Consider the following 42977-nt stretch of genomic DNA (forward strand, 5'->3'; position numbering starts at 1 on the left):
AGGGTCTTCGGTATAAGGGTACAGTATACCACGCCGGCAAGGTTGGGACGGGGTACCGAGGCCGTGCAACACCTGGATCAGAACACAGAGACCCGGCTCCTGCGCACACTGAGCGACGGGCGCTTCGCCTCCGGGACAGCGCTCGGCGAGGCGCTCGGTATCGGACGGGCCGGCGTGGCCCGGGCCGTGGCGCGCCTGCGTCAGGCTGGACTGCGCATCGACGCCGTACGTGGCCGCGGCTACCGCATCCCCGGCGGTTATGACCCGCTCGACGCGGTACGGGCGCGACAGGCCTGGGTGGCCGCCGGCGGCCCCGACCCGTCGCGTTTCGAGTGCCTCTACCGCCCCGCATCCACCAACGAGCACGCCTTGCAGACCGCTGAGCGGGGCACCGGGGTCGTCTTCGCTGAGGGGCAGTGTGCCGGGCGCGGGCGGCTGGGGCGGGCCTGGGTGTCTCCGCTCGGCAACATCTATCTCTCAGTGGTCCACGACTTTGCGACGGTCCCCGAGCCGCCGGCCCCCCTGGCCTTGGGCGTGGCGGTGTCGCTTGCTGAGAGGCTCCGCCCCCTGGGGGTGCCGGTTCAGGTGAAGTGGCCCAACGACCTGCTCGTCGCCGGCCGCAAGATCGGCGGCATTCTCACCGAACTGCGTGGTGACCCTCTGGGCCCCTGTCGGGTGGTGATCGGGGTCGGGCTCAACCGCTATGTGCCGGCGGCCACCGATCACCGGGGGCTGTCGCCCGGCGCAATCACCGACGCGCAGGTGCCGGGCACCGAACGCTCGACACTGGCCGGCTCGGTGGCGGCGTGGGTGGCCGTTGGCGCGCGGCGCTTCGAGCGCGACGGCCTGGCCCCGCTGCTCGTCGGATGGGAGGCAGTGGATGCCCTTGCCGGCCGGACCGTGCACCTAGAGGGCAGCGGACGCACGACCAGCGGCGTGGCCCGGGGGATTGATGAGCACGGTCGGTTGCGTGTGGAGACCGAGCGCGGCCTGGCCTGTTTCGCCAGCGGCGAGGCGCACCTGCACCGGAGCGCATCATGAAGCTGCTCCTCGATCTCGGCAACAGTGCGGTCAAGTGGGCCGCGGTTCCGCCCGCTCCCGCCCCGTGGCGGACCGGACGGCTGGCCTATGCCGAAGCCTCCGGGCCCGAAGGCGTCGTCTCGGCGTTGCGGGATGGCCTTGGCGACGCCGCGGCGCCCGCACGCATTTGTGTCGCCAGCGTGCTCTCCCGCGCCTGGCAGCGTGAGCTCGACGCTGCGCTCCAGCGCGCTTGGCCCGTACCGGTCCACCACCTGGCCAGCACCGCGAGTGCGGCCGGCGTCATCAACGCCTACCACCGACCGGAGCAGCTCGGTGTCGACCGCTGGGCCGCGCTCATCGGCGCGCGGGCCAGAAGCCCCGGCGGGGCCTGCATCGTCGATATCGGCACCGCCATCACCGTCGATGGCCTCGACGCCGACGGGCGACACGTCGGCGGCGCCATCTACCCGGGTCTGCGCCTGCTCCACGAAGCGTTGGCCCGGGGCACTGCCCGATTGCCCGATCCCGGCCCGGCGGCCAGCCCGGAGCTGCCAGCGTGCTCCACCGCCGACGGGATCCGCGCCGGTATCGGTGTTGGCACCCCGGCCGCCGTCGCCGCTCTGGCCGAGGCGATTCTGGCCGCCTGCCCGGACGGCTCGCAACGGCTGCTCACCGGCGGCGGCGCCGACGAACTCGCTCCGGCGCTCGGGCCGGGCTGGTGTCACCGGCCCCACTTGGTGCTGGAGGGTCTGCTGCACTGGAGTACCCACGAGGCCCCGCGTTGATGTTCGCTCGCCGCTGGCTGCTGCCGGTTGCGCTGCTGCTGACGCTGCCTGGGCCGGCCCCGGCCTTGGAGCTTGTCCCGCGCGGAGAGAGCGAGGCGGGCTGCTACGCCACGCCGTGGACAGCGGACCGGCAGCGGGCCGTGCAGCTGGTGGCCAGCCTGCGCCAGCGCGGCTACATCGCCGGCAGCGAGGAGGGGGTCCACGAGAAGCAGGTCGGCTACCGGGTGGCCGCACCGCAGCGTTTGCGCCTGGATCGCGCCCGTGAGCGGATCCGGACCGCGGAGGGGGCGGGCTTCAGCGCCGCCCTGGCCCGTGGCGCCGACGGCCGGCCCACCGTCTCCTACGGCACCCACCGGAAGCGCGTCGAGGCCGATCGCCGTGCCGCGAATCTCGCCCGGGTCGGGATCGAGACCACCGTCGAGCCCGTCTACCGCACCCGTACCACGGCCCGCGTGGTCGTGCGCGCCCCCGCATCGCGCCTGTCGGTGGTCCGTTTCGGGACCTTGTGGCGCCCGGTGCATTGCGATGCGCTCCAATGGTGATTACGATGCTCCGGTGATTGGGCTGGCGTAGCTCAGTTGGTAGAGCGGCTGCCTTGTAAGCAGCGGGTCGCAGGTTCGAATCCTGTCGCCAGCTCCAGCGTTGACAGAATCCGGACGGATCTGCATAATTTCGCATCCTGTATCCGGAGGGGTACCCAAGCGGCCAACGGGGGCAGACTGTAAATCTGCTGGCTTAGCCTTCGGAGGTTCGAATCCTCCCCCCTCCACCAGACAGAAAAGCGGCGCCACGCCGGCGGGCGGGCAGCGGGTACGAACGACGGCGTTTGGGTTCTGCGGGTGTAGTTCAGTGGTAGAACCTCAGCCTTCCAAGCTGATGACGTGGGTTCGATTCCCATCACCCGCTCCAGGCAGTTGGCCGCCGCAGGCGGCATAGCCAGTTCAGCGGGCCCATATAGCTCAGCAGGTAGAGCACTTCCTTGGTAAGGAAGAGGTCACCGGTTCGAGTCCGGTTATGGGCTCCATTTTTCACGGCGCAACACGCAGACGCCCTGTCAAAACATCAGCGAACACGGGGAGAAGCCGTCCATGTCCAAGGAAAAGTTCGAGCGCAAGAAGCCGCACATCAACGTCGGCACCATCGGTCACGTGGACCATGGCAAGACGACGCTGACTGCGGCCCTGACCAAGGTGCTCGCCGAGGCTCACGGCGGTGACGCCCGTGCGTTCGATCAGATCGACAACGCGCCGGAGGAGCGTGCCCGCGGCATCACGATCGCCACCGCGCACGTGGAGTACGAGTCGGAGAGCCGCCACTACGCCCACGTCGACTGCCCGGGTCACGCCGACTACGTGAAGAACATGATCACCGGCGCGGCGCAGATGGACGGCTCGATCCTGGTGGTCTCCGCCGCCGACGGCCCGATGCCGCAGACGCGTGAGCACATCCTGCTCGCCCGTCAGGTCGGTGTCCCGGCGATCGTGGTCTTCCTGAACAAGGCCGACATGGTCGACGACGCCGAGCTGCTCGAGCTCGTCGAGATGGAGGTCCGCGAGCTGCTGAGCGACTACGACTTCGACGGTGACAACATCCCGGTGGTCACCGGCTCGGCGCTGAAGGCGCTCGAGGGCGACGACTCGGAGATGGGGCGTCCGGCGATCATCAAGCTCGTCGAGGCCATGGACGAGCACATCCCGCAGCCGGAGCGTCCGGTTGACGGCGACTTCCTGATGCCGATCGAGGACGTCTTCTCCATCTCGGGTCGCGGCACGGTGGTCACCGGCCGGGTCGAGCGCGGTGTGATCAAGGTCGGTGAAGAGGTCGAGATCGTCGGCATCACCGAGACGCGCAAGACGACCTGCACCGGCGTCGAGATGTTCCGCAAGTTGCTCGACCAGGGCGAGGCGGGTGACAACATCGGTGCGCTGCTGCGCGGGATCAAGCGCGACGACGTCGAGCGTGGCCAGGTGCTGTGCAAGCCGAAGTCGATCACGCCGCACACGCACTTCGAGGCCGAGGTGTACGTCCTGAGCAAGGACGAGGGTGGCCGGCACACGCCGTTTTTCAACGGCTACCGTCCGCAGTTCTACTTCCGGACGACGGACGTCACGGGTACGGTGACGCTGCCGGAGGGCACCGAGATGGTGATGCCGGGCGATAACGTCAAGATGACGGTTCAGCTGATCGCCCCGATCGCCATGGAGGACGGCCTGCGCTTCGCGATCCGCGAGGGCGGCCGCACCGTCGGCGCCGGCGTCGTCTCCAAGATCATCGACTGATCTTGCCAGACCGGGGGTGTGGGTGGTATAACTCCGCACCCTCAGGTCATCAAACACCAGGCCAGTAGCTCAATTGGCAGAGCAGCGGTCTCCAAAACCGCAGGTTGGGGGTTCGAGTCCCTCCTGGCCTGCCAACTTCACGACGCGGTCCGGCGGGCATGGCTCGCCGGACCGCTTCGGTAGCAGGGTCCATGAAGTCAAAGGCAGAGACTGCGAAATCCCCGCTTGACGTCGTTAAGTGGGTCGTAGCCATCGCTCTCGCGCTCGGGGCCGTGGCCGGGTTCTACGTCTTCGGTGACGAGCCGCTCCTCTATCGGGTCGCCGGCCTGCTGGCCGTTGTCGGCGTATCCGTCGCCATCCTTGCCACCACCGCGCAGGGGCGGAATGTCTGGTCGTTCGCCCAGGGGGCCAAGCAGGAGGTGCGCAAGGTCGTCTGGCCTACCCGGCAGGAGACCCTGCAGACCACGCTGATTGTCGCCGCGGTGGTGATCATCGTGGCGATCTTCCTCTGGCTGATGGACCTGCTCCTGCTTTGGCTGGTCGGCATGATCACCGGCCACGGAGGCTGATCCATGGCACTGCGCTGGTATGTAATCCACGCCTACTCGGGCTTTGAAAAGCAGGTCCAGCGTTCCCTCCAGGAGCGCATACGGCGCGCGGGCATGGAGGACAAGTTCGGTGAGATCCTCGTGCCCACCGAGGAAGTCGTCGAGATGCGCGAGGGGCAGAAGCGCAAGAGTGAGCGCAAGTTCTTCCCGGGCTACGTCCTCGTGCAAATGGAGCTCGACGACGACACCTGGCACCTGGTTAAAGAGGTGCCTCGGGTCATGGGCTTTATTGGCGGGCGGCCCGATCGCCCCGCGCCCATCTCCGATCGCGAGGCCGAGCAGATCCTTAGCCGGGTCCGGGAGGGCGCGGAGAAGCCTCGCCCCAAGGTTCTTTTCGAGGTCGGCGAGATCGTGCGGGTCACCGACGGTCCCTTCACCGACTTCAACGGCGCCGTGGAAGAGGTCAACTACGAGAAGAGCCGCCTGCGTGTTGCGGTGCTGATCTTCGGCCGCTCCACGCCCGTCGAGCTCGAGTTTAGCCAAGTCGAGAAAACGTAACCGCGACGCGCCGACCGGCGCGTCTCACCCCACGGGGAGCCCTCACCCGGCGTTCGCACCCGTGACAGGAGCACGCAAGCATGGCGAAGAAGATCGAAGCTTATATCAAGCTGCAGGTCCCTGCCGGGCAGGCCAACCCGAGCCCGCCGGTGGGTCCCGCTCTCGGTCAGCACGGCCTGAACATCATGGAGTTCTGCAAGGCGTTCAACGCCCAGACCCAGGAGATGGAGGCCGGCCTGCCGATCCCGGTGGTGATCACGGTCCACTCCGATCGCAGCTTTACCTTTGTTACCAAGACCCCGCCGGCCGCGATCCTGCTGCTCAAGGCCATTGGCGCCAAGGGCGGCTCGGGCACGCCGAACACCAAGAAGGTCGGCACCGTCCAGCGCGATCAGCTCGAGGAGATCGCCCGGACCAAGTGGCCGGACCTGAACGCCTCCGACATGGACGCGGCGGTGCGCTCCATCGCCGGTACCGCGCGGAGCATGGGCATCGACGTGGAGGGGGTCTAAGCCATGGCCAAGCTGACCAAGCGGCAGAAGCAGATTCGCGAGCGCGTGGACCGCAACCAAGCCTATCCGGTGGACGAGGCGCTGGCTCTGGTGAAGGAGCTGGCCACGGCGCGCTTCCCCGAGAGCATCGACGTTGCGGTTAACCTCGGCGTCGATCCCCGCAAGTCGGATCAGATCGTCCGCGGCTCCACGGTGCTGCCCAACGGTACCGGTAAGTCGATGCGCGTGGCCGTCTTCGCCCAGGGCGAGAACGCCGACGCCGCGCAGGCCGAGGGTGCCGACGCCGTCGGCATGGACGACTTGGCCGAGCGCATGCAGGGCGGCGAGCTCGACTACGACGTGGTGATCGCCTCGCCGGACGCCATGGGGGTGGTCGGCAAGCTCGGTCCGGTCCTCGGCCCGCGCGGGCTGATGCCCAACCCGAAGACCGGCACCGTCTCCGCCGACGTCGCAGGCGCCGTGCGCAACGCCAAGGCCGGGCAGGTGCGGTACCGCACCGATCGGGGGGGCGTGATCCACTCCGCGATCGGGCGCGCCAACTTCGACGACCAGGCCCTGCGCGAGAACCTGGACGCGCTGCTGGCCGACCTGAACAAGCTCAAGCCGAGCACCTCCAAGGGTGTCTACATCAAGCAGGTCACCGTGTCCTCGACCATGGGCGCCGGTGTCCGCGTCGATAAGGGCACCCTCGGAGTGTGATCCGGAACCTTGGCGGGCCGTGCTGCGGCCCGCCGGACCTGGCCGGCACGGAGGCCGGCCCGGCTGTCTGACAGCGACAGCCGTCCGAGACCGCCGGTGCCCTGCGGGGCTTAAAGGGGAGACCCGCCTGCGTAGACGGTGGCGCAAGCGAGGAGCCTGCACTTCGCCACCGTGAAGCCGACTCGAGAGAGTCGATTCGCGTATCCCAACCACGGGGTGCGCACCATCGGCTCCCGGGAGGCGACTTCCGAGGAGATCAACCTTCCCAGGAGACAGACGATGGGACTGAGTCTGGAGCAGAAAAAGGCGATGGTGCAGGAGGTGGCTGCGGTGGCCCAAGAGGCCCTGACCGCGGTCTCCGCCGAGTACCGGGGCCTGACTGCCGGGGAGATGGACGAGCTGCGCGCCCAGGCGCGTGAGCAGGGCGTCTACCTCCGCGTGGTCAAGAACACCCTGGCCCGGCGGGCAGTGGCCGGCACCGACTTTGAATGCATGACCGAGGGCTTCTACGGGCCGCTCCTGCTGGCGTTCTCGCAGGACGACCCGGGTGCGGCGGCGCGTCTGGTGCGCGACTACCGCAAGAAGAACGAGGCGCTGGTCGTGCGCAACGTGGCGTTCGGCGGCACGCTGTACGGTGCCGAGCACCTCGAGCGGCTGGCCAGCCTGCCGACCCGCGATGAGGCCCTGTCGAAGCTCATGGCGACCATGCGTGCCCCGGTCCAGAAGCTCGCCACCACCACCAACGAGGTGCCGGGCAAGCTGGTGCGGACCCTGGCCGCCGTGCGCGACGCCAAGCAGGCTGCCTGACCTGGCCATACGCCACCGGACCCGCAGGGGTCCACTCGCTGATTACTGAATAGGAGAGACACAGATGGCCGCTTCGAAAGACGAGATCCTTGAGTCCATTGCCAACATGAGCGTCATGGAGGTCGTGGAGCTCATCGAGGCGATGGAAGAGAAGTTCGGCGTCACCGCGGCCGCGGCCGTGGCCGCTGCGCCCGCTGCCGGCGGTGGTGGCGGCGACGAGGGCGCCGCCGCCGAGGAGCAGACCGAGTTCGACGTGATCCTCAGCTCCCACGGCGACAACAAGGTCGGCGTCATCAAGGCCGTGCGCGGCGTGACCGGCCTGGGCCTGAAGGAGGCGAAGGAGGTCGTCGAGGGCTGCCCCGCGCCGATCAAGGAAGGCGCCTCCAAGGAAGAGGCCGACGACATCAAGGCCAAGCTGGAAGAGGCGGGGGCGAGCGTCGAGCTCAAGTGAGCTGGACCGAGCAACCGTCCAAGCGGATGTAAGCGCGGGCTGGCGGCCGGGAGGCCGCCGGCCTTCGCCTGTTGATACTGCATCACCGAATAACGCAGAGACCCTTCGGGGCGCCTGACAAGGCAACGTTACGCCCGGAGCGGTCCCTTTGGCAACGCTGTCCGCGGGAATCCGCGGTCTGGTTCGAGAAGCTGCTCAAGCGCTGAGGAAGCCCGATGGCCTATTCGTTCACCGAGAAGAAGCGCATCCGCAAGGACTTCGGGAAGCTCCCGAATATCCTCGATGTCCCCTACCTGCTGGCGACCCAGGTCGACTCGTACCGGCAGTTCCTGCAGGACGAGGTCAGCGAAGACGAGCGCGACACCGAGGTAGGCCTCGAGGGCGCGTTCCGGTCGGTCTTCCCGATCCAGAGCCACTCCGGGAACGCCGAACTGCAGTACGTCTCGTACCGCATCGGCGACCCGCCGTTCGACGTCAAGGAGTGCCAGAGCCGTGGGCTGACCTACGCCGCGCCGCTGCGCATGCTGGTGCGTCTGGCGCTCTATGACAAGGAGGGCGGCGGCGTCAAGGACATCAAGGAGCAGGAGGTCTACATGGGCGAGATGCCCCTGATGACCTCCACCGGCACCTTCGTGGTCAACGGCACCGAGCGCGTGATCGTCAACCAGCTCCACCGCTCGCCGGGTGTCTTCTTCGACCACGACAAGGGCAAGAGCCACTCCTCCGGCAAGCTGCTCTTCTCGGCGCGCGTCATCCCGTACCGCGGCTCTTGGCTCGACTTCGAGTTCGACCCCAAGGACACGATCTACGTGCGCATCGACCGCCGGCGAAAGCTGCCGGCGACGATCCTGCTGCGTGCCCTCGGCTACACGCCCGAGGAGATGCTCTACGCCTTCTTCGATACCGACCGCTTCCACCTGGGCAGCGGCAACAAGGTCGTGCTCGATCTGGTGCCTGAGCGCCTGCGCGGCGAGACCGCCAGCTTCGATATCGTCGCCGGCGGCGAGACCATCGTCGAGTCGGGCCGGCGGGTCACTGCGCGGCACGTCAAGCAGCTGCAGAAGTCCGGCGTCGAGCAGCTCGAGGTGCCCGAGGACTACCTCACCGGCAAGATCCTCGCCCACGACGTCGTCGACCCGGCCACCGGCGAGCTCCTCGCCGAGGCCAACGCTACGCTGACGCCGGAGATCACCCAGTCGTTCTTCGACGCCGGCATCCGCGAGATCGAGACGCTGTTCGTCAACGACCTCGACCGCGGCCCGTACATGTCCACCACCCTGGCTGCCGACGCCACCCGCAGCCAGATGGAGGCGCTGGTCGAGATCTACCGCATGATGCGTCCCGGCGAGCCGCCGACCAAGGACGCCGCGGAGAACCTCTTCCACACCCTGTTCTTCACCAGCGACCGCTACGATCTGTCGCCGGTGGGGCGGATGAAGTTCAACCTGCGCGTCGGCCGCGACGAGGTCCGTGGCCCGGGCATCCTCTTCGACGGCAAGTACTTCGCGGGCCTCGGCAACGAGGACAGGGACGCCGCTGACCTGCTCGAGCGTTACGGCGAGAGCTCCGATATCCTCGACGTGCTCCGCGAGCTGATCGACATCCGCAACGGCAACGGCCAGGTCGACGACATCGACCACCTGGGCAACCGCCGCGTGCGCTCCGTCGGTGAGATGGCCGAGAATGTCTTCCGAGTCGGCTTGGTGCGCGTCGAGCGTGCCGTCAAGGAGCGCCTCTCCCTGGCTGAGAGCGAGGGGCTGATGCCCCAGGAGCTGATCAACGCGAAGCCGGTGGCCGCGGCCATCAAGGAGTTCTTCGGCTCCTCGCAGCTGTCGCAGTTCATGGACCAGAACAACCCGCTCTCCGAGGTGACCCACAAACGGCGCATCTCGGCACTGGGCCCCGGCGGCCTGACCCGCGAGCGGGCGGGCTTCGAGGTCCGTGACGTGCACCCGACCCACTACGGTCGCGTCTGCCCGATCGAGACGCCGGAGGGGCCGAACATCGGCCTGATCAACTCGCTGGCCGTCTACGCCCAGGCCAACCGCTACGGCTTTCTCGAGACCGCCTACCGCAAGGTCGTCGACGGTCAGGTCACCGATCAGGTGGAGTACCTCTCGGCGATCGAGGAGTCGCGCTACGTCATCGCGCAGGCCAACGCCCGCGTGGACGAGAACGGCCACCTTGCCGACGACCTGATCTCGTGCCGTCACCAGAACGAGTTCACCATGGCCACGGCGGACCGCGTCCAGTACATGGACGTCTCGCCGCGCCAGATCGTGTCGGTGGCCGCCTCGCTGGTGCCGTTCCTCGAGCACGACGACGCCAACCGCGCGCTGATGGGTGCGAACATGCAGCGCCAGGCCGTGCCGACGCTGCGTGCCGACAAGCCGCTGGTGGGCACCGGCATGGAGCGCACCGTCGCCCGTGACTCCGGCGTCATCGTCACCGCCGAGCGCGGCGGCGTCGTCGAGCAGGTCGACTCGAGCCGGATCGTCGTGCGCGTCGACGACGACGAGACCACCCCGGGCGAGCCGGGCGTCGACATCTACAGCCTGACCAAGTACACCCGTTCCAACCAGAACACCTGCTTCAGCCAGAAGCCGCTGGTACACGTCGGCGATCACGTCGCCCGGGGCGACGCCCTGGCGGACGGGCCGTCCACGGACATGGGCGAGCTGGCCCTGGGCCAGAACATGCTCGTCGCCTTCATGCCTTGGAATGGCTACAACTTCGAGGACTCGATCCTCATCTCCGAGAAGCTGGTCAAGGAGGATCGCTACACCTCCGTCCACATCGAGGAGCTGACCTGCGTCGCCCGGGACACCAAGCTCGGCAGTGAGGAGATCACCGCCGACATCCCCAACGTCTCCGAGTCGGCCCTTTCCCGCCTCGATGAGTCGGGCATCGTCTACATCGGTGCGGAGGTCAAGGCCGGTGACATCCTCGTCGGCAAGGTCACGCCCAAGGGCGAGACCCAGCTGACGCCGGAGGAGAAGCTGCTGCGGGCGATCTTCGGTGAGAAGGCCTCCGACGTGAAGGACACCTCGCTGCGTGTGCCCACCGGCATGGACGGCACCGTCATCGACGTCCAGGTCTTCACCCGCGACGGCGTCGAGAAGGACGAGCGCGCCCGCGCCATCGAGCGCGAGGAGATTGCCCGGGTGCGCAAGGACCTCGACGACGAGAAGCGCATCTTCGAGGACGACGCCTACGCTCGGCTCGAGAAGCTGCTCGTCGGCAAGGTTGCCGAGGGCGGTCCCAAGGGGCTGGGCAGCGGCGCCGAGGTCACCGAGGCGTATCTGCAGGACCTGCCGCGTGAGCGCTGGTTCGAGATCCGCATGCGCGACGAGGAGGTCAACCAGCAGCTCGAGGCCGTGCGCCACCAGCTGGAGACCCAGAACGACCGCTTCGAGCGTCGCTTCCAGGAGAAGAAGGAGAAGATCACGGCCGGTGACGACCTCTCTCCGGGCGTGCTCAAGACCGTCAAGGTCCATCTGGCCGTCAAGCGCCGCCTGCAGCCCGGCGACAAGTTCGCCGGCCGCCACGGCAACAAGGGCGTGATCTCCATGATCGTCCCCGAAGAGGACATGCCCTTCATGGACGACGGCACGCCGGTGGAGGTCGTCCTGTCGCCGCTCGGTGTCCCGTCGCGGATGAACGTCGGGCAGGTGCTCGAGACCCACCTCGGTTGGGCGGCACGTGGGCTCGGCCACCAGATCGGGCAGATGCTCGAGCAGCAGGCCCAGGCCGAGGAGCTGCGCGGCTACCTCTCCGAGATCTACAACGCCTCCGGGCGCAAGGAGGAACTCGAGACGCTCACCGAGGCCGAACTCCATGAGCTCTGCCGCAACCTGAGCGGCGGCGTGCCCGTGGCCTCGCCGGTGTTCGACGGCGCCAACGAGGCGGAGATCAAGCGCTGGCTGAAGCTCGCCGGCCTGCCCGAGTCGGGTCAGACCACGCTCTACGACGGGCGCACCGGCGATGCCTTCGACCGGCCGGTGACGGTGGGCTACATGTACATGCTCAAGCTCAACCACCTGGTCGACGACAAGGTTCACGCCCGCGCCACCGGGCCGTACTCGCTGGTCACCCAGCAGCCGCTGGGCGGCAAGGCGCAGTTCGGTGGTCAGCGCTTCGGCGAGATGGAGGTCTGGGCCCTGGAGGCTTACGGTGCGGCGTACACCCTGCAGGAGATGCTCACCGTCAAGTCCGACGACGTCAGTGGCCGGACCAAGATGTACAAGAACATCGTCGACGGGGATCACCGCATGGAGGCCGGTATGCCGGAGTCGTTTAACGTCCTGGTCAAGGAGATCCGTTCCCTGGGCATCAACATCGAACTGGAGAGGGACGACTGACAGCGGCGCTCAGCGCCGGGCGTGCGGCGGCCGCGGTGACCTTCGGGGGCCGTGGCCGGACGTCGCTTGAGCGCTGGCGTACCGATTCAGATGCCCGGGGCCGATGCCCCGGGGTCCGAGCCGCCGGGCTAGCGGCGGCGACCTGAGATCAACGCGCGAGCGGGCAGCAGACATGAGAGATCTTCTCAACCTTTTCAAGCAGCCGGGTGCTCAGCTGGAGGACTTCGACGCGATCCGTATCGGGCTGGCATCGCCCGAGATGATCCGTTCCTGGTCCTACGGCGAGGTCAAGAAGCCGGAGACCATCAACTACCGCACCTTCAAGCCGGAGCGCGACGGGCTCTTCTGCGCCAAGATCTTCGGCCCGGTGAAGGACTACGAGTGCCTGTGCGGCAAGTACAAGCGGCTCAAGCACCGGGGCGTGGTCTGCGAGAAGTGCGGTGTCGAGGTGACCGTCGCCAAGGTGCGCCGCGAGCGCATGGGCCATATCGACCTGGCCAGTCCGGTGGCCCACATCTGGTTCCTCAAGAGCCTGCCGTCGCGCATCGGCCTGCTGCTGGACATGACCCTGCGCGACGTCGAGCGGGTGCTCTACTTCGAGGCGTACATCGTCATTGAGCCCGGCATGACCCCGCTCGAGCAGGGGCAGTTGCTGACCGACGAGCAGTACCTCGAGGCCGTCGAGGAGCACGGCGACGAGTTCGACGCCCGCATGGGTGCCGAGGCGGTGCTCGAGATCCTCAAGGGCATGGACCTGGAGGCCGAGGCGCGCCGGCTGCGTGACGACATCGAGGCCACCGGTTCCGAGTCCAAGATCAAGCGCCTGTCCAAGCGGCTCAAGCTGCTCGAGGCGTTCCTCGAGTCCGGCAACAAGCCCGAGTGGCTGATCATGACCGTCCTGCCGGTCCTGCCGCCGGACCTGCGCCCGCTGGTGCCGCTCGACGGCGGTCGCTTCGCCACCTCGGATCTCAACGATCTGTACCGGCGGGTGATCAACCGCAACAACCGCCTCAAGCGGCTGTTGGAGCTGGCCGCACCGGACATCATCGTGCGCAACGAGAAGCGCATGCTCCAGGAGTCCGTCGACGCCCTGCTCGACAACGGCCGCCGCGGCCGGGCGATCACCGGCACCAACAAGCGCCCGCTCAAGTCCCTGGCCGACATGATCAAGGGCAAGCAGGGGCGCTTCCGGCAGAACCTGCTGGGCAAGCGCGTCGACTACTCCGGCCGTTCCGTGATCGTGGTCGGCCCGACGCTGCGCCTGCACCAGTGTGGCCTGCCCAAGCGCATGGCGCTGGAGCTGTTCAAGCCGTTCATCTTCTCCAAGCTGCAGCGCCGCGGCCTGGCCACCACCATCAAGGCGGCCAAGAAGATGGTCGAGCGTGAGACCGGCGAGGTCTGGGACATCCTCGACGAGGTCATCCGCGAGCATCCGGTGCTGCTCAACCGCGCACCGACGCTCCACCGCCTCGGCATCCAGGCCTTCGAGCCGGTGCTCATCGAGGGCAAGGCCATCCAGCTCCACCCGCTGGTGTGCACCGCCTACAACGCCGACTTCGACGGCGACCAGATGGCGGTGCACGTGCCGCTGTCGCTCGAGGCGCAGCTCGAGTCGCGGGCGATGATGATGTCCACCAACAACATCCTCTCGCCGGCCTCGGGGGAGCCGATCATCGTCCCCTCCCAGGACGTGGTGCTGGGCATCTACTACATGACCCGCGAGCGCGTGAACGCCCGCGGTGAGGGGATGCGGCTGTCCGGTGTCGAAGAGGTCCACCGCGCCTACCAGACCGGCGCCGCCGAACTCGGTGCGCGGATCGAGGTGCGTGTCCGCGAGCGCGTCTTCGACGACACCGGTGAGCTGGTCGAGCGCGTTCAACGCCGGCAGACCACCATCGGGCGTGCCCTGCTGTTCGACATCGTCCCTGACGGCCTGCCCTTCGAGGCCGTCGACCGCGAGCTCGACAAGAAGGGCATCTCCGGGCTGGTTAACGCTTGCTACCGCCGCGTCGGCCTCAAGGGCACTGTCATCTTCGCCGACCAGCTGATGTACACAGGCTTCTTCTACTCCACCAAGGCCGGCGTCTCCATCGGCGTTGACGACATGGAGGTGCCTACGGACAAGGAGGAGGCCCTGCGCTCGGCCGAGGAGGAGGTCCGCGAGATCGAGGACCAGTACGCCTCCGGGCTCGTTACCAGCGGCGAGCGTTACAACAAGGTCGTCGACATCTGGGCGCACACCAACGACCAGGTCGCCGGCGCCATGATGGAGAAGATGGGCAAGGAGACGGTCATCGATGCCGAGGGCAACGAGACCGAGCAGAAGTCCCTGAACTCCATCTTCATCATGGCGGACTCCGGTGCCCGTGGCTCGGCCGCGCAGATCCGCCAGCTCGCCGGCATGCGCGGCCTGATGGCCAAACCCGACGGTTCGATCATCGAGACGCCGATCACGGCCAACTTCCGCGAGGGCCTCAACGTCCTGCAGTACTTCATCTCCACCCACGGCGCCCGGAAGGGCCTGGCCGATACGGCGCTCAAGACGGCCAACTCCGGCTACCTGACCCGCCGCCTGGTGGACGTCTCGCAGGACCTGGTGGTCACCGAGGAAGACTGCGGCACCACCGATGGCCTCGTGCAGACCCCGATCATCGAGGGCGGGGACGTCGTCGAGACCCTCGCCGAGCGGGTGCTCGGCCGCGTCGTGGCCGAGGACGTGGCGGTGCCCGGCAGCACCGAGATCGCCGTCGAGGCCGGCACGTTGCTCGACGAGGACTGGGTCGAGCGCCTTGAGCGGATGGGTGTGGACGAGATCAAGGTCCGCTCTGCGGTCACCTGCGAGACCCGCCACGGCGTCTGCGCCAAGTGCTACGGCCGTGACCTGGCCCGTGGCCATGGCGTCAACATCGGCGAGGCCGTCGGCGTCATCGCCGCGCAGTCCATCGGCGAGCCTGGCACGCAGCTGACCATGCGCACCTTCCACATCGGCGGTGCCGCCTCGCGGGCGGCCGCCGTCTCCCAGGTGGAGGTGCGCAATACCGGCAAGGCGCGGCTGCACAACATCAAGACCGTGCAGCACCACTCCGGCAGCTATGTGGCCGTCTCTCGCTCCGGTGAGCTCACCGTCATGGACGAGTACGGCCGCGAGCGCGAGCGCTACAAGATCCCCTACGGCGCCGTGCTGAGCGTCGGCGACGAGGATCCCGTCGAGGCCGGCCAGGTGGTGGCCAACTGGGACCCCCACACCCACCCGATCGTCACCGAGGTGGACGGGTACGTCCGCTTCCACGACTTCGTCGAGGGGGTCACCGTGCAGCGTGAGGTCGACGAGGTCACCGGCCTGTCGAGCCTCGTGGTCACCGATCCGAAGAGTCGCGGGACCGGCGAGCACAAGCGCCAGGTCACCGACGCCAACGGCAAGGTCACCGAGGAGCGGGTCGCCTACAAGGACCTGCGCCCGATGATCAAGCTCGTCGACGGCGACGGCAACGACTTGAACATCGCCGGCACGCAGATCCCGGCCCACTACTACTTGCCGGCTGGTGCCATTGTCTCGCTGGAGGACAACGCCGAAGTCCGCGTGGGTGACGCCCTGGCGCGCATCCCGCAGGAGGCGTCCAAGACCCGTGACATCACCGGCGGTCTGCCGCGGGTGGCCGACCTGTTCGAGGCGCGTAAGCCCAAGGAGCCGGCGATCCTCGCCGAGGCCTCCGGCACCGTCGGCTTCGGCAAGGAGACCAAGGGCAAGCAGCGGCTGATCATCACCAAGGCCGACGGCGAGACCCACGAGGAGCTCATCCCCAAGTGGCGGAACGTCACCGTCTTCGAGGGCGAGCACGTGGAGAAGGGCGAGACCATCGCCGATGGCGAGCCCAACCCCCACGACATCCTGCGGCTGCTCGGCGTGACCAAGCTTGCCGAGTACATCGTCCAGGAGATCCAGGACGTCTTCCGCCTCCAGGGCGTGGGCATCAACGACAAGCACATCGAGGTGATCGTCCGCCAGATGCTGCGCAAGACCATCGTCTCCGACCCGGGCGATTCGCTCTACCTCAAGGGCGAGCAGGTCGACCGGGCCAAGCTGCTCGAAGAGAACGAGCGGCTCGAGGCGCAGAGCAAGCAGCCGGCCCAATGGGAGCCGTCGCTGCTGGGCATCACCAAGGCGTCGCTGTCCACCGAGTCGTTCATCTCGGCGGCCTCCTTCCAGGAGACCACCCGGGTGCTCACCGAGGCTGCGACCCGCGGCATCCGAGACGACCTGCGTGGCCTGAAGGAGAACGTCATCGTCGGCCGGCTCATCCCGGCGGGCACCGGATTCGCCTACCACGCCGCGCGGCGCCAGGAGGCCCCCGGTCCGGTGGCGACGCCGGAGCAGCAGGCCGAGGAGGTCTTCGCCTCGCTCGGTCAGGGCGAAGGCGCGGATTCCGGTCCCTCCGGCGAGGAGGCCGGGCCCGAGGCCGAATAGCCCCGAGCAACCGCAACGCAAGCCGTGCGCCCCGGGGTGGTCCCGGGGCGTGTCATTGACAAGGGCGCGGGATCACCCTAGAATGCCGCGTCTTCGACAGGCCGGCCATCCGGCCTGTCGTTTTTGGGTCGGTACGGAGCGCAAAACCCTATGGCGACAGTGAACCAGTTGGTGCGCAAAGGTCGCACCAAGCGCACCGCGAAGAGCAGTGTGCCGGCGCTGGAGGCGAGCCCTCAGAAGCGCGGCGTATGCACTCGCGTCTACACCACCACGCCGAAGAAGCCGAACTCCGCGCTGCGGAAGGTGGCGCGTGTGCGTCTGACCAACGGTTACGAGGTGGCCTCCTACATCGGTGGTGAGGGTCACAACCTCCAGGAGCACTCGGTCGTCCTCATTCGTGGCGGGCGTGTCAAGGACCTGCCTGGTGTGCGCTACCACGTCGTCCGCGGTGCCGCGGATACGGCGGGTGTCGACAAGCGCCGGCAGGGTCGTTCCAAGTACGGCGCCAAGCGCCCGAAGAAGAAGTAACGGGACTCAGTCATGCCTAGGAGACGAGAAGTACCCAAGCGCAAGGTCCTGCCCGATCCCAAGTACGGGAGTGAGGTCCTGACCAAATTCGTCAACATGGTCATGAGCGACGGCAAGCGCTCGGTGGCCGAGCGAATCCTCTACGGGGCCCTGGAGCGCATCGGCGCCAAGCACGACGATCCGATCGAGGTCATGGAGACCGCGCTCGAGAACGTCAAGCCGCGGGTCGAGGTCAAGTCCCGGCGCGTCGGTGGCGCTACGTATCAGGTCCCGGTCGAGGTCCGCCCCGAGCGGCGCCAGACCCTCGCCATGCGCTGGCTGCTCGAGGCGGCCCGCAAGCGCGGCGAGAAGACCATGGCCGCGCGCATGGCCAACGAGATGCTTGAGGCGGCGGAGAGTCGCGGGACGGCCGTGAAAAAGCGTGAAGACACGCACCGCATGGCCGAGGCCAACAAGGCCTTCTCGCACTACCGCTGGTAAACGCAGAAACACGCTTCAAAACGGGGTATTCCACCGTGGCACGCAAGACACCCATCGAGCGCTATCGGAACATCGGCATCGCCGCTCACATCGATGCCGGCAAGACCACCACCACCGAGCGCATCCTGTTTTACACCGGTGTCTCGCACAAGATGGGTGAGACCCATGACGGTGCGGCGACCATGGACTGGATGTCCCAGGAACAGGAGCGTGGCATCACCATTACGTCCGCCGCGACCACCTGCTTCTGGCGCGGCATGGACCAGCAGTACCCCGAGACCCGGATCAACATCATCGACACCCCGGGTCACGTCGACTTCACCATCGAGGTGGAGCGCTCGCTGCGGGTGCTCGACGGCGCCGTCGCCGTGTTCTGTGCCGTCGGTGGCGTGGAGCCGCAGTCCGAGACGGTCTGGCGCCAGGCCAACAAGTACGGCGTGCCGCGCATGGCGTTCGTCAACAAGATGGACCGCGCTGGCGCCGACTTCTCGCGTGTGGTCAGCCAGATCCGCGAGCGGCTCGGTTCCCAGGCGGTGCCGATCCAGCTGCCCATCGGCGCCGAGGACCAGTTCGAGGGCATCATCGACCTGCTGCGCATGTCCGCCATCTACTGGGACCGCGACGAGCAGGGCATGACCTACTCCGAGCGGGAGATCCCGGAAGAGCTCAGGGCCGACGCCGAGGCCGCCCGCGAGGAGATGGTCGAGGCCGCCGCCGAGGCGGACGAAGAGCTGATGGACAAGTACCTCAACGAAGGGGAACTGTCCCACGACGACATCAAGCGTGGCTTGCGCCAGCGCACCCTGAACACCGAGATCGTGCTGTGCATGTGCGGCTCGGCGTTCAAGAACAAGGGCGTTCAGACGCTGCTCGACGCCGTCATCGAATTCCTGCCGGCGCCCAACGAGGTCCCGGCCATCGAGGGTGTGCTCGATGACGAAGAGACCGTGGTCACCCGCGAGTCCAGCGACGACCAGCCCTTCGCGGCGCTGGCGTTCAAGATCGCCAACGATCCGTACGTCGGCAACCTCACGTTCTTCCGCGTCTACTCCGGCGTGCTAAGCTCCGGCGACGCGGTCTTCAACCCGGTCAAGGGCAAGAAGGAGCGCATCGGCCGTCTGCTGCAGATGCACTCCAACCAGCGCGAGGAGATCAAGGAGGTCCGCGCCGGCGACATCGCCGCCGCTGTCGGCCTGAAGGATGTCACCACCGGTGACACCCTGTGCGATCCGAGCAACAAGGTCACGCTCGAGCGCATGGAGTTCCCCGAGCCGGTGATCGCCGTTGCCGTCGAGCCGAAGACGCGCAGCGACCAAGAGAAGATGGGCCAGGCCCTCGGCCGGCTGGCGCAGGAGGATCCGTCCTTCCGCGTGCGCACCGACGAGGAGTCCGGGCAGACCATCATCTCCGGCATGGGTGAGCTGCACCTGGATATCATCGTCGACCGCCTCAAGCGGGAGTTCAAGGTCGAGGCCAACGTCGGCGCGCCGCAGGTCGCCTACCGCGAGACCATCCGTAAGCAGGTCGAGCAGGAAGGCAAGTTCGTGCGCCAGTCCGGTGGCCGCGGCCAGTACGGTCACGTGCACATCCGCATGAAGCCGCAGGAGCGTGGCGACGGCTACAACTTCGAGAGCAAGATCGTCGGCGGCGTGGTGCCCAAGGAGTACGTGCCGTCGGTCGACCACGGCTGTCGCGAGGTCATGGAAGAGGGCGTGCTCGCCGGCTACCCGGTGGTCGACGTGGCCGTGGAGCTCTACGACGGCTCCTACCACGATGTCGACTCCTCGGAGATGGCGTTCAAGATCGCCGGCTCCATGGCCTTCCGCGAAGGGTTCATGAAGGCGGATCCGGTTCTGCTCGAGCCCGTGATGAAGGTCGAGGTGGTCACGCCGGAGGAGTACATGGGCGACGTGGTCGGTGACCTCAACCGTCGGCGTGGCACCGTGCAGAAGATGGAGGACATCCCCAACGGCAAGCAGATCCGTGCCCAGGTGCCGCTGAAGGAGATGTTCGGCTACGCGACGGACCTGCGCTCCAACACCCAGGGGCGTGCCTCCTACGTGATGGAGTTCGAGGAGTATCACGAGGCGCCGGCGAGCATCGCCGATGAAGTGATCAAGAAGGCGTCGTAAGCGTACGTCGCCGTTCAGTTTCAGACGAGAGACCGTACAAGATAAACGAGGTGTGGCGTGTCCAAGGAAAAGTTTGAGCGTAAGAAGCCGCACATCAACGTCGGCACCATCGGTCACGTGGACCATGGCAAGACGACGCTGACTGCGGCCCTGACCAAGGTCCTGGCGGAAGCTCACGGCGGCGACGCCCGCGCGTTCGATCAGATCGACAACGCGCCGGAGGAGCGTGCCCGCGGCATCACGATCGCCACCGCGCACGTGGAGTACGAGTCGGAGAGCCGCCACTACGCCCACGTCGACTGCCCGGGTCACGCCGACTACGTGAAGAACATGATCACCGGCGCGGCGCAGATGGACGGCTCGATCCTGGTGGTCTCCGCCGCCGACGGCCCGATGCCGCAGACGCGTGAGCACATCCTGCTCGCCCGTCAGGTCGGTGTCCCGGCGATCGTGGTCTTCCTGAACAAGGCCGACATGGTCGACGACGCCGAGCTGCTCGAGCTCGTCGAGATGGAGGTCCGCGAGCTGCTGAGCGACTACGACTTCGACGGTGACAACATCCCGGTGGTCACCGGCTCGGCGCTGAAGGCGCTCGAGGGCGACGACTCGGAGATGGGGCGTCCGGCGATCATCAAGCTCGTCGAGGCCATGGACGAGCACATCCCGCAGCCGGAGCGTCCGGTTGACGGCGACTTCCTGATGCCGATCGAGGACGTCTTCTCCATCTCGGGTCGCGGCACGGTGGTCACCGGCCGGGTCGAGCGCGGTGTGATCAAGGTCGGTGAAGAGGTCGAGATCGTCGGCATCACCGAGACGCGCAAGACGACCTGCACCGGCGTCGAGATGTTCCGCAAGCTGCTCGACCAGGGCGAGGCGGGTGACAACATCGGTGCGCTGCTGCGCGGGATCAAGCGCGACGACGTCGAGCGTGGCCAGGTGCTGTGCAAGCCGAAGTCGATCACGCCGCACACGCACTTCGAGGCCGAGGTGTACGTCCTGAGCAAGGACGAGGGTGGCCGGCACACGCCGTTTTTCAACGGCTACCGTCCGCAGTTCTACTTCCGGACGACGGACGTCACGGGTACGGTGACGCTGCCGGAGGGCACCGAGATGGTGATGCCGGGCGATAACGTCAAGATGACGGTTCAGCTGATCGCCCCGATCGCCATGGAGGACGGCCTGCGCTTCGCGATCCGCGAGGGCGGCCGCACCGTCGGCGCCGGCGTCGTCTCCAAGATCATCGAGTAAAGTAGCCATGGCGACCGCAGCGGCAACACAGAACCAGCGTATCCGGATCCGGCTGAAGGCGTTCGATCACCGTCTGATCGATCAGTCCGCCCGGGAAATCGTGGATACCGCGAAGCGGACCGGGGCCCACGTCTGTGGCCCCATCCCGCTTCCGGTCAAGAAGGAGCGGTTTACCGTGCTGACCTCGCCGCACGTCAATAAGGACGCGCGGGACCAGTACGAGATCCGCACCCACAAGCGGCTGATGGACATCATCGACCCGACGGACAAGACGGTCGACGCGCTGATGAAGCTCGACCTGGCCGCCGGTGTCGACGTTCAGATCAAGCTCTACTGACACGTCGAGCCGCCGTATCGACAACGACCGGCGGTGACCGGCGCTCCGGCCGGCAAGCGGCGGGCCGCCCCGCAGGGGCTGCGCGCCGTGCGCCCGCCGGAGTCTATTCGTTCCCGGTGAGCTAGATCCGGGCAGAGAGATTTTGAGGAGACGCGGACGATGGCAATTGGAATCGTCGGTCGCAAGCGCGGCATGACGCGTGTTTTTACCGAAGAAGGGGGCTCGATCCCGGTGACCGTCGTCGAGGCGGACCCGAATCGCGTCACCCAGGTGAAGACCGAGGAGAGTGACGGCTACCGCGCCGTGCAGGTGACCGCCGGCCGGCGCAAGCCGCAGCGCGTGCGCAAGCCCGAGGCGGGGCATTTCGCCCGCGCCGGGGTCGAGGCCGGCCGCGGCGTGTGGGAGTTCCGGCTGGACAAGGGCCAGCGCGCCACGGACGAGGAGCTGCCGGAGGCCGGTGCCTCCATCGAAGTGGGCAGCTTCGAGGCCGGCCAGAAGGTCGACGTCACTGGCACCAGCAAGGGCCGGGGCTTCGCGGGTACGGTGCGTCGACATAACTTCCGGGCCCAGCGCAACACCCACGGCAACTCGAAGTCGCACCGGGTCCCGGGCTCCATCGGCCAGTGCCAGAGCCCCGGGCGCGTGTTCAAGGGCAAGAAGATGGCCGGGCAGATGGGCAATCGGCGCGCCACCGTCCAGAACCTGGAGGTCGTGCGCGTGGATAGCGAGCGCAACCTGCTGCTCATCCGGGGTGCTGTCCCCGGGGCCGTCGGCAGCGACCTGATCGTCCGTCCGGCGAGCAAGGCGTAAGAGGTGACAGGGGGAGCCATGGAGCTCAAGCTCAGTAACGAAAAGGGCGAAGCGGCAGGCCAGCTCGAGGTCTCGGATCAGACCTTCGACGCGCCGTTCCGCGAATCGCTCGTCCACCAGGTGGTTACCGCCCACCTCGCCGGGGCGCGTGCCGGGACCAAGGCACAGAAGACGCGCAGCGAGGTCGCCGGCGGTGGCAAGAAGCCCTGGCGTCAGAAAGGCACGGGCAACGCGCGTGCCGGCACCATCCGCAGCCCGCTGTGGCGCGGCGGCGGCCAGACCTTCGCGGCTAAACCGCGGGACTTCTCGCAGAAGGTCAACCGCAAGATGTACCGCGGCGCCATGCGCTCGATCCTGTCCGAGCTGGCCCGCCAGGACCGCCTGGTGGTCGTCCAGCAGCTGACGGTCGACGCGCCCAAGACCCAGGCGCTCAAGGCGCGCCTGGACGGGCTCGGCGTGAGCGAGGGGTTGATCGTGGTCGACGAGATCGACACCAACCTCGAACTTGCCGCCCGTAACCTGCCGCGCCTGGGCGTGGTTGACGCCGCCGGCGTCGATCCGGCGAGCTTGGTCGGCGCCGAGCGGGTGGTGATCACCGAGTCCGCCATCCGCCGTGTCGAGGAGTGGCTGTCATGAACCAGGAAAGACTCTATACCGTGCTTCGTGGCCCGCACATCTCCGAGAAGAGCACGGTCATCGCCGACGGCGCCGGCCAGGTGGTCTTCCAGGTGGCGCCCGACGCCAACAAGAAGGAAATCAAGGCCGCCGTCGAAAAGCTGTTCGATGTGCAAGTCACCGGCGTGCGCACGGTCAACGCCAAGGGCAAGCGCAAGCGCTTCGGCATGATCCGTGGCCGCCGCCGGGATTGGAAGAAGGCATACGTCACCCTCGCCGAGGGACAGGACATCGACTTCCTCGGTGGGGAGTAAGGAGAGCCAGTCATGGCACTAGTCAAGAGCAAGCCGACGTCTCCGGGCCGGCGCTTCGTCGTCAAGACGAAAGACGCCCGGCTGCACCAGGGTGGGCCTTATGAGCCCCTGGTGGTGCAAAAGACCAAGTCCGGCGGGCGCAACAGCGACGGCCGCATCACCACGCGCCATCGTGGCGGTGGTCACAAGCAGCGCTACCGCCTGATTGACTTCAAGCGGAACAAAACCGGGGTGCCGGGCAAGGTCGAACGACTCGAGTACGACCCGAATCGTTCCGCGAATATCGCTCTGGTCCTTTATCAAGACGGCGAGAGAAGGTATATTATCGCGCCTCGTGGCGTTGAACCTGGCTCGCCGATCCAGAGCGGGCGCGATGCCGCCATCAAGCCGGGCAACGCCCTGCCGCTGCGCAACATCCCGGTCGGTACGCAGGTGCACTGCGTCGAGCTCAAGCCCGGTAAGGGGGCGCAGCTCGCCCGCTCAGCCGGTGCCAGCGTGCAGATCGTCGCCCGCGAAAGCGGTATGGCGACCCTGCGCCTTCGCTCAGGCGAGATGCGCCGCGTTCCCGCCGACTGCATGGCGACGGTGGGCGAGGTTGGCAACGCCGAGCACAGCCTGCGCAACCTCGGCAAGGCGGGCGCCAAGCGCCACCTGGGCGTGCGTCCGACCGTCCGTGGTGTCGCCATGAACCCGGTTGATCACCCGCACGGCGGCGGCGAGGGCCGCACCGCAGGCGGGCGTCACCCGGTCTCGCCGTGGGGTATGCCCACCAAGGGGCATAAGACCCGCAAGAACAAGCGCACCGATAAGTACATCGTGCGCCGACGGAAGCGTTGAGGGGTAAAGAATCGTGCCACGCTCGACCAAGAAAGGGCCGTTCATCGACCACCACCTGCTGAAGAAGGTGGAAGAGGCGAATGCCAACAACAGCAAGCGGCCGATCAAGACCTGGTCGCGTCGCTCGGTGGTGATGCCGGATATGGTCGGGCTCACCATCGCCATCCACAACGGGCGCCAGCATGTTCCCGTGCTGATCAACGAGAACATGGTTGGCCACAAGCTGGGCGAGTTTGCGGCGACGCGTACCTTCCGCGGCCACGCCGCGGACAAGAAGTCGAAGCGATAACGGGAGCGCGCCATGGAGACCCAAGCAAAACTGCGTTTCTCGCGTGTCTCGCCGCAAAAGGCCCGGCTTGTTGCCGATCAGATTCGCGGGCTGCCGGTGGACGACGCGCTGCGGACCCTCGAGTACAGCCCGCGCAAGGCCGCGGAGATCGTGCGTAAGGTGCTCGAGTCGGCGGTTGCGAACGCAGAGCACAATGATGGTGCCGACATCGACGAGCTGCGCGTAGCGCGGATCATGGTCGATGAGGGCCCGACGATGAAGCGAATTCAGCCGCGCGCCAAAGGGCGTGCCAACCGAATCCTCAAGCGGACCAGCCACATTACCGTGGCGGTCGCCGAGGACTGAAGCGGATCAAGCGAGAGAGGCCGGCATGGGAAACAAGACCCATCCCACGGGGTTTAGGCTGGGCGTCACCGAAGACTGGCGTTCCATGTGGTACGCCGATAGCGCGAACTTCGGCAAGTACCTCAACACCGACCTGGAGGTGCGGGAGTTCATTCGTGAGCGCCTGAAGAACGCCTCCGTGAGTCGCATCCAGATCGAGCGCCCGGCGAAGAACGCCCTGGTTACGATCCATACCGCCCGCCCGGGCATCGTGATCGGCAAGAAGGGTGAGGACATCGATCGGCTTCGCGGTGAGGTGGCGGCCCGGATGGGCGTGCCGGTGCACATCAATATCGAGGAGATCCGCAAGCCGGAGGCCGACGCCAACCTGGTGGCCGAGGGCATCGCCGGGCAGCTGGAGCGCCGCGTCATGTTCCGGCGGGCCCTCAAGCGGGCTGTCGGCAACGCCCAGCGCGTCGGCGCCCAGGGGATCAAGGTGCAGGTTTCGGGGCGGCTGAACGGCTCCGAGATCGCCCGGACCGAGTGGTATCGCGAGGGCCGTGTGCCGCTGCACACCCTCCGTGCGGACATCGACTACGGCTTTGCCGAGGCGATGACCACGTACGGCGTCATCGGTGTGAAGGTCTGGATCTTCAAGGGCGAGATCATCGACACCGACAACGAAGGGGCCCCTGCCGAGCGCGTCAAGCGCGCCGCGGCTGCCCAGGGCTGAGCGGACGGGAGCGCGTAAGCGATGTTACAGCCGAAACGGACCAAGTACCGCAAGAAGCAAAAGGGCCGCTGCTCGGGCCTCGCGACCCGCGGTGATCGCGTGAGCTTCGGCGAGTTCGGCCTCAAGGCAACCACTCGCGGACCCATCACCTCGCGGCAGATCGAGGCCGCGCGGCGTGCGATCAACCGCTACATCCGCCGCGGCGGCAAGATCTGGATCCGGGTCTTCCCGGATAAGCCGGTCACTGAAAAGCCGCTCGAGGTCCGGATGGGCAAGGGCAAGGGCAACGTGGATCACTGGTGCGAGCCGATCGCGCCCGGTCGCGTCCTCTATGAGATCGAGGGCGTGTCCGAGGAAGTCGCCCGCGAGGCCTTCCGGCGCGCGGCGGCGAAGCTGCCGGTGAAGACCACCTTCGTGAACCGGACGGTGATGTGATGAAGGCGAGCGAGCTGCGCGAAAAGAAAACCGAGGAACTCGAGAACGAGCTGCTCGAGCGCCGCAAGGAACAGTTCAATCTGCGGATGCAGAAGGCCAGCGGTCAGCTGGCCCGGACCGATCAGCTCGGCAAGGTGCGCCGCGACGTCGCGCGCATCAAGACCGTGCTCAACGAGCGTAAGCGTGCGGAGCGGCAGGCATGAGTGAAGAGAAAAACACCCGCACCGTGAACGGGCGCGTGGTCAGCAACAAGATGGACAAGACCCTCACCGTGCTGGTCGAGCGCCGCGTGAAGCACCCGCTGTACGGCAAGTTCATCCGGCGGTCGACCAAGCTCCACGCCCACGATGAGCAAAACGAGGGGCGCGAAGGCGACTGGGTCTCCATCCAGGAGTGCCGTCCGCTGTCGAAGAACAAGACCTGGCGGCTGGTGAAGGTGCTGGAGCGGGCCGCGAGCTAAGCGCGCGGAAGTGCCCCGCAAGGGGGCGAGCAAGAACAAGAGCGGGTGAAGCGTCATGATCCAGATGGAAAGCCTCCTCAAAGCGGCGGACAACAGCGGCGCCCGGCAGGTGCAGTGCATCAAGGTGCTGGGCGGCTCCAAGCGCCGCTATGCGGGGATTGGTGATATCGTCAAGGTCAGCGTCAAGGACGCGATCCCGCGGGGGCGCGTCAAAAAGGGCGAGGTCTACAACGCTGTAGTCGTCCGCAGCAAGCGAGGCGTGCGCCGGGCCGACGGGTCGAAGATCCGTTTTGACGGCAACGCGGCGGTGCTGCTGAACAACAATCTGCAGCCGATCGGCACGCGTGTCTTTGGCCCGGTGACCCGTGAGCTGCGCAACGAGCGCTTCATGCGGATCATTTCCCTGGCGCCCGAAGTACTGTAGGCGAGGTCATCATGCGCAAGATTCGTACGGGCGACGAGGTCATCGTCATCGCCGGAAAAGACAAGGGGCGTCGTGGCCGGGTGTCCCGGGTGATCCCCGACAAGGACCGCGTTGTCGTCGAGAACGTCAACATGGTCAAGCGGCACACGCGCGGGAACCCGATGCAGGGCACCACCGGCGGGATTATCGAGAAAGAGGCACCGATCCACATCTCGAATGTGGCGATCTACAACCCCGAGACGGAGCAGGCCGATCGCGTCGGCGTCCGCTGGGAGGGGGATCGCAAGGTGCGTTATTTCAAGTCCAACCAGCAGCTGATTGACGCCTGAGGGGGCTGGAATGGCGACGTTGCGAAAGCTTTATCAGGAAGAGGTCACTCCGGCCCTGCAGGAGCGATTCGGGTACCAGAACGTGATGCAGGTGCCCCAGCTGCAGAAGATCGTGATCAACATGGGGCTGGGTGAGGCCACCAAGGACAAGAAGATCCTGGAGGCCGCGCAGGAGGACCTGGCCAAGATCAGCGGGCAGAAGCCGATCGTCACGCGGGCGCGCAAGTCCGTGGCGGGCTTCAAGATCCGTGAGGGCTGGCCGATCGGCTGCAAGGTCACGCTGCGCCGCGAGCGGATGTACGAGTTCCTCGAGCGGTTCATCCACGTGGCGGCCCCGCGGGTCCGCGACTTCCGTGGGTTCTCGCCGCGGTCGTTTGACGGGCGCGGTAACTACAACCTCGGTATCCGGGAGCAGCTGATCTTCCCGGAGATCGACTACGACGAAATCGATCGGGTGCGCGGCATGGACATCACGGTGTCCACCACCGCTCGCACCGACGCGGAAGGGAAGGCCCTGCTCGAAGGGTTCGGCTTCCCCTTCCGGACCTAACGTCCAGAGGAGCAGCGCAGATGGCCAAGAACTCCATGGTTGAGCGCGACCGAAAGCGCCGCAAGCTGGCACAGAAGTACGCTGCCAAGCGCGAGCGGCTCAAGGCGATCATCGACAGCCCTGAGTCGAGCGTCGAGGAGCGCTTCGAAGCGCAGCTCAAGCTACAGCAGATCCCGCGCAACGCCAGCCCCGTGCGCCAGCGTAACCGCTGCGCCAAGTCGGGCCGGCCGCGGGGGTATTACCGCAAGTTCGGGCTGGCCCGCAATGAGCTGCGTCGGGCGGCCATGAACGGCGAGATCCCGGGCCTGACCCTCTCGAGCTGGTAAGGGGATAGACGATGAGCATGACCGATCCCATTGCCGACATGCTGACCCGGGTACGGAACGCGCACCACGCCGAGAAGGCGGACGTGCGTATGCCGTCCTCGAAGCTCAAGCGGGCGATTGCCGCCGTCCTCCAAGAGGAGGGCTACATCGAGGGTTACCGCGAGGTCGGGGAAGAGAAAAAGCCGGTCCTGGAGGTCACGCTCCGGTACCACGAGGGTCAGCCGGCAATCCGCGAAATCCAGCGTTACAGCCGGCCGGGTCTGCGGGTCTACCGCGGTCGTGACGAGCTGCCGCGCGTGCGCAACGGGCTGGGCACCGCCATTATCTCCACGTCCAAGGGCGTGATGAGCGATGGTCAGGCCCGCGCGCAGGGGCACGGCGGCGAGGTACTCTGCTGGGTCTTCTAGACAGGACGGGCAATCATGTCGAGAGTCGCAAAGGCACCCGTGGAGGTCCCCTCCGGCGTGGAGGTGACGCTCCAGGGTAACGACATTCAGGTCAAGGGCCCCAAGGGCCAGATGGCGTGGCGCTGCCACCGCCTGGTTTCTCTGAATCAGGAGGACGGCACGCTCACCTTCGAGCCCCGGCAGCAGAGCACCCGCGCGGTGGCGCTGACCGGTACGACGCGGGCCCTGGTGAGCAACATGGTGATCGGCGTCAGCGAGGGATTCGAGCGTCGCCTCGAACTCAAGGGCGTCGGGTACCGGGCGCAGGTCCAGGGCAACACCCTGCACCTCACGCTCGGGTTCTCGCACCCGGTGTACCACGAGATCCCCGAGGGCGTAACGATCGAGTGCCCCTCGCAGACGGAGGTCGTGGTCAAGGGCGCCGACAAGCAGCAGGTTGGCCAAGTGGCCGCCCAGATCCGAGGCTATCGCCCGCCGGAGCCCTACAAGGGCAAGGGTGTACGCTACGCCGACGAGCGGGTGGTCCTCAAAGAAGCCAAGAAGAAGTAGGCGGTGGGGACGAAGATGGACAAGAACACAGCACGCATGCGGCGCGCGCGCAAGAGCCGCGGGCGCATCCGCGACGCCGGTGCCTACCGGCTCTCGGTCCACCGCACGCCGCGCCATATCTACGCACAGGTGCAGCAGCCGGACGGCGCGAAGACCCTGGCGGCTGCTTCCACGGTGGAGCCCTCCCTGCGTCAGCGCAGCGAGGGGACCGGCAACGTGAGCGCCGCCCAAGAGGTGGGCCGGCTGATCGCCGAGCGCGCCAAGGCGGCCGGCGTCGAGCAGGTGGCATTCGATCGTGCCGGCTACCAGTACCACGGCCGCGTGCAGGCGCTGGCCGAGGCCGCGCGTGAAGCCGGACTGAAGTTTTAGGCTAGGGGCTAAGAAGCTATGGCGAACGGTGAACAAACCGGCGCGGACGGGCTCCGCGAAAAGCTGATCACGATCAACCGCGTGGCGAAGGTGGTCCAGGGCGGCCGCCAGTTCGGCTTCACGGCGCTGACCGTGGTCGGTGACGGCGAGGGGCGAGTCGGGTTCGGTTACGGCAAAGCCCGCGAGGTCCCCGCAGCGATCCAGAAGGCAATGGAGCGGGCGCGCGGCGGGATGCGCACCGTGCCGCTGGATGGCCCGACCCTGCGCTACCCGGTGACCCACTTCCACGGGTCGAGCAAGGTCTTCATGAAGCCGGCCTCGCCGGGTACCGGCATTATCGCCGGCGGCGCCATGCGCGCGGTCTTCGAGGTGCTCGGCGTGCAGGACGTGCTGGCCAAGTCGGTCGGCTCGCGCAACCCGATCAACGTGGTGCGCGCCACGGTCGACGGGCTGGCCTCGATGGACTCCCCCGAGGCAGTCGCTGCCCGGCGGGGCAAGAGTGTCGAAGAGATTACGGGCTGATCATGGCTAACCAGAAGAAGCTCCAGGTAACGCTGCGGCGCAGCGTCCACGGCCGGCTGCAGAAGCACCGCCAGTGCGTGCGCGGCCTCGGCCTGCGCCGGATGCACCAGACCGTCCTGGTCGACGACACCCCGGAGAATCGCGGAATGATCCGGAAGGTGTCCTATATGCTGGAAGTTCAGGAGGCGTAAATGCGGCTCAATCAACTGTCGCCGAGCCCGGGCAGCCGGCCGGAGGCCAAGCGCGCCGGACGCGGTGCGGGCAGCGGCCTGGGCAAGACGGCCGGTCGCGGTCACAAGGGTCAGCACAGCCGCAGTGGCGGCTTCCACAAGGTCGGCTTCGAAGGCGGCCAGATGCCGCTGCAGCGCCGGGTGCCGAAGTACGGCTTCTCCTCGCAGAAAAGCCTGCGTACCGCGGAGGTTCGCCTCCACGAGATCGCCCGCGTCGACGGTGATACGGTGGACCTTTCGGCGCTGCACAAGGCCGGCGTCGTGCGCAAGAACATGCGCTACGTCAAGGTTATCGCCTCGGGCACCATCGACCGCGCAGTGACCGTGCGTGGCGTCAAGGTGACCCAGGGCGCCCGCAAGGCGATCGAGGCGGCCGGCGGCCAAGTCGTCGAGGAGGGTTAAGTTGGGACGTCCAGGTGGTGCCGCAGGGGCCCTCGGTGGGATGGGACGTCTCACCGAGGTTCGTCAGCGTCTGCTTTTCGTACTGCTCGCGCTGATCATCTACCGCATCGGTACCCACATCACGATCCCGGGTATCGATCCGGCGGCGCTCGAGCAGATGGTCGAGCAGCAGCGCGGCACCATCCTGGAGATGTTCAACATGTTCGCCGGCGGGGCGTTGGAGCGACTCTCCATCTTCGCCCTCGGCGTCATGCCCTATATCTCGGCGGCGATCATCATGCAGCTGCTCACGGCGGTGGTGCCGTCGCTCGAGCGGCTGAAGAAGGAGGGGGAGGCCGGCCGGCGCAAGATCACGCAGTACACGCGCTACGGCACGCTCGGGCTGGCCACCTTCCAGGGCATCGGCATCAGTATCGCGCTGCAGGGGCAGGGTGTGGCCGCCATGCCCGGGCCGGCGTTTGTATTTATCTCCACGGTGACCCTGGCCACCGGCGTGATCTTCTTGATGTGGCTTGGTGAGCAGATCACCGAGCGGGGCATCGGCAACGGTATCTCGATCATCATCTTCGCCGGCATCGTCGCCGGCCTGCCCGGCGCGCTGGGTGGCACGCTCGAACTGCAGCGTACCGGCGAGCTGGGTACCGCGACGATCCTGCTGCTGCTGATCATGGCCGCGGCGGTGACCGCGTTCATTGTCTTCATCGAGCGGGGGCAGCGGCGGATCACCGTGCAGTACGCCAAGCGCCAGCAAGGGCGCAAGATGTACGCCGCGCAGCAGAGCCACCTGCCGCTGAAGCTGAACATGGCGGGCGTGATCCCGCCGATCTTCGCCTCGAGCATCATTCTCTTCCCGGCCACGGTCGGGCAGTGGTTCGGCGATGCCGAGGGGCTGGGCTTTATCGGAGACATCGCCGCGACGCTCTCGCCGGGGCAGCCGATCTATGTGGCGCTTTACGCCGCGGCGATCATCTTCTTCTGCTTCTTCTACACGGCGCTGGTGTTCAACTCGCGGGACACCGCCGACAACCTGAAGAAGTCGGGGGCGTTCATCCCCGGGATCCGTCCCGGCGAGCAGACCTCCCGGTACATCGATCAGGTGCAGAGCCGGCTCACTTTCGTCGGTGCGCTCTACATCACCGCCGTCTGCCTGATGCCGGAGTTCCTGATCCTGTACTGGAACGTGCCGTTCTACTTCGGCGGCACCTCGCTGCTGATCAGCGTCATCGTGGTCATGGACTTCATGGCGCAGCTGCAGTCGCACCTGGTCTCGCACCAGTACGAGCCGCTGATGAAGAAGGCCAACCTCAAGGGGCACACCCGGCCTGGCGGCGGGATGCTGCGCTGAATCGATAAAACTGGCTGCGGGGTGGCATCCGGGCGCGCGGACTGGTATCCTTTCGCGCCTTTGGGTCGCCCGTGAGCGGCCGCGCTCGGAGTATTGGAGAGACGACCATGAAAGTCAGGGCATCGGTCAAGCGGATTTGCCGCAACTGCAAGATCGTGAAGCGGCGCGGGACCGTGCGGGTCATCTGCACGGAGGCGCGGCACAAGCAACGCCAGGGCTGAATCCGGACCGGCGAGCACCGGCGGATCGACCCGGCACCCAACAAGCGCGAATCACGGGAGAGTTGGCCCCATGGCCCGAATCGCAGGAATCAACATACCGACACACAAGCACGCGTGGGTCGCGCTGACCTCGATCTACGGGATCGGCCGCACGCGTGCCCTGAGCATCTGTGAAGCGGCCGGCGTGCCGCATGACCGGCGCGTCCGCGATCTCAATGACGCCGAGGTCGAGGCGCTGCGGCAGGAAGTCGGCAACTACGTTATCGAGGGCGATCTGCGCCGCTCGGTGGCGATGGACATCAAGCGCCTGATGGACCTCGGCTGCTACCGGGGCATGCGGCACCGCCGCGGCCTGCCGGTGCGTGGGCAGCAGACGCAGACCAACGCGCGTACGCGCAAGGGTCCGCGTCGGGGCCCCGCCAGCCGCTGATCGGGTAGGCAACATTCAACGCGTGGGCCGGATCGGCACCGCGTTCGGAGCGAACACGGGAACAGAGACCTATGGCGAAGGCATCCAGCCGCGGTGGCGGCAAGAAGAAAGTCAAGCGCACAGTCAGTGATGGTGTCGCGCACATCAACGCGACCTTCAACAACACGCTGATCACCATCACCGACCGGCAGGGCAACGCGTTGTCCTGGGCGAGCGCCGGCGGCAGCGGCTTCAAGGGGTCGCGCAAGAGCACGCCCTTCGCTGCCCAGGTGGCGTCGGAGACCGCCGCGCGTGCCGCGCAGGATTACGGTCTCAAGAACCTGGAGGTTCGCGTCAAGGGGCCTGGCCCCGGGCGCGAGTCCGCCGTGCGTGCGCTCAACGCGGTCGGGTACCGGATCACCAACATTTCCGACGTCTCGCCCATCCCGCACAACGGTTGCCGGCCGCCCAAGAAGCGGCGGGTCTGAGGAGGAAGCGCTCGCCATGGCGAAGTATATTGGTCCCAAGTGCAAACTGGCGCGCCGCGAGAAAACCGACCTGTTCCTGAAGAGCGGCGTCCGGTCCATCGACACCAAGTGCAAGCTCGAGCAGCCCCCGGGGCAGCACGGGCAGCGCCGCGGCGGCCGCATGTCCGACTACGGCCTTCAGCTGCGTGAGAAGCAGAAGGTCCGTCGCATGTACGGCATCATGGAGCGGCAGTTCCGCAACTACTACAAGGAAGCCGCCCGCCGTAAGGACGCCACCGGCACCGCGCTGCTGCAGCTGCTCGAGAGCCGCCTGGACAACGTCTGCTACCGGATGGGTTTTGGCAGCACCCGCGCGGAGGCGCGGCAGCTGGTCAATCACCGCGGCATCCTGGTCAACGGCCGGGTGGTTAACATCCCGTCGTACCAGGTCAAGCCGGGCGACACCGTCTCCGTCAAGGAGAAGGCCAAGAGCCAGCTGCGCATTCAGGCCGCCCTCGAGCTGGCGCAGCAGAACGGCTGGGCGCCCTGGGTCGACGTCGACGCCACCAAGATGGAAGGCGTCTTCAAGCAGGCCCCGGACCGCGCCGATCTGTCTCAGGAAATCAACGAATCGCTGATCGTCGAGCTGTACTCGAAGTAACAGCCGCAACTGCAAGGTGTCGTCCATGAAGGGGTACCTGAAGGACTTTCTCAAGCCGCGCTCGGTCGAGATCGAGCCGCTCTCGGACAACCGTGCCAAGGTCGTCCTGGAGCCGCTGGAGCGGGGCTTTGGCCATACGCTGGGCAACGCCCTGCGGCGGCTGCTGCTCTCGTCGATGCCCGGGACCGCGGTCACCGAGGTGGAGATCGAGGGCGTCCAGCACGAGTACACGGCGGTCGAGGGCATCCACGAAGACACCGTGGATATCCTGCTCAACCTCAAGGATCTCGCCGTGCGGCTCAACGAGCGCGACTCGGTGACGCTCAGCGTCGAGAAGCAGGGGCCAGGCGCCGTGACGGCGGCGGACATCGCCACCGACCACGACGTGGAGATCAAGAACCCGGATCTTCACATCGCTACGATCACGCACGAGCAGCCGTTCAAGGCGTCGCTGAAGATCGAGCGGGGGCGTGGCTACCTGCCGGTCACCGCGCGCGAAGAAGAGGACACCCGCACCATCGGCCACCTGGCCCTGGATGCGAGCTTCAGCCCGGTGCGCCGCGTCTCGTACGCGGTCGAGAGTGCGCGTGTCGAGCAGCGTACCGACCTCGACAAGCTGGTCCTCGATGTCGAGACCAACGGCGTGGTCACGCCCGAGGAGGCGGTCAAGTTCGCCGCCAGCCTGCTGCGTGATCAGCTTTCGGTCTTCATCGACCTCGAAGGCGGGCTGCTGGAGGCCGGCGAAGAGCAGGAGGAGCCGGAGATCGATCCCGTCCTGCTGCGCCCGATCGACGACCTGGAGCTCACCGTCCGCTCGGCCAACTGCCTCAAGGCGGAGAGCATCCACTACGTCGGCGACCTGGTCCAGCGCACCGAGGTTGAGCTGCTCAAGACGCCGAACCTCGGCAAGAAGTCGCTCAACGAGATCAAGGACACCTTGGCCGAGCACGGGCTGTCGCTGGGCATGCAACTCGATAACTGGCCGCCGCCGTCCCTCGGGGACCGCGCCCGTATCGCCGGCTAAACTGTCAAAGGATCAACGTCATGCGCCATCGTAAAGCCGGACGTCACCTCAACCGTGACAACTCGCACCGCAAGGCGATGTTCAAGAACCTCGCCGCCGCGCTCTTCCGCGAGGAAGAGATCCGCACCACCGTGCCCAAGGCGAAGGAGCTGCGGCGTGTCGCCGAGCCGCTGATCACCCTGGCCAAGGAAGACACCACGGCGAACCGCCGTCTGGCCTTTGCACGGCTGCGCGACAAGGAGATGGTCACCAAGCTCTTCGAGGAGCTGGGGCCGCACTTCAAGGAGCGCCCGGGCGGCTACATGCGCATCCTGCGCTGTGGCTTCCGCAAGGGCGACGGCGCGCCGATGGCCCTCGTCCAACTCGTCGACCGGGAAGAGGCGATCGCCGCCCGGCGTGAGTCGGAAGAGGACGCCGAGGAAACGGCCGAGGCGTAACGCCTTGCGCACCGGGGTGAACCAGCGTGCTCGCCCCGGTGCCGTCTTCCTGTTCACGGATTACACCCACCTCGGGCCCTATGTGGGCCACCTCCATGCACGGCTGCGCCAGGCCTTCGACTCGGCCCCCGAGGTCGTTGACCTGATGCACGACGCTCCGGCTTTCCGCCCGGACTGTGCCGCCTACCTGCTTGCCGCCAACCTCAAGTACCTGCCACCGGACGCGGTGGTGCTAGCCGTGGTCGACCCCGGTGTCGGCACGGAGCGCGGCGGGCTGGCCCTGCGCGCCGACGGACGCTGGCTGATCGGTCCGGACAACGGGCTGTTCGCTGTCGCGGCGCGCGACTTCGCGGATGTCCAAGCGTACTGCCTGCCGCCGCCACCGCCGGGCACCCCGGCGACGTTCCACGGCCGCGACGTTTTCGCCGATGCCGCCGCCGAGGTGGCGGTTACGGACCGGCCGCCGCGTGGGTCGGAGGCGGTGGAGACCTGGGTCGGCCACAGGTGGCCGCGGGACTGGGACGCCCTGATCTACACCGACGGCTTCGGTAATCTGATCAGTGGCCGGCGTGGCGAGACCGCGCCGGACCAGGCGGAGCTCGTTGTCGGCGGCGAGCGCCTGGCGCGGGCGGCGAAGTTCGCTGACGTCCCCGCAGGCACGGCGTTCTGGTACGTCAACGCGCTGGGCCTGGTCGAAGTGGCGGTGAACAGCGGCTCCGCGGCGCAGCGCCTGGCCCAGGGGCCCGGGGCGGTGCTGGACTGGCGGGCGCGCGGCTAGCCTCTGCTACAATCGGCCCCCCGGCCCGGGTCGGCAGGCAGGGCCCGGCGGGCATTACAACGGATCGAGGAGAGAGCCATGAAGACACCCGTGCGAGTCGCGGTGACCGGGGCGGCCGGCCAGATCGGCTACAGCCTGCTCTTTCGCATCGCCGCCGGCGAGATGCTCGGCAAGGATCAGCCGGTGATCCTCCAGCTGCTTGAGATCCCGCAGGCCCAAGAGGCGCTGCAGGGCACCGTGATGGAGCTCGAGGACTGCGCCTTCCCGCTGGTCGCCGGCATCGTCGCCACCGACAGCGCCGAGGAGGCCTTTCGCGAGGCCGACTACGTCCTGCTCGTCGGCGCCAAGCCCCGCGGCCCCGGCATGGAGCGCAAGGATCTGCTCGAGGCCAACGCGGCGATCTTCTCGGCCCAGGGTCAGGCGCTGAACGCCGTGGCCAAGCGCGACGTGAAGGTCCTCGCGGTGGGCAACCCGGCCAACACCAACGCGCTGATCACCCAGCGCAACGCGCCGGATCTTGACCCGCGCAACTTCACGGCCATGACCCGCCTCGACCACAACCGCGCGCTGGCGCAGCTCGCCAACAAGGTTGGCTGCCATTCCACGGAGATCCACGGCCTGGCCGTGTGGGGCAACCACTCGGCGACGCAGTACCCGGATATCAGCCACTGCACCATCCAGGGGACTCCGGCCGGCGAGCAGGTTGATCACGCCTGGGTGAAGGACACGTTCATCCCCACCGTGCAGCAGCGCGGCGCGGCGATCATCAAGGCTCGCGGGGCCTCCAGCGCCGCCTCCGCTGCCAGTGCCGCCATCGACCACATGCGCGAGTGGGCGCTGGGCACGCCCGAGGGCGAGTGGACGAGCATGGCCGTGCCCTCCGATGGCAGTTACGGCATCGAGCCCGGGCTCATCTACTCCTTCCCGGTGACCTGTCGGAGCGGGGACTACGAGATCGTGCAGGGGCTGTCCGTGGACGAGTTCAGCCGCGCACGCATGGACGAGACCGCCGCCGAGCTCGCCGAGGAGCGCGACGCGGTGGCGCATCTGCTGCCCTGAGCGGAAGCGGACGGCAACGCCCGGGGAGGGCCGCCATGGAACGCAACCAGGAGACTTGGCAGGTCGCCGTGATGCCCGGCGACGGGATTGGCCCGGAGGTCATGGCCGCCACCCGCCACGCCCTGGAGGCCCTCCCCGGGCCCCGGTTGGCGCTGACCGAGCTGGGCTGGCCCGCCCACGCCTGGCACCGCGCTCACGGTGAGATGATGCCCGCCGACTGGCGCGAGCAACTGGTCGGCTACGACGCATTGCTCCTCGGCGCCCTCGGGGACCCCGGGCCTGCCGACGATCCGGGGCGCTACCTGCTGCCCGATGGCGTCTCGCTGGCGCCGCTGCTGCAGCTGCGCAAGGGGCTCGATCTTTGGGCCTGTGAGCGCCCGGCGGTGCCCATGGCCGGCGCCCCCATGCCCCTGTCCGACCCGCGCGCCCTGCACACCGATCTGCTCGTCATCCGCGAGAACAGCGAAGGCGAATACGTCGACCAGGGCGGCCGGCTGGCCGCCGGCACCCCCCGCGAGACCGCCACCCAGCTCGAGGTCTTCACCCGCGCCGGTACCGAGCGCATCATCCGCCACGCCTTCGAGCGGGCCACCCGGCGGGCCGAGGAGCGCCGTCAGGGGCTGCGCGCGCCGCGCTATGCGGCCGGTGACGGCGGTGCGGACGCCGCCGTTTGCGTGGTCACCAAACGCAACGCCGTGCAATACGCCGGCGAGCTCTGGAGCGAGGTCTTCGCCGAGGTCGCCGCCGACTACCCGGAGATCGCCACCCACCACGAGCTCATCGACGCCTGCTGCATGAAGTTCGTCAGCCAGCCGTGGCAGTTCGACGTGGTCGTGGCCAGCAACCTCCACGGCGACATCCTCACCGACCTAGCCGCAGTGCTCGCCGGCGGCATGGGCGTTGCCCCCTCGGCCAACCTCAACCCCGCCGACCGCAGCGTGCCGCCGCTCTTTGAGCCCACCCACGGCAGCGCCCCGGACATCGCCGGTGGCGACCGCGCCCACCCGGCGGCCATGCTGCTGACCGCCGCCGCTATGCTGGAATGGATGGGTGAGGTCGATCCGCAGGCTGCCCGTGCCGCCGTGCAGCTCCACCGCGCCGTGGCCGACGACATCGCCGAGCACGGCATGAGCGGGCGCGGCTGCGCCGACGTCGGCCGCGCCGTGGCGCAACGCATCCGGATGGCCGGAGCGCCGTCCGCGTAGACGGAGGCTGAGCCCATGCGACTGCACTTCCACGGGGCCACCCGCGAGGTGACCGGTTCCTGCATGCTGCTCGAGGTCGGTGACCACCGCGTGCTCATCGACTGCGGCCTGATCCAGGGCGGGGGCAAGCAGGAGGCACGCAACCGAGCGCCGTTCCCCTTCGATCCGGGCAGCCTCGACGCCGTGATCCTCACCCACGCCCATCTGGATCACAGCGGTCGCCTGCCGCTGCTACGAGCCGCCGGCTACCAGGGGCCAATCCACACCCACAGCGCCGGGGCCGCGCTGGTGGACATCCTCCTGCGCGACGCCGCCTTCCTCGCCGAGCGCGACGCCGCCATCGAGAACAAGAAACGCCGCCGCCGCCACGACGAGCCGGTGGAGCCCACCTACACCGTGGCGGATGCCGAGCAGGCCATCGACGCCCTGGTCGGCCACGCCTACGACGAACCGTGGCAGCCGGTGCCCGGCGTCACCGTGCGCCTGCGCGATGCCGGGCACATCCTCGGCTCGGCCATCGTCGAGATGTGGCTCGAGGCCGGCGGCGAGCGCCGCAAGGTGGTCTTCTCCGGCGACCTCGGCCATGCCGGCGCGCCGATCCTCCGCGACCCGGCACAGGTCGGCGACGCCGACCTGCTGGTCATGGAGAGCACCTACGGCGACCGGGACCACCGCTCCTGGGAGGAGACCTGGGCCGAACTCGGCGAGATCATCCGCAATGCCCGCGCCTCCCGCGGCAACATCCTGGTGCCGGCGTTTGCCGTCGGGCGCACCCAGGAGCTGCTCTACATCCTCGCCCGGCACTACGAGGAGTGGGAACTGGGCGACTGGAGCGTCTTCCTCGATAGCCCCATGGCCATCGAGGCCACCAAGGTCTACGCCCGCTTCCCGGAGCTCTACGACGCCGAGACCGCCGCCTTCTACGCCGAGCCGGAGAACCACCGCTTCCAGTTGCCCAACCTGCGCCTGACCCCGCAGGCCGAAGACTCCATGGCCATCAACCGGGTCCAGTCCGGGGCGCTGATCATCGCCGGCTCAGGGATGTGCAACGGCGGGCGCATCCGCCACCACTTCAAGCACAACCTGTGGCGGCGCAACTGCAACGTGATCATGGTCGGCTTCCAGGCCCAGGGCACGCCCGGGCGCGCGCTGGTCGACGGCGCCAGGGAGTTGACCTTGTGGGGCGAACCGGTGCGCGTCGGCGCCACCGTGCACACCGTCGGCGGGCTTTCCGCCCACGCCGGGCGCTCGGAGCTGATCGCCTGGGCCGAGCACTTCGCCAATGGGCCGCGGGTGGCCCTGGTTCACGGCGAGTCCGGCGCCATGGACAGCCTCGCCGAGGCCCTGCGCAGCCGCGACTTCGGCGTCGAGACTCCCGAAGAGGGCGCGCATATCGACCTGCTTCAGCTGCCGGGGCGCAGCGCGGAACCGCCCGCGGCGTACTAATTTGGTCCACAGGGGGCCGTCGCTGCGGCGGCCCTGCAGTCAACGGCCGGGAACGGCCGAGCGGAGGACACGCACCATGAGCGACGCGCACAAGACCGGAGCTATCTCCCCGCTGCTCAAGCAGTCCAGCGAGGTTGTCGCCGAACGCGGCGAGGGTGCCTACATCATCGGCACCGACGGGCGCCGCTACCTCGATTTCACCTCGGGCATCGGCGTCACCGCCACCGGACACTGCCACCCCAAGGTGGTCGAAGCGGCCCAGCGCCAGGCCGCCACCCTGGTCCACGGCCAGTACGCCATCGTCCGCCACCCGCCTATGGTCCGTCTTGCCGAGCGCCTGGGCGAGATCATGCCCGGCGCGATCGACCGTATCTTCTTCTCCAATGCTGGCACCGAGGCGTGCGAGACCGCCCTGCGCCTGGCCCGCCAGGCCACCGGCCGGCCCAACATCATCGTCTTCCAGGGCGGCTTCCATGGACGTACCATGGGCTCGCTTTCGATGACCTCCTCGAGCGTGGGCCTGCGCGCCGGCGTGCAGCCGATGATGGGCGGCACCGTGTTCGCGCCGTTCCCGAATGCCCGGCGCTACGGCTGGGACGACGAGGAGACCGCCGAGTTCTGCCTGCGTGAGCTCGACCACATCCTGGCCACGCAGTCGAGCCCGGCGGAGTCGGCGGCCTTCTTCGTCGAGCCCATCCAGGGCGAGGCCGGCTACATCCCGGCCGGGCGGACCTTCATGCAGGGGCTGCGTGAGCGGGCCGATCGCCACGGTATGCTGCTCATCGCCGATGAGGTGCAGAGCGGCTACGGGCGCAGCGGGGCCTTCTGGGCCCACAGCCACTTCGACGTGGAGCCCGACGTGGTGGTCACGGCCAAGGGGCTGGCCAGTGGATTCCCGCTCTCGGCCGTGGCCGCGCCGGAAGCGATCATGGAGCGCGGCTGGCCGGCCTCCCAGGGCGGCACCTACGGCGGCAACGCGGTCGCCTGCGCCGCAGCGCTGGCGACGCTGGAGGTCATCGAGGAAGAGGGCTTGGTGGAGAACGCCCGCGAGCAGGGTGCGCATCTGCGCCGCCGGCTCGACGCCCTGTGTGCCGAGGAGCCGGCCATCGCCCACGTCCAGGGCATGGGCCTGATGCACGGCACCGAGCTGGTGGACGAGCAGGGGCGCCCGGATGGTGATCGCGCCGCGCGGGTACTCAAGGCCATGGAAGAGCGTGACGTGCTGATGATCCGCTGCGGGCCGCAGGGGCAGATCGTGCGCTGGCTGCCGCCGCTGATCGTCACCCGCGAGGAGGTCGACCGGGCGGTGGACACCTTTGCGGAGGCGCTGCGCGCCACGGCCTGAGCCGGTGCGATGGCGATACCCGAACCGATTTCCTGGAGGTGAGCGGAGTCATGGATCTCTCTTCGATCCGCAACGCGTACCGGCGCTACGCGCGGTACTACGACGGCTTTTTCGGGCGCATCTTCGCGCCGGGGCGCAAGTTCACGATGCAGTATCTCAACGCCGAGCCGGACCGGCGCATCCTCGAGGTGGGGGTCGGGACGGGGATCTCGCTGCCGGAGTACCGGCGGGATGTCTCCATCGTCGGCGTCGATGTCAGCCCGGATATGCTCGATATCGCCCATCGCCGGGTGGCAGAGCAGGGGCTGGAGCACGTGGAGTCGCTCCACGAGATGGATGCCGAGGCGCTGGATTTCCCGGACGATTCGTTCGATGTGGTGGTGGCGATGTACGTCGCCTCGGTAGTGCCGAACCCGGATCGATTGGTGGATGAGTGCCGTCGGGTCTGCCGGCCCGGGGGCGAGATCTTCATCATCAATCACTTCGCCTCGCAGCATCCGGTGGTTCGTGGGTTCGAGAAGACGATTCGGCCGTTGTCGAAGCTGCTCGGGTTCCGCACGGACATGGAGCTGGATGATCTGCCGCAGCGCCCGGGCTTTGAGTGCCTCGGGGTGCATCCGGCGTACTTCTTCGGGTACTGGAAGCTGGTCCATTACCGCAATGGTTCGTCGGCGGAGTCGGCGCCGGTGGAGGAGCCGGAGGAGGAGCTGGCGACCGCCAGTTGAGCTACGGCCGCTACCCGGTCAGGAGGTCGGTCCGCGGTGGCGGCCTTTAGAGCGCGCCGAGCACCGCAGAGCCGGCGAGGGGGCAGCGCGAACCTCTCCTGGTTCGCGCTGCTCAGCGAGCGTCAGCGCGGCGCAGCCGCGCATTGCGAGCGGCCTCGCCGGATCGAGGCGCGCAGGGGACCCCGCCGACAGGCGGGGCGCGATCTTCGGCCGCCACCGCGGACCGACCTCCCGACCTCGGCGGCCTGGGGGCGACCCGTCTTCAGCAGCGTTTGGCCCGCCCACCACCGCGGCTCCGGGTGGGCCTCCTGGCTGATTACTCTCGTGTCTCGATCCAGCGGGATTTAGGGCGCCGTGAACAGGTCGCGATAGATCCGTTCCACGGCGGCGGCCTCGTCATCGGTTAGTTGCGCGAACTCCCTGGTGCGGGCTCGTTTGGAGAGCTGTCCCTCGTTCTGCTGAAGAAAGCGGAAAAGCAGATCCAGCGTCGTATCCGGCATGTCCACGATCTGTTCTGCGCGACGGCAGAAGGAATCGTACCGGCGCAGGAAACGCGCCTCTTCCGGCAGGTCGCGCTCGATGGTGCGATGCACGCAGCGGTAGAGAAACTCTGCGTGAGGGGTTGCATCGAAGAAGCGGTAAAAGTCCGCGGTATCGTTGAGCACCTCGACGTTGCCACCGTCCGTCGGCCGCCAGTCAACCACCGGGAGCAGGCGCCGAGAGTAATCTTCCAGGACGTGCCGGTAACGGTCGATCTCTTCGAGCATGACGGCCGAAACAGGAAACACCACCCCCGGCGGATTGAAACCGCGCTCGGCGAGCATATGGTGGATCAGGTAGCGATGGATCCGCCCATTGCCGTCCTCAAACGGATGCGCGTAGATAAAGCCGAAGGCGAGCACGGCCGCAGCAATCACCGGGTCAAGCGCGCTGGCCGCTTCTTGATCGAATGCGATCATGCCGGAGACCAGATCGGGCAAGTCCTCCGGCCGCGCGCTGATGTGCTCGGGCAGCGGGCGTAAGCCGGGATGCTCTCGAGTGCCGACGAAACCGCCCTCAGTGCGTAGACCGAGTTTCACGAACCGGGCATCGCCGATGACAAGGGACTGGAGGCGAAGCAGCTCCTCGATATCGATCGGGTGTCGCCCGGCCTCCCCGATGGCCCGGCCCCAGCGCTGGATACGATCCTGCGGCGGTTTCTCGCCTTCGATGGCGTAGCTCGAGCGCGAGTCCTTCAGGAGCAGGAAGGCCGCCGTGCGCGAGAGGATATGCCGGGGCACCTCATCCAGTACCTTGCGAGCCCGCAGGGCCAGGTCGCGATCGACCATCTCGCGGAGTGTATCCGTGTGGAAAACGAGAGGGCAGAACGACGGGGTCCCCGGGAGATTGTTGCGCACACGATGACGCTTCGACACCTTACCCGCGCCCGCCCACTGCAGGTTGGGATCCACTGCGGGGACGTAGTTCCCGCGCGTGGCATCGTTCAGCGGCAATCGGCTCCCGAGCAGCCACTCGTAAAGGAACCAGACCCTTCGTGCATATGACCCCGTTGGCTTGGAGCGGACCCATCCCGCGATTGGCTCCGGACCGACCGTTTGGAAGAGTCGCTTCAGCACAGCGAGATCGAGACCTTCGTGCTTGAGCGCGAAGGTCAGGTGGCTTTCAAGGGTCGCGGGCGGGCGGTGGCGCGGTGTCAGCAGTTCCCAGCCGCCCTCGCTGT

51 protein-coding genes and 5 tRNA genes are annotated in these 42977 nt (G+C 67.4%); 55 read left to right on the forward strand and 1 reads right to left on the reverse strand.

Features of this window, described 5'->3' with window-relative positions:
- Nucleotides 1–63: 63 nt before the first annotated feature.
- From LRF89_RS09765 to LRF89_RS10035, 55 genes are all read left to right on the forward strand, one after another.
- Nucleotides 64–1041: a biotin--[acetyl-CoA-carboxylase] ligase gene (locus LRF89_RS09765; protein ID WP_201169262.1), complete on the forward strand. Its 978-nt coding sequence runs from the start codon at nt 64–66 to the stop codon at nt 1039–1041.
- Nucleotides 1038–1805: a type III pantothenate kinase gene (locus LRF89_RS09770; RefSeq protein ID WP_201169260.1), complete on the forward strand. Its 768-nt coding sequence runs from the start codon at nt 1038–1040 to the stop codon at nt 1803–1805. Before LRF89_RS09765 ends, LRF89_RS09770 begins: the two co-directional genes overlap by 4 nt.
- On the forward strand, nt 1805–2347 hold the full coding sequence (locus tag LRF89_RS09775) for a hypothetical protein (protein WP_201169257.1): 543 nt from the start codon (nt 1805–1807) through the stop codon (nt 2345–2347). Before LRF89_RS09770 ends, LRF89_RS09775 begins: the two co-directional genes overlap by 1 nt.
- Before the next feature lie 21 nt (nt 2348–2368).
- A tRNA-Thr gene (locus LRF89_RS09780) sits at nt 2369–2444 on the forward strand.
- A 48-nt stretch (nt 2445–2492) separates the two neighbouring features.
- Nucleotides 2493–2577 (forward strand) — tRNA-Tyr (locus LRF89_RS09785).
- A gap of 63 nt (nt 2578–2640) precedes the next feature.
- Nucleotides 2641–2714, forward strand: a tRNA-Gly gene (locus LRF89_RS09790).
- A gap of 39 nt (nt 2715–2753) precedes the next feature.
- Nucleotides 2754–2829 (forward strand) — tRNA-Thr (locus LRF89_RS09795).
- Nucleotides 2830–2893: 64 nt separating this feature from the next.
- Entirely contained in the window at nt 2894–4084 is a 1191-nt protein-coding gene (gene tuf / locus LRF89_RS09800; RefSeq protein ID WP_238635713.1) for an elongation factor Tu, read from the forward strand.
- 58 nt (nt 4085–4142) lie between these two features.
- Nucleotides 4143–4218: transfer RNA gene (locus tag LRF89_RS09805), tRNA-Trp, on the forward strand.
- A gap of 57 nt (nt 4219–4275) precedes the next feature.
- The gene (gene secE / locus LRF89_RS09810; RefSeq protein WP_201169253.1) at nt 4276–4653 is read left to right on the forward strand and encodes a preprotein translocase subunit SecE; all 378 of its coding nucleotides are present in this window, start codon (nt 4276–4278) and stop codon (nt 4651–4653) included.
- Between the two features lie 3 nt (nt 4654–4656).
- Nucleotides 4657–5190, forward strand: a complete 534-nt coding sequence (gene nusG, locus LRF89_RS09815; RefSeq protein ID WP_011813669.1) for a transcription termination/antitermination protein NusG — start codon at nt 4657–4659, stop codon at nt 5188–5190.
- Between the two features lie 80 nt (nt 5191–5270).
- Nucleotides 5271–5702, forward strand: a complete 432-nt coding sequence (gene rplK / locus LRF89_RS09820; RefSeq protein ID WP_238637009.1) for a 50S ribosomal protein L11 — start codon at nt 5271–5273, stop codon at nt 5700–5702.
- Between the two features lie 3 nt (nt 5703–5705).
- The gene (gene rplA, locus LRF89_RS09825; protein ID WP_238637010.1) at nt 5706–6401 is read left to right on the forward strand and encodes a 50S ribosomal protein L1; all 696 of its coding nucleotides are present in this window, start codon (nt 5706–5708) and stop codon (nt 6399–6401) included.
- Nucleotides 6402–6680: 279 nt separating this feature from the next.
- Entirely contained in the window at nt 6681–7208 is a 528-nt protein-coding gene (gene rplJ, locus LRF89_RS09830; protein ID WP_201169249.1) for a 50S ribosomal protein L10, read from the forward strand.
- A gap of 64 nt (nt 7209–7272) precedes the next feature.
- A complete protein-coding gene (gene rplL / locus LRF89_RS09835) occupies nt 7273–7659 on the forward strand; it encodes a 50S ribosomal protein L7/L12 (RefSeq protein ID WP_201169248.1) in 387 nt (128 codons plus the stop codon).
- A gap of 215 nt (nt 7660–7874) precedes the next feature.
- Nucleotides 7875–12020: a DNA-directed RNA polymerase subunit beta gene (rpoB, locus tag LRF89_RS09840; RefSeq protein WP_238637011.1), complete on the forward strand. Its 4146-nt coding sequence runs from the start codon at nt 7875–7877 to the stop codon at nt 12018–12020.
- A 172-nt stretch (nt 12021–12192) separates the two neighbouring features.
- Nucleotides 12193–16485 (forward strand): DNA-directed RNA polymerase subunit beta', encoded by a 4293-nt coding sequence (gene rpoC / locus LRF89_RS09845; RefSeq protein ID WP_201241649.1) that lies wholly within the window; start codon nt 12193–12195, stop codon nt 16483–16485.
- A gap of 150 nt (nt 16486–16635) precedes the next feature.
- Nucleotides 16636–17013: a 30S ribosomal protein S12 gene (rpsL, locus tag LRF89_RS09850; RefSeq protein ID WP_201169243.1), complete on the forward strand. Its 378-nt coding sequence runs from the start codon at nt 16636–16638 to the stop codon at nt 17011–17013.
- A gap of 12 nt (nt 17014–17025) precedes the next feature.
- On the forward strand, nt 17026–17493 hold the full coding sequence (rpsG, locus tag LRF89_RS09855; protein WP_201169241.1) for a 30S ribosomal protein S7: 468 nt from the start codon (nt 17026–17028) through the stop codon (nt 17491–17493).
- Between the two features lie 35 nt (nt 17494–17528).
- Nucleotides 17529–19625: an elongation factor G gene (fusA, locus tag LRF89_RS09860; protein WP_201169238.1), complete on the forward strand. Its 2097-nt coding sequence runs from the start codon at nt 17529–17531 to the stop codon at nt 19623–19625.
- 57 nt (nt 19626–19682) lie between these two features.
- Complete coding sequence (gene tuf / locus LRF89_RS09865; RefSeq protein ID WP_201169237.1) at nt 19683–20873, forward strand: elongation factor Tu; 1191 nt, start codon at nt 19683–19685, stop codon at nt 20871–20873.
- A 7-nt stretch (nt 20874–20880) separates the two neighbouring features.
- Nucleotides 20881–21210, forward strand: coding sequence for a 30S ribosomal protein S10 (rpsJ, locus tag LRF89_RS09870; protein ID WP_011813658.1), 330 nt, complete (start codon nt 20881–20883; stop codon nt 21208–21210).
- Nucleotides 21211–21369: 159 nt separating this feature from the next.
- A complete protein-coding gene (rplC, locus tag LRF89_RS09875) occupies nt 21370–22020 on the forward strand; it encodes a 50S ribosomal protein L3 (protein WP_201169236.1) in 651 nt (216 codons plus the stop codon).
- Between the two features lie 18 nt (nt 22021–22038).
- Nucleotides 22039–22656 carry a 50S ribosomal protein L4 gene (gene rplD, locus LRF89_RS09880; protein ID WP_201241653.1) on the forward strand — a complete coding sequence of 206 codons (618 nt, stop codon included), beginning with the start codon at nt 22039–22041 and terminating at the stop codon, nt 22654–22656.
- Nucleotides 22653–22949 (forward strand): 50S ribosomal protein L23, encoded by a 297-nt coding sequence (gene rplW / locus LRF89_RS09885; RefSeq protein WP_011813655.1) that lies wholly within the window; start codon nt 22653–22655, stop codon nt 22947–22949. The genes rplD and rplW overlap by 4 nt, the downstream gene beginning before the upstream one ends.
- Before the next feature lie 12 nt (nt 22950–22961).
- Nucleotides 22962–23786: a 50S ribosomal protein L2 gene (gene rplB, locus LRF89_RS09890; protein WP_201169233.1), complete on the forward strand. Its 825-nt coding sequence runs from the start codon at nt 22962–22964 to the stop codon at nt 23784–23786.
- 13 nt (nt 23787–23799) lie between these two features.
- Complete coding sequence (gene rpsS, locus LRF89_RS09895; protein WP_201169231.1) at nt 23800–24075, forward strand: 30S ribosomal protein S19; 276 nt, start codon at nt 23800–23802, stop codon at nt 24073–24075.
- 12 nt (nt 24076–24087) lie between these two features.
- Nucleotides 24088–24420, forward strand: coding sequence for a 50S ribosomal protein L22 (gene rplV / locus LRF89_RS09900; protein WP_201169229.1), 333 nt, complete (start codon nt 24088–24090; stop codon nt 24418–24420).
- Between the two features lie 25 nt (nt 24421–24445).
- Entirely contained in the window at nt 24446–25132 is a 687-nt protein-coding gene (gene rpsC, locus LRF89_RS09905) for a 30S ribosomal protein S3 (protein WP_201169217.1), read from the forward strand.
- Nucleotides 25133–25153: 21 nt separating this feature from the next.
- A complete protein-coding gene (gene rplP, locus LRF89_RS09910) occupies nt 25154–25567 on the forward strand; it encodes a 50S ribosomal protein L16 (protein WP_201169213.1) in 414 nt (137 codons plus the stop codon).
- Nucleotides 25567–25770 carry a 50S ribosomal protein L29 gene (gene rpmC, locus LRF89_RS09915; RefSeq protein ID WP_011813649.1) on the forward strand — a complete coding sequence of 68 codons (204 nt, stop codon included), beginning with the start codon at nt 25567–25569 and terminating at the stop codon, nt 25768–25770. The genes rplP and rpmC overlap by 1 nt, the downstream gene beginning before the upstream one ends.
- Nucleotides 25767–26027, forward strand: a complete 261-nt coding sequence (gene rpsQ, locus LRF89_RS09920) for a 30S ribosomal protein S17 (RefSeq protein ID WP_201169211.1) — start codon at nt 25767–25769, stop codon at nt 26025–26027. Before rpmC ends, rpsQ begins: the two co-directional genes overlap by 4 nt.
- 55 nt (nt 26028–26082) lie before the next feature.
- Nucleotides 26083–26451, forward strand: coding sequence for a 50S ribosomal protein L14 (gene rplN / locus LRF89_RS09925; protein WP_201169208.1), 369 nt, complete (start codon nt 26083–26085; stop codon nt 26449–26451).
- Nucleotides 26452–26462: 11 nt separating this feature from the next.
- Nucleotides 26463–26780: a 50S ribosomal protein L24 gene (gene rplX, locus LRF89_RS09930; RefSeq protein ID WP_201169206.1), complete on the forward strand. Its 318-nt coding sequence runs from the start codon at nt 26463–26465 to the stop codon at nt 26778–26780.
- A 10-nt stretch (nt 26781–26790) separates the two neighbouring features.
- Nucleotides 26791–27330, forward strand: a complete 540-nt coding sequence (gene rplE, locus LRF89_RS09935) for a 50S ribosomal protein L5 (RefSeq protein ID WP_201169204.1) — start codon at nt 26791–26793, stop codon at nt 27328–27330.
- Nucleotides 27331–27350: 20 nt separating this feature from the next.
- Nucleotides 27351–27656, forward strand: coding sequence for a 30S ribosomal protein S14 (gene rpsN, locus LRF89_RS09940; RefSeq protein ID WP_201169201.1), 306 nt, complete (start codon nt 27351–27353; stop codon nt 27654–27656).
- Nucleotides 27657–27667: 11 nt separating this feature from the next.
- On the forward strand, nt 27668–28063 hold the full coding sequence (rpsH, locus tag LRF89_RS09945; RefSeq protein WP_011813643.1) for a 30S ribosomal protein S8: 396 nt from the start codon (nt 27668–27670) through the stop codon (nt 28061–28063).
- 15 nt (nt 28064–28078) lie between these two features.
- Nucleotides 28079–28612: a 50S ribosomal protein L6 gene (rplF, locus tag LRF89_RS09950; protein WP_201169199.1), complete on the forward strand. Its 534-nt coding sequence runs from the start codon at nt 28079–28081 to the stop codon at nt 28610–28612.
- Between the two features lie 15 nt (nt 28613–28627).
- A complete protein-coding gene (rplR, locus tag LRF89_RS09955; protein WP_201169196.1) occupies nt 28628–28981 on the forward strand; it encodes a 50S ribosomal protein L18 in 354 nt (117 codons plus the stop codon).
- Nucleotides 28982–28999: 18 nt separating this feature from the next.
- A complete protein-coding gene (rpsE, locus tag LRF89_RS09960; protein ID WP_011813640.1) occupies nt 29000–29503 on the forward strand; it encodes a 30S ribosomal protein S5 in 504 nt (167 codons plus the stop codon).
- A gap of 2 nt (nt 29504–29505) precedes the next feature.
- Nucleotides 29506–29694 carry a 50S ribosomal protein L30 gene (rpmD, locus tag LRF89_RS09965; RefSeq protein ID WP_011813639.1) on the forward strand — a complete coding sequence of 63 codons (189 nt, stop codon included), beginning with the start codon at nt 29506–29508 and terminating at the stop codon, nt 29692–29694.
- Nucleotides 29695–30135: a 50S ribosomal protein L15 gene (rplO, locus tag LRF89_RS09970; RefSeq protein ID WP_201169193.1), complete on the forward strand. Its 441-nt coding sequence runs from the start codon at nt 29695–29697 to the stop codon at nt 30133–30135.
- Between the two features lie 40 nt (nt 30136–30175).
- Nucleotides 30176–31480, forward strand: a complete 1305-nt coding sequence (gene secY / locus LRF89_RS09975; protein WP_201169190.1) for a preprotein translocase subunit SecY — start codon at nt 30176–30178, stop codon at nt 31478–31480.
- Nucleotides 31481–31587: 107 nt separating this feature from the next.
- Nucleotides 31588–31701 carry a 50S ribosomal protein L36 gene (gene rpmJ / locus LRF89_RS09980; protein ID WP_201169187.1) on the forward strand — a complete coding sequence of 38 codons (114 nt, stop codon included), beginning with the start codon at nt 31588–31590 and terminating at the stop codon, nt 31699–31701.
- 70 nt (nt 31702–31771) lie between these two features.
- A complete protein-coding gene (gene rpsM, locus LRF89_RS09985) occupies nt 31772–32131 on the forward strand; it encodes a 30S ribosomal protein S13 (RefSeq protein WP_201169184.1) in 360 nt (119 codons plus the stop codon).
- Nucleotides 32132–32202: 71 nt separating this feature from the next.
- A complete protein-coding gene (gene rpsK, locus LRF89_RS09990; RefSeq protein WP_201169181.1) occupies nt 32203–32598 on the forward strand; it encodes a 30S ribosomal protein S11 in 396 nt (131 codons plus the stop codon).
- 16 nt (nt 32599–32614) lie between these two features.
- Nucleotides 32615–33238, forward strand: coding sequence for a 30S ribosomal protein S4 (gene rpsD / locus LRF89_RS09995; protein ID WP_201169178.1), 624 nt, complete (start codon nt 32615–32617; stop codon nt 33236–33238).
- A 25-nt stretch (nt 33239–33263) separates the two neighbouring features.
- On the forward strand, nt 33264–34262 hold the full coding sequence (locus LRF89_RS10000; RefSeq protein WP_201169176.1) for a DNA-directed RNA polymerase subunit alpha: 999 nt from the start codon (nt 33264–33266) through the stop codon (nt 34260–34262).
- Between the two features lie 20 nt (nt 34263–34282).
- Nucleotides 34283–34699 (forward strand): 50S ribosomal protein L17, encoded by a 417-nt coding sequence (gene rplQ, locus LRF89_RS10005; RefSeq protein ID WP_201169174.1) that lies wholly within the window; start codon nt 34283–34285, stop codon nt 34697–34699.
- A gap of 4 nt (nt 34700–34703) precedes the next feature.
- Nucleotides 34704–35477, forward strand: a complete 774-nt coding sequence (locus tag LRF89_RS10010; protein WP_207190297.1) for an SAM hydrolase/SAM-dependent halogenase family protein — start codon at nt 34704–34706, stop codon at nt 35475–35477.
- Nucleotides 35478–35555: 78 nt separating this feature from the next.
- Nucleotides 35556–36536, forward strand: coding sequence for a malate dehydrogenase (locus tag LRF89_RS10015; protein WP_238633993.1), 981 nt, complete (start codon nt 35556–35558; stop codon nt 36534–36536).
- Nucleotides 36537–36571: 35 nt separating this feature from the next.
- Nucleotides 36572–37741, forward strand: coding sequence for an isocitrate/isopropylmalate dehydrogenase family protein (locus LRF89_RS10020; protein ID WP_238637012.1), 1170 nt, complete (start codon nt 36572–36574; stop codon nt 37739–37741).
- 15 nt (nt 37742–37756) lie between these two features.
- Nucleotides 37757–39187: an MBL fold metallo-hydrolase RNA specificity domain-containing protein gene (locus tag LRF89_RS10025; protein ID WP_238637013.1), complete on the forward strand. Its 1431-nt coding sequence runs from the start codon at nt 37757–37759 to the stop codon at nt 39185–39187.
- A gap of 76 nt (nt 39188–39263) precedes the next feature.
- Nucleotides 39264–40532, forward strand: a complete 1269-nt coding sequence (locus LRF89_RS10030; RefSeq protein WP_238635718.1) for an aspartate aminotransferase family protein — start codon at nt 39264–39266, stop codon at nt 40530–40532.
- A 50-nt stretch (nt 40533–40582) separates the two neighbouring features.
- On the forward strand, nt 40583–41257 hold the full coding sequence (locus LRF89_RS10035) for a class I SAM-dependent methyltransferase (protein WP_201169159.1): 675 nt from the start codon (nt 40583–40585) through the stop codon (nt 41255–41257).
- A gap of 344 nt (nt 41258–41601) precedes the next feature.
- Here the strand turns inward: LRF89_RS10035 and LRF89_RS10040 are convergent, their stop codons facing one another.
- Nucleotides 41602–42585, reverse strand: a complete 984-nt coding sequence (locus LRF89_RS10040) for a Fic family protein (protein ID WP_238637014.1) — start codon at nt 42583–42585, stop codon at nt 41602–41604.
- Between the last annotated feature and the right edge of the window lie 392 nt (nt 42586–42977).

Source organism: Halorhodospira sp. 9621 (assembly GCF_022228055.1).
Lineage (GTDB): Bacteria > Pseudomonadota > Gammaproteobacteria > Nitrococcales > Halorhodospiraceae > Halorhodospira > Halorhodospira halophila_A.

Coding starts and splice junctions, on each gene's coding strand:
- LRF89_RS09770 (WP_201169260.1), top strand. CDS start 1,038: ATGAAGCTGCTCCTCGATCTCGGCAACAGTGCGGTCAAGTGGGCCGCG.
- LRF89_RS09775 (WP_201169257.1), top strand. CDS start 1,805: ATGTTCGCTCGCCGCTGGCTGCTGCCGGTTGCGCTGCTGCTGACGCTG.
- tuf (WP_238635713.1), top strand. CDS start 2,894: ATGTCCAAGGAAAAGTTCGAGCGCAAGAAGCCGCACATCAACGTCGGC.
- secE (WP_201169253.1), top strand. CDS start 4,276: ATGAAGTCAAAGGCAGAGACTGCGAAATCCCCGCTTGACGTCGTTAAG.
- nusG (WP_011813669.1), top strand. CDS start 4,657: ATGGCACTGCGCTGGTATGTAATCCACGCCTACTCGGGCTTTGAAAAG.
- rplK (WP_238637009.1), top strand. CDS start 5,271: ATGGCGAAGAAGATCGAAGCTTATATCAAGCTGCAGGTCCCTGCCGGG.
- rplA (WP_238637010.1), top strand. CDS start 5,706: ATGGCCAAGCTGACCAAGCGGCAGAAGCAGATTCGCGAGCGCGTGGAC.
- rplJ (WP_201169249.1), top strand. CDS start 6,681: ATGGGACTGAGTCTGGAGCAGAAAAAGGCGATGGTGCAGGAGGTGGCT.
- rplL (WP_201169248.1), top strand. CDS start 7,273: ATGGCCGCTTCGAAAGACGAGATCCTTGAGTCCATTGCCAACATGAGC.
- rpoB (WP_238637011.1), top strand. CDS start 7,875: ATGGCCTATTCGTTCACCGAGAAGAAGCGCATCCGCAAGGACTTCGGG.
- rpoC (WP_201241649.1), top strand. CDS start 12,193: ATGAGAGATCTTCTCAACCTTTTCAAGCAGCCGGGTGCTCAGCTGGAG.
- rpsL (WP_201169243.1), top strand. CDS start 16,636: ATGGCGACAGTGAACCAGTTGGTGCGCAAAGGTCGCACCAAGCGCACC.
- rpsG (WP_201169241.1), top strand. CDS start 17,026: ATGCCTAGGAGACGAGAAGTACCCAAGCGCAAGGTCCTGCCCGATCCC.
- rpsJ (WP_011813658.1), top strand. CDS start 20,881: ATGGCGACCGCAGCGGCAACACAGAACCAGCGTATCCGGATCCGGCTG.
- rplC (WP_201169236.1), top strand. CDS start 21,370: ATGGCAATTGGAATCGTCGGTCGCAAGCGCGGCATGACGCGTGTTTTT.
- rplD (WP_201241653.1), top strand. CDS start 22,039: ATGGAGCTCAAGCTCAGTAACGAAAAGGGCGAAGCGGCAGGCCAGCTC.
- rplW (WP_011813655.1), top strand. CDS start 22,653: ATGAACCAGGAAAGACTCTATACCGTGCTTCGTGGCCCGCACATCTCC.
- rplB (WP_201169233.1), top strand. CDS start 22,962: ATGGCACTAGTCAAGAGCAAGCCGACGTCTCCGGGCCGGCGCTTCGTC.
- rplV (WP_201169229.1), top strand. CDS start 24,088: ATGGAGACCCAAGCAAAACTGCGTTTCTCGCGTGTCTCGCCGCAAAAG.
- rpsC (WP_201169217.1), top strand. CDS start 24,446: ATGGGAAACAAGACCCATCCCACGGGGTTTAGGCTGGGCGTCACCGAA.
- rplP (WP_201169213.1), top strand. CDS start 25,154: ATGTTACAGCCGAAACGGACCAAGTACCGCAAGAAGCAAAAGGGCCGC.
- rpmC (WP_011813649.1), top strand. CDS start 25,567: ATGAAGGCGAGCGAGCTGCGCGAAAAGAAAACCGAGGAACTCGAGAAC.
- rpsQ (WP_201169211.1), top strand. CDS start 25,767: ATGAGTGAAGAGAAAAACACCCGCACCGTGAACGGGCGCGTGGTCAGC.
- rplN (WP_201169208.1), top strand. CDS start 26,083: ATGATCCAGATGGAAAGCCTCCTCAAAGCGGCGGACAACAGCGGCGCC.
- rplX (WP_201169206.1), top strand. CDS start 26,463: ATGCGCAAGATTCGTACGGGCGACGAGGTCATCGTCATCGCCGGAAAA.
- rplE (WP_201169204.1), top strand. CDS start 26,791: ATGGCGACGTTGCGAAAGCTTTATCAGGAAGAGGTCACTCCGGCCCTG.
- rpsN (WP_201169201.1), top strand. CDS start 27,351: ATGGCCAAGAACTCCATGGTTGAGCGCGACCGAAAGCGCCGCAAGCTG.
- rpsH (WP_011813643.1), top strand. CDS start 27,668: ATGAGCATGACCGATCCCATTGCCGACATGCTGACCCGGGTACGGAAC.
- rplF (WP_201169199.1), top strand. CDS start 28,079: ATGTCGAGAGTCGCAAAGGCACCCGTGGAGGTCCCCTCCGGCGTGGAG.
- rplR (WP_201169196.1), top strand. CDS start 28,628: ATGGACAAGAACACAGCACGCATGCGGCGCGCGCGCAAGAGCCGCGGG.
- rpsE (WP_011813640.1), top strand. CDS start 29,000: ATGGCGAACGGTGAACAAACCGGCGCGGACGGGCTCCGCGAAAAGCTG.
- rpmD (WP_011813639.1), top strand. CDS start 29,506: ATGGCTAACCAGAAGAAGCTCCAGGTAACGCTGCGGCGCAGCGTCCAC.
- rplO (WP_201169193.1), top strand. CDS start 29,695: ATGCGGCTCAATCAACTGTCGCCGAGCCCGGGCAGCCGGCCGGAGGCC.
- secY (WP_201169190.1), top strand. CDS start 30,176: ATGGGACGTCTCACCGAGGTTCGTCAGCGTCTGCTTTTCGTACTGCTC.
- rpmJ (WP_201169187.1), top strand. CDS start 31,588: ATGAAAGTCAGGGCATCGGTCAAGCGGATTTGCCGCAACTGCAAGATC.
- rpsM (WP_201169184.1), top strand. CDS start 31,772: ATGGCCCGAATCGCAGGAATCAACATACCGACACACAAGCACGCGTGG.
- rpsK (WP_201169181.1), top strand. CDS start 32,203: ATGGCGAAGGCATCCAGCCGCGGTGGCGGCAAGAAGAAAGTCAAGCGC.
- rpsD (WP_201169178.1), top strand. CDS start 32,615: ATGGCGAAGTATATTGGTCCCAAGTGCAAACTGGCGCGCCGCGAGAAA.
- LRF89_RS10000 (WP_201169176.1), top strand. CDS start 33,264: ATGAAGGGGTACCTGAAGGACTTTCTCAAGCCGCGCTCGGTCGAGATC.
- rplQ (WP_201169174.1), top strand. CDS start 34,283: ATGCGCCATCGTAAAGCCGGACGTCACCTCAACCGTGACAACTCGCAC.
- LRF89_RS10015 (WP_238633993.1), top strand. CDS start 35,556: ATGAAGACACCCGTGCGAGTCGCGGTGACCGGGGCGGCCGGCCAGATC.
- LRF89_RS10020 (WP_238637012.1), top strand. CDS start 36,572: ATGGAACGCAACCAGGAGACTTGGCAGGTCGCCGTGATGCCCGGCGAC.
- LRF89_RS10025 (WP_238637013.1), top strand. CDS start 37,757: ATGCGACTGCACTTCCACGGGGCCACCCGCGAGGTGACCGGTTCCTGC.
- LRF89_RS10030 (WP_238635718.1), top strand. CDS start 39,264: ATGAGCGACGCGCACAAGACCGGAGCTATCTCCCCGCTGCTCAAGCAG.
- LRF89_RS10035 (WP_201169159.1), top strand. CDS start 40,583: ATGGATCTCTCTTCGATCCGCAACGCGTACCGGCGCTACGCGCGGTAC.
- LRF89_RS10040 (WP_238637014.1), bottom strand. CDS start 42,585: ATGGTCGATCGCGACCTGGCCCTGCGGGCTCGCAAGGTACTGGATGAG.